Source organism: Prauserella cavernicola, assembly GCF_016595675.1.
GTDB lineage: Bacteria > Actinomycetota > Actinomycetes > Mycobacteriales > Pseudonocardiaceae > Prauserella_A > Prauserella_A cavernicola.
On record NZ_JAENJH010000001.1, the window covers coordinates 617,475 to 674,814 of the forward strand.

Sequence of the window (57,340 nt, forward strand, 5' to 3'; positions counted from 1 at the left end):
CGGCGGCGGATCGTCGGCCCACACCTGGTCGATCAGCTCGTCGGTGCCGACGAACTGGCCGCGGCGCAGTGTGAGCGCGGCGAGTAGCAACTGCTGCTTGCCGCGCGGGATGGGCACGGCCCGCTCGCCGACCCGCACGTCCAGTTCGCCCAGGATCCCGATCCTGACCTCGCGCATCGTCCTCCCCCGAAAAGCACCGCCAGTGTGGAATGCGCCGACGCTATCCACGGACGCGGCGCGGTGCTGTCGGTCGGAGAGCCCTCAATTGCGGTGAGTCAGCCGTCGCGCCGCCGCAGCACCCGGAAGTCACCCCCGGAATCGTCCGCGGTGTCGTCCTCGTCGCGGGCGCGGTGGCGTCCGGCGGGCCGGGAGCCGGGTGGTGGCCCGGGATCGACGGGCGGGCGGTCGCCGAACACGCGCCGGTCGGAGTCCAGTACCTGGTCCAGCAGCTCGGTGTCGCCGAGTCCCCTGCGCACGACGTCGGCCTGTGCCCTGGCCGCGCAGGCCCTGGCCCGCGCGATGGTGTGCGTGACCGCCGCCGACAGCTGCTCGGGCGTGGCCTGGCGTGCGGCGGCGCCGAAGGTCACGGAGCCGACCGAGCCGTCCGCCCCGGCCACGACGGTGACCAGACCGTCCGGCGTGGAGGCCGTACCGGTGACCTGGGCCAGCTCCTCGGCCATGCGCCGGTACGCCTCCGCGCCGCGCCTGGTGCCGGCCGCCGCCGTGTCGATCGCCTCGATCCGGCGCAGCAGCTGCTCACCGTGCTCGCTCATACCGTGCCTCCCTCAGGCCGAATCGTCGCGACGAACTCCTGAAAACCGGGCAGGAGCCGGGCGAACTGCCGCGGAGTGGCGGTGAGCGCGACGTGCAACACCGCCCTTCTGCGCGTTCGCACGTCGTCGCCCACCGCCAGAAACACCTGTAGCTGCACGAGATCCGTCAACCCGCCAGAGATCCTCGCGCGCAGTCGCAGTACCTGAGTCAGGCCGGGATGGTCCGGACCACCCACGTGGCCGCGCCTGCCGACCTTCAGTGCCACGGCACCGCGGTGCAGCCGCCGAGCCGCCTCGTCGGCGATCCGGGTCAGCGGCACCTCGTCGTCGCGCAGCTCGCCGCTGAGCGCGATAGTGGCCGTGAACCCGTCGCGGGAGGCGGGGTGCAGGGCCACGAAAGCGGCACCCGGCGCGCCGAGCTCATCGGGGTGCACCGAACGCCAGCCCTGCGGCAGGGAGAACTCGACCGGCACGGGAAGTGTTGTCGCCATCTGTGCCCGCCCCGTCAGAACCAGCCGCCGGCGAGCTCGCCGATGTCGTTCGCGACCCCCGACACGGTGCCGGCGACGGCGGCGGGATCGATGGCGATCTCGCCACCCAGCTTGGCGCCGTAGCCCAGCCCGACCCCCGCGGATGCTCCGATGTGGAACTTCCCGTCCTCGCCCATGCCGAACTCGGCGCTCGCCTCGGCGCCGACTCCGGCCCACGCCTCGCCGGTGGCGCCGGCGGTGACCCCGGCGATCTCCGCGCTCGCCTCGCCCGCCGCCTTCGCCCCGACGAAGGCGTCGGCGCCGACGTCGACACCCGTCCAGCCGAGATCGCCCCGCGCACTCGCCTCCGCGCCCACGTACCCCTCGGCGCTGCCGGCCACCGTGGCCGCACCGCCGAGATCGAGCGAGCCTTCCGCGTTGCCCTTCGCCAGGTATGCCTCCGCGCTCGCGCCGCCGCGCGCGCCCAGCGGGTCGACCGAGCCGTTCGCCTGCGCGCCCGCACCCAGCACCGAGCCGCCCAGTGTCCCCTCACCGGTGGCCCACCCGCCGTCGAACTCGCCACCGAGTTCTCCCCCGGCGACCTTCGCCTCGGCCGAGCCCTCCCAGCTGGCTGTCGGCAGTTCGATGCCGAGCGACTCCAGCAGACCCGCCACGCGATTGCCGAGCAGCTCTCCCTGGCTTCCCCACTCGCCTTCCCGGCGACGCTCCGAGCCGACCTCGCGCTCGACCGCGCGCGAGTAGCCGCCCTGACCGTCGGATTCGAGGCCGAGCCGCGCCGCGATGTCGGCGCCGACGCCGTCGACCCGCTGCCGGGCGTTGTCCAGGATCGCCTGCGCCTCGGCGGCCGCGGCCCGCCCTGGATCCTGGAACGGCGCGAGCACGACGCCCGGTGCCTGCGCGGCCTGCGCCTGGTGCTCCGCCGCGGCGGCCCGGCTCACTGCCCGCGCCTGTGTGTACAGCTCGATCGCCCGCTGCGCCTCGCTCTGGCCCCAGGTGAGGACATCGGCGAAACCGGCGAGGGTCTGCCCGCCGTGCGCGACCGAGTCCACCAGCCGACCCCACTTCGGCGGCTCCGTGCCGAACGCGTCCCGGAACGCGTTGCTGGCCTCGCCCACCCAGTTCACGGGATCAAGACCGCCGAGCAGCTCGCCGATGCCGGTGACCTGCTCGATGTTGCCGACCAGCTGCCGCAGGTCGTCGGCGATCGACTCCGGCTGACCGGGGATCAACTCCCTCGGATCGTGGGTGTGTCCCAGCTGTGCCGCCATCAGTTCGCGCCTCCCCCGAGCACGTCGGCGATCCCGTGCGTGCGGCGGCCCGCGACGGGAGCCTCGCCCTCGACGAGCTCGTGAAGGCTCGCGACGACTCCGCCGGTGTCCTGCTCCGACTCCAGGTACCGGCGAGCCGCCTCGACCAGGCCACCGCCGTGTTCCTCCGCTGTGGCGCGCAGCGACTCCAGCCGCGTCCTGGCGTCCTCGATGAAGCCGCCCCAGCACGACTGCACGTCCGCGTGCCCGTAGTCGCCACTGGGCCCCCGCCACACCAGCCCGGCGACGCGTCCGGCCGTGTCGCTGATGCTGTTCGCCACCTGATTCAGCTCGTCGGGCACCGACCCGAAACCCGTCATACCCCAGTCCCGTGTTTCCCAGAAGTGCCAGATTCGCACCGTTCGAAACGGAAAATAACAGCGAGCCGAACAACGTGGACGCGAATTCCGGGAACGAGCAAAAAAAGGGGCACAGACCACCCCCGAGCAACCCCGCTACCACCGCTTTACCACCGGATGACCACTCGCGAACCACCGCCGAACACCCACCGTCCGACCATCGCGAGAACAGCGACAATCGGCACCCGGAGAATCACCGTGAATTATTCCAAGGCATTTCTCGATCCGAGAGCACTCTGGTTCCGCGAGCCCCCACTGGCGCCGTAGCCGCCTCGTCCGGTACGGTCCCGCCTAGGTCATGAGCGCCAGCGTCAAGCCCCGGCTCGCTGGCCGGCAACCCTCCTACCGTGGTGGGGTGCCCCGGGTGACGACCTGGTCCGCCGGACCCGGCGGACAAGCGCGGGCCCCTCGCAGGGTCCCAGGACCCGCCGAGGAGGCACCCATGTCTGTCACGTACGCAGCTCCCGCCCTCACCACCACCACTGTCATCGCCCCGCCCGCACCGGGCACCGTCGGCGACGACCTGGGAGTGCCGCTGGTGACCGGCGGCAGCATCGGCTACGCCAACCTCGACCACGCCGCGAGCGCACCGTGTTTGACCGCCGTGCGCAGGGCCGTCGACGAGTTCCTGCCCTGGTACGCGAGCGTGCACCGCGGCGCCGGCTTCGCCTCCCAGGTCTCCACGCGGATCTACGAGCGCGCCCGGCAGGCCGTTGCCGAGTTCACCGGCGCACGCACCGGCGACACCGTGGTCTTCACGCGCAACACCACCGACTCGCTCAACCTGCTCGCCCGCGCGGTGCCCAGGGACACCTCCGTGGTGCTGTTCGACACCGAGCACCACGCCGCACTGCTGCCCTGGCGGGGCAGGCACGTGCGCCGGATCCCCACGCCGCGCCACCGCGCCGAGGCGGTCGCCGCGCTCACACGCGCTCTCGCCGAGTGCCCCGAGGGCCCGAGGCTCGTGGTGGTCACCGGGGCGTCCAACGTCACCGGCGAACTGCTTCCGGTCGCCGAGCTGGCGCGGGTCGCGCACGCCGAAGGCGCGCGGATCGCCGTCGACGCCGCCCAGCTGGCCCCGCACCGCGCCGTGTCGCTGCGCGACCTGGACGCCGACTACGTCGCCATCTCCGGGCACAAGCTCTACGCGCCGTTCGGCGCCGGTGCGCTGGTCGGCAGGGCCGACTGGCTGCGCGCCGCCGAGCCCTACCTCGCGGGCGGCGGCGCCAGCAAGCTCGTCTCCGAACGCGAGGACGGCATCGGAGTGGTCTGGAACTCCGGCGCCGAGCGCCACGAGGCAGGCTCCCCCAACACACTCGGCGTATACGCGCTCGGCGTCGCGTGTTCCGAACTGTCGGCACACCGCGACCGGGTCGAGGCCCACGAGGCGGAGCTGCTGGAGCGGCTCGACACCGGGCTCGCGTGCGTGCCGGGGCTGCGCTGCCTGCGGCTGTTCGACGACGCGGACACCGAGCGGGTCGGCACGGTCAGCTTCATCGTCGACGGCATCGAGCCCGGTCTGCTGGCCGCGGCGCTCTCAGCCGAGTACGGCATCGGCGTGCGTGATGGCGCGTTCTGCGCGCACATCGCCACGCGCAGGCTCGTCGACGCGGCAAGCGGCGAGGGGCAGCAGGCCGTGCGCGTGAGCCTCGGACTCGGCACCACCCGCGAGCACGTGGACCGGCTGGTGACCGCGCTGCACGAGCTCACCGGGCGCGGCCCGCGCTGGACCTACGGGCAGCGCGACGGCCGCTGGGTGCCGACCCCGGACCCACGGCCGCTGCCTGGTTTCCTGTCCTGAGCACCCCGACACGAGGACGAGGGGGCGGCCGGGCCGCCCCCTCGTCCTCGTCACCTCACGTCAGTTGACGCGTTCGTACCTCGGATCGCTCGGCGGCAGCGGCAGCTTCTCCTGCCCCTCGAGGATCTTGGTCATCGCGCCGAACCACGTCCGGGCAGGCGTCTTGCCACCGAACATGTTCCCGCTCTCGCCGCCGACGGCACTGACGTTGCCCGGACCGGCGTCGTAGAGACCACCGTTGGGCAAATCGGGCCGGAACACCATCGCCGCGCCCGCCATCTGCGGGGTCGCGCCGAGGAACGCCGCCGAACCGTTGGTCTGCGTGGTGCCCGTCTTGCCGATCATCGGACGGTCCCAGCCGACGTCGGCCGCCGCCGCGGCCGCGGTTCCGCCCGGCAGGTCGTCCTTGCTCATGCCCACGGCCAGCGTGTTGGCGAGACCCTCCGGCACCGCCTGCTCGCACGGCTGCTCCTCCTGCAGCCCCACCGGCGTGCCGTCGCGGTCGGTGATCTCCGCGATCGGCGTCGGCGGGCACCAGACGCCACCGCTCATGATCGTCGCGGCGACGTTGGCGAGTTCCAGACCGCTCGTCGGGCTCACGCCGAGGGTGAAGGCGCCCTTGCCGGGAGAGTTCTCGCTCGGGCCGAAGAACTCCTTCTGGTTCTGCCTGACCTGGATACTCTCGGCGTCGGGGTCGACCGGGCCGCCGTTGGCGGCGTTGGACGCCATGGTCTTGCGCAGGCCCAGCCTGCTGGCCATGTCGACCACGGCCTTCATCCCGGCCTGCTCCTCCAGGATCACGAACGCGGTGTTGGGCGAGGTCTGCAGCGCCGTCTGCAACGACATGGTGCCGCTGCCGCCCTCGCTCGCGTTGGTGAGGCAGTAGCCGCGCGTGTACGGCGCGATGAACGGACACGGCTCCGGACTGCCGGAGAACACCCGGGACACGTACGAACTCGGCGACTGCACCGTGTCGTAGATCCCGACCTTGCCCTGGTCCATCGCCGCCGCCGCGGTGAAGACCTTGTAGCTCGACCCGGCGCCGGTCACGTTGGCGACATCGGAGGGCAGCGCGTACTCGGTCTGCCCCGCCGTGGCGTCGGGCCCGTAGTCCCGGTTGGCGGCCAGTGCCACCACCTCGTGCCGGTCCTTGCCCGGCTTCACCAGAGACAACGTGTTGGCGACGTTCTCCTCCATCTTGCCGACCTGCTCCTCGGCGGACTGCTTGGCGAGATGGTTGGCGTTGCGGTCCAACGTGGTGCGGATGGTGTAACCGCCCGTGTAGAGCTGGTCCTCGGTCATGCCGTGCTCGAGCAGGTAGTCCTCGACGTACTGGCAGAAGAACCCGTGCTCGGGACCCGCGCCGACGCAGTTGGCGGCGGGCTTCTCCGGCCCGTCGGGCACGACGCCCAGCGGCTCGCCCTTGATGCGCTCGGCATCCTCCTCGGACACCTTCCGGTTCTCCACCATCTTGTCCAGCACGAAGTTGCGCCGTTCGGTGGCCTTCTCCGGGTTGTTCCACGGGTCGTACACCACGGGGTTGTTGACCATGCCGGCCAGCAGTGCGCCCTGCGCGACGGTGAGCTTGTCGGGCGTCGTGCCGAAGTAGGCCTGCGCGGCCCCGCCGACGCCGTAGATCTGGCGGGAGAACTCGACGACGTTGAGGTAGCCGGCGAGGATCTCCTCCTTGCTCATCTTCGTCTCGAGATTGATCGCGACCCGCGCCTCCTTGAGCTTGCGCGCGATCGTCGCCTCCTGCGCCCGCTGCTGGCCCAGGTCGTCGTTCCGGTAGGTGACGTTGATCAGGTAGTTCTTGACGTACTGCTGCGTCAGCGTCGAGGCGCCCTGCGTGTCACCGCCGGAGGTGTTGCTGATCGCCGCGCGCAGCGTGCCCTTCCAGTCCACCCCGTGGTGCTCGTAGAAGCGGCGGTCCTCCACCGAGATCAGCGCCCACTTCATCGCCTCGGAGATCTGGTCGGGCGCGGCCGGCACGCGATACTGGCTGTAGAGCGTCGCGATCGGCGCACCCTCACGGTCGGTGACCGTGGTGACCATCGGCGGCGGATCGTCGGCCAACTCGGCGGACATGTCCTCCACGGTGTCGCTCGCCTCGTTGGAGATCACGCCCGCGGCGCCCACAACGGGAAACAGGATCCCCGCCACGAGCACACCGGCAAGCAGGCAGAGACCGAGCATCTTGAACAGGCCGTCCCTCATACGCACGCGGGCAAGACTACGCAAGGTCGGGTTTGCTCCCGGTGATCCCCTGACCTCCATGCGGCACGGACGGGTGAGGTAGCGCCGTGGCGAGCGCGAACGCGGCCCCCGGCGGCGCGCCCCGGCGTGTCGCGACGGGGCCGGACACCCGCTGTTCATCCGAGCCCGGTTGACTGCGCGTCACCGGCAGTGCCCATTCTGCCCAGAACCGAAAGGACCGCCCGTGGCCGACGCACCACGCGACATCGAGCGCTTCTACTCCACCGGTGAGGTCGTGGCGAAGCTGCGCCGCCTCGCCGACGCGCTGGAGACCGAGACGCCGTTCCGGATCCAGATCGCGGGTGAGCGCATCCGCGTGCCCGCGCGCGCCGAGTTCTCCATCGAGCACGAGCGCGGCGACGGCGAGGAGGAGATCGAGTTCCAGCTCAAGTGGAAGCTCGCCGACAGCGACGGTGACAGTGACGACGACTCCGACGGCGAGTCGCCGGTCGTCTAGACCGCTCGGTCCGGTCTCCCGGTTGAGTCGCGCCGGGAGACCGGACCATCACCCACCGCATAGGTTTAACCAATTGCTTGACGGCCTGGTGCGGCGAGGCTACGGTTCCCGCATTGGTCAAACCAAACCTACACGGAGGTGGGTTTCTTGGGCGTGGACCTGTCCTACCTGGTCCGCAGCCTCGCCGAGCAGGCGACTCCCGAGCCGGACACCGGCCGGTTGCGCCTGCCCACGGAACGCGAGCTCGTGACGTCACTGGAGATCAGCAGGGGAACGCTGCGGGAACAGCTGTCGATGCTGGAGATGCTCGGCTTCCTCGACCGCACGCAGGGCCGGGGCTCCTACCTCGGCACCCCCGACGCGAGCTTCTTCCAGCTCTACTTCGACCTCTCCAGCCAGCTGGAGCACCTGAGCTCCACCCAGTTCCGCTCCGCCCGCGAGATGCTGGAGATCTCCGTCGCCGAGGCCACGGCCCGGCAGGCGACCGCCGACGACGTGGACGACCTCCGCGCTCTCGTCGACGAGATGGTGGGCGCGAGCGCCGCCGGTGACGACGACCGGGCACTCGAGGCCGACCTCGAGTTCCACCGCCGTCTCTTCCACATCGTCGACAACCCCATCTTCAGTCTGCTGCACGACGGGCTCTCGCACGTCCTGCGCAGTGAAGTGGTGGACCGGCGCCGCACCGCGGTCGAGCGCGAACCGCTCACCGAGGGCAAGACCCGCGTGATCGACACCGTCCACTACGGAATCGTCGAGGCCGTCGGGGAACGCGACGGCGAAGGCGCGCGGGTGGCGATGCGCCGCCACTTCGACGTCTGGTCCTCGCTCACCGGCACCACCTGACGCGCACCCCTCGACAACTTCCGGTCACTTCCCCACGCCCGCTCGCGGTCGCGAGCGCAGTGTCGATACCCCCTACCCGAATACCGTGTCATCCAGGAGGACATCCATGAGCGAACCCGCCGTCGTGTTCGTCGGCGCCGGGGCGATCGGCAGGCCTATGGTGAGCCGCGTGGCCGCCGCTGGCCACGCCGTCGTCGCCGTCGACCCGGTGCCCTCGGCCCGCGACTGGGCCGCCCAGCAGGGCATCCCCGCCGCCGCGAGCATCACCGACGCGCCCCGGGCCGACACGGTCGTCGTGATGGTCGCGACGCCGGAGCAGCTCGGCACCCTCGTCGACGAGGCGCTCACCGGCGACGTCGCCGGCGTGCGCTGGATCGTCATGAGCACCGTCGGACCGGACGCGGTCCGCGCCCAGGCCGCCCGGCTCAGCGCCGCGGGCGCCCGTGTGCTCGACGTGCCCGTCACCGGCGGCGTCGCCAGGGCGCGTACCGGCGAGCTGACGCTGTTCGCCGCGGGCCCCGCGGCCGAGCTCGACGCCGCACGGCCGGTGCTCGACTGCTTCGGCACCGTGCGCCCGGTGGGCGCCGAGGTCGGCGACGGCCAGGCGATCAAGGTCGTCAACCAGCACCTGTGCTCGGTGCACATCGTCGCCGCCGCGGAGGCACTCGCGCTGGCGGGCAGCCTCGGCCTCGACCGCGAGCAGGTGCTCTCACTCGTCGAACAGGGCGCCGCAGGCTCGTGGATGCTGTCCGACCGCGGCCCGCGCATGCTCGAGGGCACCGACGTGGAGGTCACCAGCACCATCGGCATCTTCGTCAAGGACAGCGCGCTGGTCGCCACCGCGGCCGGTGCCGCGGGCGCCGACACTCCCCTGCTCGGCCTCGCCCGCGAGCGCTACGACCGCGCCGCGGCCGCCGGGCTCGCCCAGCGCGACGACTCGCGCGTCATCGAGACCTACCCCGAACCAGCTTCCGGACTTGCGCGGAGGAACAACGCATGACCACCACCCCCGCGGCGCGGCGGGACAACCCCGCCAAGGTGTCCACGGCGTCGATGATCGGCACCGCGGTGGAGAGCTACGACTTCTTCATCTACGGCACCGCCTCGGCCGCCTACTTCGGCAACGTCTTCTTCCACTCCGAGAACGACCTCGTCGGCGTGCTGGCCTCGTTCGCCACGCTCGCCGTCGGCTTCTTCTTCCGCCCGCTCGGCGGCTACCTCGCCGGGCACTACGGCGACCGCCTCGGCCGCAAGAAGGTCCTGCTGTGGTCGCTGGTGATCATGGGGATCGGCACTGTCCTCATCGGAGCGCTGCCCACCTACGACCAGACGGGCATCCTCGCCCCGATCCTGTTGATCCTGCTGCGCATCCTGCAGGGCATCGGGTTCGGCGCGGAGTGGGGCGGCGCCGTGCTCATGGCGGTGGAGCACTCCCCCGAGCGCAAACGCGGGTTCTACGGCTCCGTGCCCCAGATCGGCATCCCGGCGGGCCTGCTGCTGGCCAACGGCGCGTTCCTGCTGTCGGAGGCGCTGTTCGACGGTGACTGGGCCTGGCGCATGCCGTTCCTGTTCTCGATCGTCATGATCGGGGCCGGCATGTTCATCCGCATGCGGATCTCGGAGTCGCCCGAGTTCACCGACATGAAGGAGCGCAACGAGATCCGCAAGGCTCCCGCGCTCGACGTGATCCGCCGCGACTGGCGGATCATCCTCCGCATCATGACGCTGCGGCTCGCCGAGACCGGCGGCTACTACGTGACCACCAGCTTCCTGCTGTCCTATGTGGTGCTCGCGTCGCTCACCGACAAGGAGAGCGTGCTGATCGGCACCATGGTCGGCTCGGCGCTCGGACTCGGCAGCCACCTGCTCTTCGGCGCGCTGTCCGACCGGATCGGCCGCAAACCGGTGTTCTACCTGGGTTCGGTCTTCACCATCGCGTTCGGCATCCCGATGTTCCTCATGGTCAACACCGGGGCGCTGATCATGGTGATCGTCGCCGTCGCGCTCGGCCTGCTGCTCTCGCACGACCCGATCTTCGCCGTCGAGTCGTCGTGGTTCTCCGAGCAGTTCCCCCGCGACGTGCGCTCGTCCGGGATCTCGCTCGGCTACAACGGAGCCTCGATGGTCGCCGGCCTGCTGCCGTTCCTGGCCACCGCGCTGTACGGCTGGATCGGCTGGATGGGCCCCGCCCTGCTGTTCGTCCTGCTCGGCGTCGTCTCCACCGCCGCGGCCGCCGTGACCCCGGAGACCGCCCCGGTCAAGACACAGGCCACACCGCCGCGGCCCCGCACGCCCGCCGCGGCCACCCGCTGAAAGGAAGTCCCGACACGATGACCACCACCAGGGCCGACCGGGTTCACGCGGCCGCGTACCGGATGCGCCACCACATCCTCGACATGGGCGAGGTGCAGGGCCAGGGCTACGTCGGGCAGGCGCTCGGGGTCGCCGACCTGCTCGCCGTGACCCACACCGACCAGTTGCGCCACCGCGCCGAGGACCCGGAGTGGGCCGGCCGCGACCGGTTCCTGCTCTCCACCGGCCACTACGCGATCGCCCTCTACGCCGCACTCGCCGAGGCCGGCACCCTGCCGGTGTCCGAACTGGAGACCTACGGCTCCGACGGTTCCCGGCTGCCGATGTCGGGCATGGCGTCCTACACGCCCGGCATGGAGATCTCCGGCGGCTCACTCGGCCACGGGCTCACCGTCGCCGTCGGCATGGCGCTCGGCCTGCGGTTCCAGGGCACGCGGCAGCGGATCTTCAACTTCCTCTCCGACGGCGAGCTCGACGAGGGCTCCACGTGGGAGGCCGCGATGGGCGCCGCCCACCACCAGCTGGGCCTGCTCACCGCCTTGGTCGACATGAACGCGCTACAGGCCGACGGCCCGACCGCGGGCGTGCTCGGCATCGAACCCGCCGAGCAGAAGTGGGAGGCCGCGGGCTGGTTCACGCAGCGCGTCGACGGCAACGACGTGGACTCGCTACTGGCCGCCTTCGACGCCGCGGCCGAACGCGCACAGCCCGTGGGACAGCCGTCGGTGATCCTCTGCGACACCCGCATCGGCCGGGGCGTGCCGCTACTGGAGACCCGGGAGAAGGCCCACTTCATGCGCATCGACGAACACGAGTGGCAGCTGTGCCGCGACCAGCTGACCCACGGCCACGAAGGAGCGCGCGCACAGTGACTTCCTCGACTTCCTCGACTTCCTCGACGTCCAAGACTTCCACGAAGCGCCTCACCACCTCGGCGATGATCGCCTCGTTCGCCGACCCCGGTCAGCGCACCGCGTCCGCGCCGTTCGGGCACGCGCTCGCCGCCCTCGCCGAGAGCGACGAGCGGGTCGTCGGGCTCACCGCCGACCTCGGCAAATACACCGACATGCACGTCTTCGCCCAGGCCCACCCCGAGCGGTTCTTCCAGCTGGGCATGGCGGAGCAGCTGCTGTTCGGCGCGGCGGCGGGCATGGCGGAGGTCGGGCTGGTGCCCTTCGCCTCCACCTACAGCGTGTTCGCCGCGCGGCGCGCGTACGACTTCCTGTGCCTCGACATCGCCGAGCCGAACCTCAACGTCAACATCGTCGGCGGCCTGCCAGGGCTCACCACCGGCTACGGACCCAGCCACCAGGCCACGGAGGACGTCGCGATCTTCCGCGGCATGCCGAAGCTGACCATCGTCGACCCGTGCGACTCGGTCGACATCGAGCAGGCCGTGCCGCAGCTCGCCGCAGCCGAGGGGCCGACCTACCTGCGGCTGCTGCGCGGCAAGGTGCCCACGGTGCTCGACGAGTACGACTACACGTTCCGGCTCGGCAAGGCCTCGGTGCTGCGCGGCGGCAACGACGTCGTGTTCGTCTCCAGTGGACTGATGACGATGCGCGCACTGCAGGCCGCCGACGAGCTCGCCCAGCACAACGTCGACGTCTCCGTGGTGCACACACCCACGATCAAGCCGTTCGACGCCGAGACCGTGCTGGCCGAGGTGGACAGCGACCGGCTCGTGGTGACGCTCGAGAACCACACCGTGGTCGGCGGCCTGTTCGAAACGCTGGCCTCGGCCGTGGTCTCGCGCGGGCTCGGCACGCGCGTCGTGCCCATCGCGCTGCCGGACGAGTTCCTCGACGCGGGCGCGTTGCCGACGTTGCACGAGCGCTACGGCCTGGCGACGTCGACGATCGTGGACAAGGTTCTCGGCGAGCTGGGCTAGCGGGACGCGACCTCGCCGCGCCCCGCCTCGCTCAGGCGAGCAGGCCGCGCGCGGCGAGGTTGCGCATGAGCTCGGTGACCCCGTAGCTCCACGGCGCGCACTGCTCGCTGAAACCGATCTCGTGGGTCAACGTGCCCAGCCCCGGCGCGGAGATGCGCACGACGTCGCCCTCCTTGTGCGTGAAGCCGCCGCCGGGCACACCGCGGTCGGCCACCGGCGCGAACATCGTGCCGAGCATCAGCACCACCCCGTCCGGGTACTGGTGGTGCGGGCCGATCAGCTGCTCCACCAGATCGGCCGGGTCCCTGCTGATCTCGCTGTGCGCCGACGAGCCGGACAGCATGAAGCCGTCCTCGCCCCGCACCTCCAGCGTCACCGTGGTGGAGCGGACGTCGTCGAGGCCGAACGTGGCGTCGAAGAGCCGCACGAACGGCCCGAGCACGCACGAGGCGTTGTTGTCCTTGGCCTTCGGCAGCAACAGCGCCGAGCGGCCCTCGTAGTCGCGCAGGTTGATGTCGTTACCCAGCGTCGCGCCCACGATGCGGCCCGTGGAGCTGACGAGCAGCGCGATCTCGGGCTCCGGGTTGTTCCACTCCGACGTGCGCAGCACACCCGCGCTGCTGCCGGTGCCGAGCGAGGACAGCGGCAGGGCCTTGGTGAAGATCTCGGCGTCCGGCCCGATCCCCACCTCCAGGTACTGGCTCCACTCGCCGCGCTCGACCAGCAGCTTCTTCAGGTCCGCCGCCTCGGGCGAACCGGGGCGCAGCCGCGTGAAGTCGGTGCCCACCAGCTCGCCGATCTCACGCCGGATCTCGGCGGCGGCGCCCGCGTTGCCCAGCGCGCGTTCCTCGATGAGGCGCTCCAGCATCGACACCACGAACGTCACCCCGGCGGCCTTCACCGGCTGCAGGTCCACCGGCGCGAGCAGGCGCGGCACGGCGGGGTCCTCCGGCCGCGACACCGTGTTGGCCAGCAGCTCCTCGACCGTGCCGAGCACAGCACCGTCGGTCTCCGCGAGCGCACGCGCGGGATCCTCGTGCTCGGCGAGGTCGGACACGGTGGCGAAGCGACCCGACACGTCCACGACTCCGCCGTCGCGCACGGCGACCGGCGACGGCCCGCGAGCCTCGGGGTTCCACGCCCTGCCGAGAAGCGTTCCGGCCACACCGTCATCGGGCAGCGTGGTCTCGGTGGTGATCGCGTGTGGCGGGAGGGCCATGACACCTGCTTCCGGGTCGACTGTCGAGTTGTCCGGATCAGAGCATGTCGGGCCCGTACGCCGAGATCAAGGCCGTCCCGCTCAGTGATCCAGCGCGGCGAGCTTCACCTCGAGAATCCGCCGCAGGTACTCGCGGTTGGCGGCGGCCACCGACAGCCCGTCGCCACCGTAGTGCTCGACGCACAGCGGGCCGGTGAACCCGCACGCGAGCGCGATCTCGACCGCCCTGCGGTAGCTGATCATGCCCTGCTCCATCGGTGCGGGGACCGCGAAGTAGGCCCCAGTGGCCGGGTCGAAGTCGCGGGCGTAGTTCTTGACGTGCCAGTAGTTCGCGTGTGGCAGCGTGCGCAGCAGCAGCTGCTCCCAGTCCTCGATCGGCCGGTGCAGCCGCACGAGGTTGCCGATGTCGGGGTTGAGGCCCACGGTGGGCAGGTCGATGTCGCGGCACAGCGCCACCGCGCTGTCGGCCGTGCCGAGGTAGGTGTCCTCGTACATCTCCAGCGAGATCTCGATCCCCGCGGCCGCGGCGTGCTCGCCGATGTGCCGCAGGGACTCCACGGCCTTGGCCCACGTGCGCTCGTCGCCGACGGGGTCCACCGGACCCGGCTCGGTCCAGAACCACAGTGCGGCGCGCTGGGCGGGGGTCAGCGGGCGGTGCAGTCCCACCGACACCACACCGATCCCGAGCCGCGCCGCCGCGTCGACGGTGCGCAGGGTGTAGGCGAGGTTCTCCTCGGCGACGCGCTCATCGGGGTCGATCACGCTGCGCCGGGTCACCGAGATGGCGCTGACGCCGAGTGCCGCGTCCTCCAGCACCGACGCGAGCGTGGTGAGCCCGCTGGTGTCGAGGTCACCGGGCCGCAGCCAGGTGTCGGTGAGGTCGACGTGGTCGAACCCCGCGGCCGCCACCTCCCGCAGCACCGAGGACCAGGCGCGCGCGCCCGCCTCCTGCACCACGACCCCGTCCGGGGTCACGGCCGGGAACTGCAGCAGCGCGGCGCCGATCGGCCACTCCCGCGCCGAGGGAAAGCGAGCAGCGGCTGCCAGCGCCTGTCCGGGCTCCACCAGGTTGGTCATCGTCGACTCCGAAACGTCGGTACGGGAACTCCCATATCCTATAGGATTTATCGTGGTCTCAACAAGATCAGCAGCGAGTCGCTCGGGCAAGCCCGGTACTCCGCTGGGATATCCTCACGCCGAAGCCCCCGCCAGGAGATGAGCGCCAGTGACGACCAAGCCGAAGGCCCGCACGACGACGGGATCCGTCGACCGGCGGGCGTTGCGCGACGGCGTCTACGACGCGGTGCTCGAGATGCTGCTCGACGGCACGACACCGCCGGGCAGCTCGCTGGGCATCGACTCGCTCGCCCGCGAGCTCGGGGTCTCCCCCACGCCGGTGCGCGAGGCGCTGGTGCAGATGGAGCACACCGGACTGGTCTCGCGCACGGCGCTCAAGGGCTACAAGGTCGCGCCGCCACTGGGGCCGGAGCAGATGACCGAGCTGCTCGACGCGCGCACGATGCTGGAGCTCTCCGCGGTGGAACGTGCGGCGCCCCACACCGAAACCCTGCTGCCGGACCTCAAGATCGCGCACGCGGAGCACGTGCTCAGCGCCCACCGCGTGCGCAGGCGGCAGCAGCAGCACGGGCAGGCCCCCAAGGGCTACGCGGACCTGCGCGAGTACTTCAACGCCGACTGGGAGTTCCACCTGGTGATCATCCGGGCGGCCCGCAACCGGTTCCTGCTGCAGATGGCCGAGTCGCTTAGCGCCCACGTGCACCGGCTGCGACAGAGCGCCGACCTGGGTGTCTACGACCTCGACCAGGCCGTCGCCGAGCACGCCGAGATCATCGCGGCGTTCGAGTCCCGCGACGAGCTCGCCCCGGTGGAGGCCATGCGCGCCCACCTGGCCGGCGTCGCGGAGCGCTCGGTCGAGCAGGCCTGACCTCCGCCTCTGGCCGGAATCCGATCTTGCCTTCCCCTGGCCGATGTCCTACCGTCACCCTGCATATCAAATAGGATCTTGGATATCCACTGATCAGGGCTGCTCTGCCCTGCAGGAAGGCTGACGATGAAGTCACCACTGCGCACCTCGTGCTGCCTCGCACTGGTCGCCGTGCTGCTGTCGTCCTGCTCGGTGCTCTCGGTGAAGCCACCGGTGCCACCGGACTGGACGCCCCGCGGCTCGGTGCCCGTGATGGTCGCGATGGCCCCCGGCGGCGGCAGCGACCGCTCCGCCCGCGTCATCGCCCAGACCCTCAACGAGCTCGACCTCGGATTCGACGCCAACGTCGAGAACAAGGACGGCGGCTCCGGCGCCGTCGGCTGGGCCACGTTCATGTCCGAGGAGGGCAACGGCAACACGCTGCTGATCGCCGAGACCGCGCTCAACACGCTTCCCCTCGTGTACGAGGACGTGCCGTTCACCTACAAGAGCTTCACGCCGCTGGTCATGTTCGCGAAGGACTCGCGGATGGTGGTGGCACGCAAGGACGCTCCGTACAACACGTGCCCCGAGCTGGTCGAGGCCAGCGCCGACCACCGCGTGATCGCGGGCTCCAGCGGCCGCACCGGCGCCGACGCGCTCGTGACCGGCGAGCTCGAGAAGGCGGGCGGGACGTTCGACATCGTGCCCTACGGCTCCACCGGCGAGGTGCTCACCGGCCTGCTCGGCGGCCAGATCGAGGTGGCGCCCGCGAGCGCGGCCTCGGCGAAGCCGTACCTGGAGAGCGGTGACTTCAAGGCGCTCTGCACGCTCAGCGAGGACCGCTACGAGGACCCGGTGCTGGCCGACGTGCCCACCGCGATCGAGCAGGGCATGGACGCCACGGTGGTCATGTGGCGCGGCGTGTTCGGCGCGGGCGACATCGCCGACGTCCAGCGGCGGTACTGGATCGACAAGATCGAAGAGGGCATGCGGTCGCAGACCTACCGCGACTACCTCGAGGCCGACATGCTCATCCCCGCGAACCTCAGCGGCGAGGAGTTCGCCTCCTACCTGGACGACTACGACGCCCGGATGCGGGAGGTCTTCTGATGAGCTCCCCCGTCCCCGCCGTCCCGCGCCGTCCCGTCACGCTCGCCTACGGGGTCATCGCCGCGCTCGGCGCCGCGTTCTGCGTCGGTTCGTTCGCCTACGACTGGTCCAATGAGGACGGCAGCATTGGCTCGGCCGTGCTGCCCAGGGTCACCGGCCTGCTGCTGCTCCTCGTCGGGCTCTGGCTCGTGCGCCAGGAGCTCCGCGGCGGGTCCGTTCGCGAAGGCGACGGCCTCGTCGTCGCCGACGAGGACCACTCGCCCGACGAGGCGAGGCACATCCGGCGCAAGCTCGTCACGGTGGTGGCCACGATGGTGGTGACCGCGCTGGTGATCCCGATTCTCGGGCTGCTGCTCTCGCTGACGTTGATGACGTTGTTCCTCACCGCCGTCGTGGAGAAGCAGAGCCTGCTTCGCTCGTTGCTCGTGTCGGCCATGACCTTCGGCGTCTCGTACCTGATCTTCGTGGCGCTGCTGCGCATTCCCCTGCCGCTCGGTCTGCTCGACCCCGCCGTCTGGAGCGTGCTGTGATCGAGAACCTGCAGATCGGCTTCGAGGCGGCGCTCTCGGCCGAGAACGTGCTGTGGTGCTTCGTCGGCGTGCTGCTCGGCACGATCATCGGCATCCTGCCCGGGCTGGGCTCGGCCACGGGTGTCGCGATCCTGATCCCGGTGACGCTGACGTTCTCGCCGCTCACGGCACTGATCATGCTCGCCGGCATCTATCACGGCGCGCAGTTCGGTGCGACGATCACGGCGATCCTCATCGCCACGCCCGGCGAGGCGTCGTCGGTGATCAGCACCCTCGACGGCTACCAGATGGCCCGCAAGGGCCGAGCCGGGCCCGCGCTGGCGATCTCGGCGCTCGGCGCGTTCGTGTCGGCGATGGTCTCGCTGGTCGCGTTGATGGCCGTGGCACCGTTCTTCGCGCATCTGGCACTGGACTTCGGGCCACCCGAGATGCTGGCGATCATGATCCTCGGCCTGTGCACGATCGTCGTGTTCTCCGGCCGGAATCTCCCGCTCGGCCTCGCGATGGGCCTGATCGGCGTACTCATCGCGTGCATCGGTGTCGACGTCGGCAGCGGCACGGCCCGCTACACGTTCGGCTCCGTGGAGCTCTTCGGCGGGGTGCCGTTCGTGGAGGTGATGATCGGCCTGTTCGCCATCGGCGAGCTACTGAACCAGCTCCACCTCGGCATGGCCGCCCCGATCAAGGCGCGGTTCCGCGACCTGCTGCTGACCAAGCAGGACCTCAAGCGCGCCACGGCGCCCACCGCGCGGGGCACGGTGATCGGCTTTCTGCTGGGCTGCCTGCCCGGCGCGGGTACCACGCTCGCGTCATTCATGGCCTACGGCGCGGAGAAGACCTTCTCGCGCAACCGCAAGAAGCTCGGCACCGGCGCGATCGAGGGCGTGGTGGCGCCCGACGCGGCCACCAACGCCGCGTCCAACGCCAACTTCATCCCCACGCTCGCGCTCGGTGTGCCCGGCGGGGCGACGACGGCGGTGCTGCTCGGCGCGTTCCTCGTCTACGGCATCCAGCCGGGGCCGCTGCTGTTCGAGAACCAGCCGGAGCTCGTGTGGGGCCTGCTGGTGTCGTTCTTCATCGGCAACGTGCTGCTGCTCGTGCTGAACCTGCCGCTGGCACCGGTCTTCGCGCAGCTGCTGCGCATCCGCTACGCCTTCATGTACCCGCTCATCATCGTCACGAGCCTGCTGGGCGCGTACTCGGTGAAGAACAGCATGTTCAGCGTCTGGGTCGTGATCATCTTCGGGCTCGTCGGCTACGCCATGAAGCGCCTGAACTTCCCGATGGCGCCACTGGTGCTGGGCCTGGTGATCGGGCCGCTGTTCGAGAAGGCGCTCGTGCAGACGTCGGTGCTGGCGGGCGACGACGGGTTCGCGGTGCTCGCCACCCCCGCCACGTTGACCATCCTCGTCCTCGCCGCGACGCTCGTCACGAGCCCACTGTGGCGCGGGCGCCTGCGCCGCCGCACCCCGAACGCCCCGGAGCAGGGGAAAGCCAAGGACCACGCCGAGAAAGGGAGCCATGAGTAACTCCGTCACCCGACCCCGCATCGCGGTCACGCTCGGAGATCCCGCGGGTGTCGGCGGTGAGCTGGTCGCCAAGCTGCTGTCCGACCCGCAGACCGCCGCCCGCGCCGACCTCGTACTGATCTCCGACGAGGCCGAACTGGCCGTCGCGGGCGCCGACGCGGGCGTGCCCATCGACTACGCCGCCGCCGGCGCGGACTCCGACGGCAGGCCGCGCCTGCACCACACGTGCGCGCGCAGGCCCGGCGAGTTCGAACGCCGGGTCGCCACCGAGGCGGGCGGGCGCTGGGCGCTGGACAACCTCGAGATCGCACTCGGCCTGGCCAAGGCGGGCGAGGTGGACGCCATCCTGTTCGCTCCGCTGAACAAGACGTCGCTGCACCTGGCCGGGATGCAGGAGCAGGACGAGCTGCGCTGGTTCGAGGACTACCTCGAGGAGACCGGGTTCACCTCCGAGCTCAACGTCCTGCCCGGCCTGTGGACGGCACGCGTCACGTCGCACGTTTCCATCGCGCGCGTCGACGAGGGCATCACGCGCGACAACGTCACGGCCGCGGCGCACCTGCTGCATCGCGTGCTGCACGAGTCGGACATCGCCGCGCCACGGATCGGCGTGTGCGCGCTGAACCCGCACGCGGGCGAGAACGGCAGCTTCGGCAGGCACGAGCTCGACATCATCGGCCCCGCTGTGGCGGACCTGCGGGCCGAGGGCCTCGACGTGTCGGGCCCGTTCCCGTCGGACACGATCTTCCTGCGCCGGGAGGAGTTCGACGGGATCCTGACGATGTATCACGACCAGGGCCAGATCGCGATGAAGCTGCTCGGCTTCGACGGCGGCGTCACGGTGGCCGGTGGCCTGCGCATCCCGATCTGCACGCCCGCGCACGGCACCGCGTTCGACGTCGTGGGCAAGGGCGTGGCCAACACCGGCTCCATCCGCAACGCCTTCGATCTCGCGGTGCGCATCGCGGGCAAGCGAGCTCTCGCCGCGTCGTCGTAGTCGTAGCTCAGGTGGCCCGGCGCGCCCGCGCCGGGCCACCGCAGCGGCGGTAGCATCCGGACGAGTGAGCTCTGGTGTCGCGGAGGTCGTCGCACTCGCGGCCCTGCTGGCAGTGCTGGTCTTCGCGGTGGTGCGGCCCCTGCGGGTCTCGGAGTCCGTCGTGGCGATACCCGCTGCCGGGCTCGTGCTCGCCGTCGGAGCGATCTCCGTGCCCGACGCGCTGAACGAGCTCGGCCGGCTGGCACCGGTGGTGGGTTTCCTCGCCGCGGTGCTGGTGCTGGGCAGGCTCTGTGAGGACGCGGGCCTGTTCCGCGCGGCGGGGTCCTGGCTCGCCCGTGCCGGAGCGGGACGGCCCCAGGTTCTGCTGCTGGGCGTGTTCGGCATCGCCACGGCGACCACCGCGCTGCTCAGCCTCGACGCGACGGTCGTGCTGCTGACGCCGGCCGTGCTCGCGATGGCCCGCAGGCTGCGGGTGCCCGCCTCGCCCCACACGCACGCGTGCGCGCACCTGGCCAACTCGGCGTCGCTGCTGCTCCCCGTGTCGAACCTGACCAACCTGCTCGCGCTGTCGGCGTCCGGGGTGTCGTTCCTGCGGTTCACGGCGCTGATGGCGCTGCCGACGGTGCTGGTGGTGGCCGCCGAGTACGTACTGCTGCGGCGGTTCTTCGCTCGCGACCTCGCCGTCGCGCCCACCCCGGCGCCCGAGGACCACGAGCCGCGGGTGCCCACGTTCGTGCTCGTGGTGCTCGCCGGCACCCTCGCGGGTTTCGCGGGCACGTCGCTGCTCGGCTGGAGCCCCGCGTGGGCGGCACTGGCCGGGGTCGTGGTGCTCGGAGTGCGGTCCCTGCGGCTGCGGCAGAGCACTGTGTCCGGGCTCGCGCGCTCGGTGGGCGTGCCGTTCCTCGTGTTCGTGCTGGCCCTGGGCGTGATCGTGCGCGCCGTCGTGGACAACGGCCTCGGCGAGGCGGCCGGCACCCTGCTGCCGGACGGGACGTCGCTGCCCGCGCTGCTGGGACTGGCGGTGGTGGCGGCGGTGCTGGCCAACCTGGTCAACAACCTGCCCGCGGTGCTCATGCTGCTGCCGCTCGTCGCCTCGGGCGGCACCGGAGCCGTGCTGGCCGTGCTGGTCGGCGTGAACATCGGCCCGAACCTGACCTACGTCGGTTCGCTGGCGACCCTGCTGTGGCGGCGGGTGCTGCACGAACACGACGTTCCGCCCCGGCTCCGCACGTTCAGCGTGCTGGGAGCGCTGACGGTGCCGGTGACGCTGGTGCTGGCCGTGGTGGGGCTGTGGGCGTCCCTGCGCGTGATCGGGTAGCGGCGTCCGCTGTGTCCATTGTGGACACCGGTCAGTGCTTGAGGCCGACCCCGGCGAGCAGGCCGGTCCTGGCCGGATCGCCGTTCACGACGCCGTCGGGGCGCCACTGGTCCAGCCACACCACGCCGGGCTCCACGATCTCGAAGTCGCCGAATAGTGCGGTGACCTCGGCGTTGCTGCGCAGCGCGCCCTTGTGGGTGGCCTGCTTGTTGTAGTTCTCGCGGACCTTCCGGAACGAGTCCTCCTTGTCGGAGGCGGCGGCGTCGACGCTGCCGTGCGAGAGGACCAGCATGCTGCCGGGGGCGAGCTTGTCGCGGTAGAAGGCCAACGGGCGTTCGGGGTGCTGCTCGTCGGGCATGAAGTGCAGCAACGCCACGGCCAGCAGGCAGACCGGCTGCGACGGGTCGATCAGGTCCTCGTCGAGGATGGCGCGCCACAGGTCGGGGCCGTCGAAGTAGTCGGCCGCGATGGCGCGGTGGCGCTCGGGGTCGGCGGTGTCCTCGAGCAGGATCTGCGCGTGCGCGTGCGCGATGGGCTCGTTGTCGATGTAGACGACCCGCGTCTCCTCCGGCGCGGCCTCGTCGGCGACCTCGTGCACGTTGCCCTGTGTCGGCAGACCGCTGCCGATGTCGACGAACTGCCGGATGCCCAGGTCGATCGCGTAGCGCACCGCCCTGCCCAGGAACCGCCGGTTGGCCCGCGCCGACTCCCGGATCCCGGGGGCGAGGCTGAGCTGCTGCTCGGCGAACTCCCTGTCCACGGCGTAGTTCGTGGTCCCGCCGAGCAGGTAGTCGTAGATCCGGCCCGCGCTGGGGCGCTCCAGGTCAGGTGGGGGCGTGGCGTTCGGCACGCCCCCACCCTACCCACGGCCCCCAATCGCGAGTCCCCCGCTCCAGCCCGCGAGTCCCCCGCTCCAGCACGCGAGTCCCCCGCTCCAGCACGCGAGTTCCCCGCGCGGGAGCACGAGTTGCCCGTACCGGTTCGCCCCCCGTGGCGCTCTGATTGTCGAAACGGCGGCGATCCAGGATCACCGAGGGCCGTGGCGGACACGGCAGGTTGGCGGGCTCGGCTCGCCCCAGCACGCGGACCCACAGCTCGCAGGCGCGCAGCGCGTACCCCTCCGAACGCACGACTCGCGGTCCCGGGTGCACGACTCGCGAGCGTGAGCGGGAACTCGCGCACCCGAGCGCACCACTCGCGCGCCTGAGCGGGGGACTCGCGCGCCTGAGCGCGGGACTCGCCAACCGGAGCGCACCACTCGCGCACCCGAGCGCACCGCTCAGGCGCCCGAGCGGGGAACTCGCGCGCCCGGGCGGGGGACTCGCGCGCCCGAGCGGGGGACTCGCGGGTTAGGGGGTGAGGATGGCTCGGCCTCGGATTTTGCCCGCTTCCAGGTCGTCCAGGGCGTCCTGGAAGCGGGTGAGCGGGTACTTCACCGTGTGCAGGCGCACGCGGCCCTGCGCCGCGAGCACCATGAGCTCGCACAGATCGGTGTACGAGCCCACCAGGTTGCCGATGAAGTTGATCTCCGCGGAGATCACGTCGATGGTCGGCACGTTGATGTTCTCGCCGTAACCGACGACGTGGTAGTCGCCCGCCCTGCGCAGCATCGCCACGCCGTCGGCGGTCGCGCCGCCCTCGCCGACGAAGTCCAGCACCACCTCGGCGCCCTCCCCGCCGGTGAGACCGAGCACCTCGTCGATGTGGCCGCCGTCGGCCACGACACCGTGGTCGGCTCCGATCGACACGGCGAGCTTCACCGCGTCGGCGTTGCGGTCCACCACGACGAGCTCCGCCGCCGTGAGTGCCTTCAGCACCTGGATGCCGATGTGGCCGAGCCCGCCCGCGCCGATCACGACGCACCGGTCCCCCGGCCGCAGCCTGCGGGCCGCCTTCGCCGCCGCGTGGTAGGCCGTGAGCCCGGCGTCGGCCAGCGCGGCGACGTCGGCGGGCTCGAGTGAGTCGTCGATGCGCACCACGCTGCGCGCCGAGGTCCGCAGGTACTCCGCGTAGCCGCCGTGGGTGTCGATGCCCGGGAAGTCGGACTGTGCACAGTGGACGTCATCACCGGCGCGGCAGGCCCGGCACAGGCCGCACGTGACGAGCGGGTGCACGATCACCTTGTCCCCCTCGGCCACGTTGGTGACCGCACTGCCGACGGCGTGCACCCAGCCCGCGTTCTCGTGCCCGATCGTGTAGGGCAGCGTCACGCCCGACTTCTCCGCCCACTGCCCCTCGAGGATGTGGATGTCGGTGCGGCAGACGCCCGCACCGCCGATCTTGACGATCACGTCGTGCGGGCCGCTCACCTCGGGGGCGGGCACGTCGGCCAGCTCGAGGTTCCTGCCGTAGCCGACGACCTGTACTGCCTTCATGATGCGTTCGTCCTCACTGTGCGGGAGACGTGCTCCGGCGACTGGTCCGCGCCGGAGTCGGGGTATCGGGTGCGGAGCAGCCCGCGGCAGAAGTGCGCGTTGCCATCGATGGAGATGCGGATCGAGCGCGCGAACCGCAGGCGCAGCGGCACTTCCTCGCGCGGGTAGGGCCTGCCCGCGTCGTCGACCAGCACCGGCTCGCCGGGCCCGGTGCGCAGCCCGAGCGCGCCGCGCCGCCGCAGCAGCCCCTCGGTCTGCGCTCCCTCCGGCAGGTCGGCGAGGGTGACGTCGTGCAGGTCCGTCTCGGACAACTCCGGGTCGGCCCGCAGCAGCCGCGTCAGCGCGCGTTCCATCGCCGCGGTGTGGGCCTTGCGGCGGAAGGTCAGCCGCAGTTCGTCGAGGTCCTGGCCGGCCTCGGCTCCGAACGTGCCGCGGTAGCCCGCGTCGTCGGCGAGCCCGCGGTTGATCAGTTCGGAGTCGTGGTGGTCGTCGAGCAGCACTGCGACCTCGTCCGCACCGGGCAAAGCGGCGAGGGCGTCCTTGGCGTCGGACGCCATCAGGTATGCGAAGTTCGGCGCGCAGAACGACGTCGGCAGTCGCAGGTGGACGGTCACGCGGGTGCCGTCGATCTCCAGCGACCGGACGAACCCGAGGTCGGTGATGGGCTCGTCGAGCTCGGGGTCGACCACGGTGTGCAGGGCGGCTCGGGCCTGGTCGTGGGTGAGCATCACGCCACCGCCACGGCCTGCGGCTCCTCCCGGGGCAGCCGCAGCTCGTCGGGGACGTCGAGGTCGTACATCGCGGCGGCATTGAGCCCCAGGATCTTCTTCTTCTGCGCCACGGTGAGCGGCGCGTACTCGGTCATGTCCTCGGGGATCTGGAAGTCCACGAACATCTCGACCAGCCAGCGCGGTGTCCACAGCGCGTAGTCGCTCGAGAACTGGATGCGGTCCTCGTCGAGCCAGTACAGCAATTCGCCGATGATCTGCGCGAAGTAGCGCGGCCGCGTGTGCATGAACGGGATGGCCACCGCCAGTCCCGCGTGCACGTTCGGCTCCTGCGTGGCGATCCAGCAGAAGTCCTCCAGCCGCGGCAGGCCGCAGTGCTCGACCACGAAGTTCAGGTCGGTGAAGTCGGTGGCGGCCTTATCGACGTCGGCGACGTCGAACGCGTCGCGGTCGAGCGGCCGGATCGTCGGTCCCTTGTGGATGTGGATGTTGCGGATGCCGAGTTCCTGGCACGCCTCGAAGTAGCGGTAGGTCCACGGGTCGTCGAGCTTGTAGCCGCGCGAGTCGCCACGCCATTCGGCGGTGTAGAGCTTGACGCCCTTGAGCCCGAACCTCTCGGCGTCACGGCGCAGCTGGTCGAGTCCGGCCTGTTCGAGGCGCGGGTCGAAGCAGTGGTTGTACGTGAGCTTGTCCGGGTGCTCGCTCGCGAGCGCGAACGCCTCCTCGGTCTGCCCGAAACCGTTGCGGTAGAAGGCTCCGAGGTGCGCGGGCTGGAAGATGGCGTGGTCCACGTACCCGTCGGTGAAGAGGTCCTTCAGCAGGCGTTCGCCGCCCTGGTACAGGTACTCCTCGTAGGTCCACCGCTCGGATTCGGGGCTCAGGTTGCGGTGGTAGTCGTAGAAGCAGTCGATGAACTGCTTGCCGTGGATGTTGAGCTGGTTCTCCGGCCGCGCGTCCCACAGGGCTACGTGCGCGTCCACGATGTAGTAGTTCTCGCCATCCTTGCTGTACATGTGATCCTCCACGTCCGTGGCAGCCTTGACACGTTCTGCGGCGACGCTAGGCATCCGGGCACCTGGTCGGGACCAGGAAGTTGTCTCACTTTGAGACAGCGCGCACCATGGAAGCGGTGTGCGCGGCCGGTAGCGTCACCGTGGTCGCAACGTCGCGCCCGGGGAGGTCGAGGTGGAGAAGTCGGTCACAGCGGCGCCGCGGCTGCGCGCGTCCTGGCTGCGCAGTGAGCGCTACGGCGTGACCGAGGACGAGATGCGCCCGGTCTTCACCGGCTCGGTCGACTCGGGTTCGCTGCTGTTCGAGTGCGGCAGCGAGGTGCTGCGGGGATTGCAGACGACGCTCGCCAACGAGCCGATCAGCCTCATGATCACCGACAGTGATGGACTGGTGCTGAGCAGGCTGTGCCACGACACCGACATCAACCGCTCGCTCGACCGCGTGCACCTGGCTCCGGGCTTCTACTTCGCCGAGCGCAACGCCGGCACGAACGGTCTCGGGCTCGCGCTCGCCGACCGCGCTCCGTCACTGGTGCGGGCGCAGGAGCACTTCTGCACGGGGTTGCGCGGCTACACGTGCGCCGCCGCGCCCGTGCTGGACCCGGTCACGGGCGGGCTCGCGGGCAGCGTGAACCTCACGACGTGGTCGGACTCGTCGTCGGAGCTGCTCCTGGCGCTGGCACAGGCCGCGGCGGGCAACACGGCCGCGCTCATGCTGGCGCGCAGTGCGGGCCACACGGCCAGGCCCGCGCCGAGGGGCGAGGTGTTCCGGGTCTACGCCGACCGGTTCGACGACGACGCAGCGCGGCGGCTCTCCCCCGGCTGGACCGCCGCGGTGTCGGAGGCGATCGACGCGCTCGGCCAGGGCCGCGTCGTCGCGGTGGTCGGCGAGCCCGGCGCAGGCAAGACGGCACTCGCCTCGCTGGCCCGGCGGGAGCTGCGGGCCCGGCAGCGGGTGCTCAGCGCCCGCTGTCCCGCCGCCGAGGACGTCGAGGCGTGGCTGGAGCTGTGGACTCCCGAGCTGGGCAAGGACAGCACGTGCGTGATCGTGTCCGGCGTCGGCGGCCTGCCCGCGTGGGCCGCGGGCGAACTGGCCAGGGTGTTCACCTCGGTGCGCCGCGGGCCGGGCGAGGGGCTGCAGCCGTTCGTGCTCACCGCGCAGAGCTACGACGCGCTGCCCGAGGCGCTGAGCCCGCTGGTCGACACCGTGGTGGAGGTGCCGCCGCTGCGCGCGCGGCCCGACGACATCCTCCCGCTGGCCGAGTGGTTCGCGCGGGCCGACCGCAGGCGCCCGGTGACGTTCACGCCCGCGGCCGTGCGGGCGTTGCGGGCCTACGACTGGCCGGAGAACGTGAAGCAGCTGCGCCGCGTCGTGCACGAGGCCGCGACGCGCGCCGAGGTGATCGACGTGCACCACCTGCCCGCCGAGGTCTTCACCGACGCACGCCGTCCGCTGAACAGGTTGCAGGCACTGGAACGCGACGAGATCGTGCGCTGCCTGACCGAACCGGGCACCACCGTCGCGAAGGCCGCGGCCCAGCTCGGCATGGGCAGGGCCACGGTGTACCGCAAGCTGGCCCAGTACGGCATCACCCTGCCCGGCCGCGGCTGAGCCGTCGCACCCGAGCCGCGCGGCACTGTCGGTGCCGGGGGCTAGTGTTGCGGCGAGAAGAGGCGCCGTGGTGGGAGGGTCGTCGCGTGGGCTCGCGGTGGACTGTGGAGCGGGTGCTGCGGCTCGCGCCCGACAGCGCCTCGGCCAAGGCCGCGCGCACGCTGGCCCGGCCGGCGACGTGGTCGGCGCTGGGCAGCACCGAGTCGCTGGTGTGGGGCAAGTGCCAGGGCAGCGCCAGGGAGCCGTACCAGGTGACGGTGGATCTCCACGAGCCCGCGTTCCGGTGCACGTGCCCGAGCCGCAAGTTCCCGTGCAAACACGGCCTCGCACTGCTGTTGCTGTGGGCCGCGAACGACGGGACGGTGACCGACCTCGACGAGGCGTCCGGTTTCGCCGCCGACTGGGCCCACGAACGCGCGGAGCGCGCCGCGAAAGCCGCGAGCCGCGCCGCCTCGACGCCCGATCCGGAGGCGGCGGCGAAGCGGCAGGCCGATCGCGAGAGCCTGATGAGCGCGGGTCTCGACGAGTTCGAACGCTGGCTGTTCGACCTGGTGCGCCAGGGGCTCGCCGGAGTACGCGCGCAGCCAGCGGGGTTCTGGGAGACCGCCGCGGCCCGGCTCGTCGATGCCCAGGTGCCGGGGCTCGCCGAGCGGGTCAGGGCGCTGGGCGCCGAGGTGCACGTCAGGACCGACTGGGCGGAGCACGTGCTCGGCAGGGTGGGGCGCTGGTTCCTGGCGGTGCGGGCGTGGCGGCGGCGAGCCTCGCTGTCGGCGGCCGAGCTGGGCGACCTGCGCGCGCTGCTCGGCTGGGCGCGGCGCTCCGACGAGGTGCTCGCGGGCGAGCGCGTGGCCGATCGCTGGTGGGTGCTCGGGCTGCGCCAGGACGAGGACGAACGGCTGCTGTCCCAGCGCACGTGGCTCTACGGAGAGCGAACCGGGCAGATGGTGGTGCTGCTCGACTTCGCCGCCGCGGGCGGGGCGCTGCGGGTGCCGCACGTGCTCGGTTCGGTGCTCGATGGCGAGCTCGCCCTCTACCCCGGCGCGGAGCCGCGACGCGCGCTGCTGGCCGGCGAGGTCACCACGGCCACGGGCGACGGCCTGCCGGTCGCCGACAGCGTCACCGCCGCGCTGGAGAGGTCAGCGAGCTGGCTGGCCGCGAACCCGTGGCTGGAGCGGATTCCCCTGGCGTTGCGCGCGGTGACGGTCGTACCGGACGAGGACGGCACCGTGCTGGTGGACAACGAGGGCCACGCGTTGCCGCTGGAGCGCGGCGCCGACGTGTGGCCGCTGCTGGCGCTGTCCGGCGGGCATCCGGTGGACCTGTTCGGCGAGTGGATCGACGAGCGTGTCCACCCGTGCAGCCTCGTCGCGGGCGGCAGGCTGGTGGCGGTGTGAGCGACTGGGACGGTCTGTTGGCCACGGCGCTCGTCGGCACGGGGCGCCGGGCGCCGCGCGACGACGTGCTGGCCGGGGTGGTCGAACCGGGCGCGTTGCCGGTGGAGGGTCCCGAGGCGGAGGTGCTGGCCTCGGCCGCCGTGCTGGCGGTCTACCGGCGAGCCGGGTGGGTGCCGCCCACGTGGCAGGGCGAGCGGCCCGCACCGGCGGGGCCCGACACCCGGCCGGAGTGCTCCGAGACGGCGGCGCAGCTACTGGAGCTGCTGCTCGAACGCGGCGTGCGGATGGACGGCGGCAACGCGGCACTCACCGAGCACTGGCTGCGCGCGTGTGTGGCGGCGGGCAGGCGCCCGCCCGCGCGGCTGCTGGTGAGCCTGTTGCAGACCGCGACCGTCGAGACCTCACTGCGCGAGGCCGCCCGCGACGCGGCGGGGCCGAGGGGCGCGTGGCTCGCCGTCCGCAACCGGCGCTGGTCCTGGGCGGCGGCCGTCGACGTCAACGGCACCGAAGGAGACGTCGGCGAGCGCTTCGCCACCGCGGCGCGTGCCGAGCGGCTGGCCCTGCTCACCGCGCTGCGCCGTACCGATCCCGCCGGGGCGAGGGAGCTGGTGGAGGGGACGTGGCCGAGCGAGCAGGCCGCCAGCCGCGCGGCGCTGCTCGACGCGCTCGGCACCGGCCTGTCCGATGCCGACGAGGACTTCCTGGAGTCGGCGCTGGCCGACCGGGCCGCGACCGTACGGGCCGCGGCGGCCGCGCTGCTGGACCGGCTCCCCCGCTCACGTCGCGCGCGGCGGATGGCGGCCAGGGTCGAGGCGCTCACCCGCCCCGACGGCGGTATCGCGCTGCCCGCCGAACCCGACGCCGGCGCCCGCGCCGACGGGATCACCGACCAGCGCGAGCCCGGACACGGGCTGCGGGCGTCGTGGCTGATCCAGTTGGTCGGCGCCGCGCCACTGCCGCCGGTGCGCGATCCGCGCGGTGAGCCCGGCGAGCTGGTCGCGGGCTGGACGAGGGCCGCGCTGCGCCAGCGCCACCACGACTGGCTGGCCACGCTCGCCGAGGCCACGCCCACGGCGGAGCTGCTCGGCGCGCTGCCGCCGGAGCGGGCCGCCGCGATCGTGGCCGTACAGCCGAGCGTGGACGCCCGGTTCGCCGGCCTGCTCGCCGCGTGTCCAGGGCCGTGGCCGGCCACGTTCTCCGCCGACGTCGTCGCGCGGCTGCGCGGGGTGCGCACCGACCGGCTGCTCACCCTGGCCTATCCGGCGCTGGCCGAGCGGCTCCATCCCGCCGCACTGCCGGACGTGGACGACTGGCTCGAGGCCACCGCGCGCGAGCAGCGCGCCCGCCGCCGTATGCTGCGCGGCCTCGCGCACGCACTGACCATCCGACGGACGATCGAGCAGGAGTTCTCATGACCGACGTGCCCTCGATCCTGCGGGCGCACGCCGAGGAGCAGCACGCCGAGGAACTGGCGGTGCTCGCCGGTACCGACGAGCGCCCACGCCCGCCGCACTGGCGGCTCTCGCCGTGGGCCGTGGCCACCTACGTCCTCGGCGGCGAGGCTCCCGACGGCACGCCGATCAGCCCGAAGTACCTGGGCGCGCGCAGGCTCGTGGAGGTCGCCATCGCGACGTTGGCCACGGACCGAGCGCTGCTGCTGCTCGGCGTTCCCGGCACCGCCAAGACGTGGCTCTCGGAACATCTGGCCGCCGCGATCTCGGGCGATTCGACCCAGCTGGTACAGGGCACGAGCGGCACCGCCGAGGAGTCCATCCGCTACGGGTGGAACTACGCGCGGCTGCTGGCCGAGGGGCCGTCCCGCAACGCGCTCGTGGCGAGCCCGGTGCTGCGCGCCATGGAACGCGGCGGCATCGCGCGGGTCGAGGAGCTCACCCGCATCCCGTCGGACGTGCAGGACGCGCTGATCACGGTGCTGAGCGAGAAGTCGCTGCCGATCCCCGAGCTCGACGACGAGGTGCAGGCTCGCGGCGGGTTCAACGTGATCGCCACGGCCAACGACCGCGACCGCGGCGTCAACGAGCTCTCGGCAGCGCTCAAGCGCCGGTTCAACGTCGTGGTGCTGCCGCTGCCCGCCGACGTCGAGTCGGAGGTCGAGATCGTGCGGCTGCGCGTCGGTCAGCTGGGCGAGACGCTGCGACTGCCCGCCGACGAGGAGTCGGTGGCCGAGATCCGCCGCGTGGTCACGGTGTTCCGCGAACTGCGCGACGGTGTCACCGCCGACGGGCGCACGAAGATCAAGTCACCGTCGGGCACGTTGAGCACGGCCGAGGCGATCTCGGTGATGACCAGCGGCATCGCGCTGGCCGCGCACTTCGGCGACGGCGTGGTGCGCGCCGACGACGTCGCCGCGGGACTGCACGGCGCGGTGGTGAAGGACCCGGTCGCCGACCGGCTCGTCTGGCAGGAGTACCTGGAGGCGGTGGTGCGCGAGCGCACGCCGTGGTCCGACCTGTACCGGGCGTGCCGCGAGCTGGTGTGAAGGGCGGCGCGCGCCCGGCACACGTGCTGGGCATCCGGCACCACGGCCCCGGTTCGGCGCGGGCGGTGCGCACGGCGCTGGACGACCTGTCACCGTCGGTGGTACTGATCGAGGGGCCGCCGGAACTGGACGCCGTCGCGCCGCTGGTGTCCTCGCCCGACCTTCGGCCGCCCGTGGCCGGGCTCGTGTATTCGGTGAACGACCCCGCGACGGCGGCGTTCTACCCGATGGCGGTGTTCTCGCCGGAGTGGGTGGCACTGCGCTGGGCCGCCGAGCACGGCAGCCGAGTGCGGTTCCTCGATCTGCCGGCGGCCACCGCGCTGGCGCTCGGTGAGCAGGAGGACGAGGCCGCGCGGCCCGACCCGATCGGCACGCTCGCGACGGCCGCCGGGTACGACGACGCGGAGCGCTGGTGGGAGGACGCGATCGAGCTGCGCTATCACGCTCTCGATGTCTTCGACGCCATCCTCGACGCGATGCGATCCCTGCGGGAGGGACAGGAGATCGACCTCGCCACCCGGCGCAGGGAGGCCGCGATGCGCCGCGTGCTGCGGCAGGAACTTCGCGCGCAGGACCCGGGTCCCGTCGCCGTGGTGTGCGGCGCCTGGCACGCGCCCGCGCTGGTGCCCGGTGACTTCCCGACCGTCGCGTCGGATACCGCTCTGCTCAAGGGACTGCGATCCACGAAGGTCGCCGCCACGTGGGTGCCGTGGACCTCGGGCAGGCTCGCGCGCGCCAGCGGGTACGGCGCCGGAGTGGACTCCCCCGGCTGGTACCACCACCTGTTCACCACCACCGACGACGTCGTGGGCCGCTGGCTAGTGCGCGTGGCCGGGTTGCTGCGCCGCGAACAGCACGACACGTCGTCGGCGGCCGTGATCGAGGCCGTGCGGCTGGCCGACGCGCTCGCGGCGCTGCGAGGCAGGCCGCGACCCGGGCTCGCCGAGGTGACGGAGTCGGCGCAGGCGGTGCTCACCGGCGGCTCACCGGTGCCGATGCGGCTCGTCGCGCGCGACCTGCTTGTCGGCGACGTGCTCGGTCACGTCCCCGACGACACTCCCATGGTGCCGCTGGCCCGCGACCTCGCGGCCACGCGGAAACGGCTGCGGCTCAAGCAGAGCGCGGCCGAGCAGACGCTCGACCTCGACCTGCGCACCGCGTCCCACCTCGAACGCAGCAAGCTGCTGCACCGGCTGCGACTGCTCGGGGTTCCGTGGGGCGAGCCCGCCGAGACCGGGCGCACCCGCGGCACGTTCCGGGAGGCGTGGACGCTGTTGTGGCGGCCGGAGCTCGACGTGGCGCTGATCGAGGCCAGCGGCTACGGATCCACCATCGCCTCGGCGGCGTCGGCGGTGCTCACCCAGCGCGCGGCCGAGGCCGACGTCGCGGCGCTCGCGGAGCTGGTGGAGACCACGCTCGTCGCCGACCTGCCGGACGCGCTGGCCGTCGTCCTCGCCGCACTCGACGAACGCGCGGCACACCAGCACGACACGACGCGGCTCATGGCGGCCGTCGAGCCGATGGCGCGGGTCCGCCGCTACGGCACCGTGCGGCGCGCGGACACCGAACTGGTGCAGCGGGTACTCACCGGCGTCGTCACGCGCGTGAGCGTCGGGCTTGCCGCCGTGTGCGCCACCGTGGACGACGACGCCGCGGCCACCGTGCGCGCACTCGTGGACGGCGTCCAGCGTGGCATCGCGCTGCTCGACCAGGACGCGCTGCGGCAGGACTGGCAACGGGCGCTGGGCACGGTCGCCGAACAGCAGGGCGTGCACGGGCTCATCGCCGGCAGGGCCACGCGCCTGCTGCTCGACGCCGGGCTGCTCGACGTGGACGAGGCGGGCAGGCGGCTGTCACGGCGCCTGTCCCCCGGCGCGGACGCCGTGAGCGCGGCGGCGTGGCTCGAGGGATTCCTGTCCGGCGAGGCGGCGTTGCTGATCCACGAGCCCGAGCTGCTGGCGGTGGTCGACCGGTGGGCGGGCGAGGTCGAGGGCGACGTGTTCGACCGCCTGCTTCCCTTGCTGCGCCGGACGTTCTCCACCTTCACCGCCGCCGAGCGGCGCGGCATCGGCGAGCGGGTCGCCCAGCTCGGCCGCGGCGGCACCGCACCGGCCGACTCCGGCGACACCGGAATCGACACCGCCCGCGCGGCCCGCGTGGTGCCCCGGATCCTCGAACTGCTCGGGAGCGACACATGAGCGACCGGCTCCGCCGCTGGCGGCTGATCCTCGGCGGGGACGACGCCGACGGCACCGGAACCGAACTGTCCGATGTGGATCTCAAGCGCGACGACACACTGGAGGCTTTGTACGGCAGCGAGAAGCGCGGCGGCGGGCTCGGCGCCTCGTCGCCGAGGGTCGCGCGCTGGCTCGGCGACATCCGCGGCTACTTCCCCGCCTCGGTGGTGCGGGTGATGCAGCGCGACGCGATGGACCGGCTGGGGCTGCGGCAGCTGCTGCTGGAGCCGGAGCTGCTGGAGTCGGTGCAGCCCGATGTGCACCTGGTGGGCACGCTGCTCAGCCTCAACCAGGCCATTCCCGAGCGCTCGCGCGAGACGGCGCGGGCCGTGGTGAGGCAGGTGGTGGCCGAGCTGGAGCGCAGGCTCGCCCAGCGGACGCGGCAGGCGGTCACCGGCGCGCTACACCGGGCAGGCCGCACGCGCAGGCCGAGGGCCGCCGACATCGACTGGAACCGCACGATCCTGGCCAATCTCAGGCACTACCAGCCCGAGCACCGCACCGTGGTGCCCGACCGGCTCGTGGGCTACGGCCGCAGGCTGCCACAGGTGAGCCGCGAGGTGGTGCTGTGCCTCGACCAGAGCGGGTCGATGGCGGCGTCGGTGGTGTACGCGGGCGTGTTCGGCGCCGTGCTCGCCTCGATCCGGTCGCTGCGCACGCGGGTGATCGCGTTCGACACCTCGGTCGCCGACCTCACCGACGCGGTGTCGGATCCGGTGGAGCTGCTCTTCGGCGTGCAGCTCGGCGGTGGCACCGACATCAACGCCGCGCTCGCCTACTGCCAGTCGCGTGTCTCCGATCCCCGCAACACGATCGTCGTCCTGGTCTCGGATCTGTACGAGGGTGGCGACCGGGCCGAGCTGCTGCGGCGGGCGCGGGCGATGGTCGCCTCCGGCGTGCGGCTGGTGTGCCTGCTGGCGCTCAGCGACGACGGCGCGCCCGCCTACGACCACGACACCGCCGCGGAACTCGCCGCGCTCGGGGTCCCCGCGTTCGCGTGCACGCCTGAGCTGTTTCCCGAGCTGCTCGCGGCGGCGATCCAGCGCGACGACCTCGCCGCGTGGGCGGGCGACCACGACATCCCGCTCGCCGCGCAGCCCGCCCAGGACTGAGCTCACGCGACCGCGAACAGCAACCCCGCCGCGACCGCCTCGACGAGGAAGTAGAACCAGATCGGGTAGAACGCGGTGGGCGCGTCCACCACGCGCGAGAGCACGCGGCCCAGCGCCATGCCGGCGAGCGCCGCGGCCACGGCCAGCACCGCGCCGGGCCGCAGCCCCTCGACGCCGGCGGCGGCCAGCGCGAGCAGCACGGCGATGGCGACGCCGAACCCGCCGTAGACGGCGCGCACCTCGGACCGGCTCTCCGGCGCCGTCGCGGCGAGCCCGAAGGGACGCGCGAGCGCCGCGGGGGCGGCGAGCGCGTACACCCCCATGCCGAGGAAGAACACGCCGACGGCGGCGATCACGATGGTGGCCACGTACTCTCCTGCTGATCCGGTGGGACGGGAGGCCAGGATGACGCGCACCACCGCTGCGGCGCTTCCGGAAACGTGCTGTGCGGTGCTGTGGCTGTGGCCCGGTCAGGCGCTGTACGCGGGCCCGTCGTTGCGGCTGGGCACGCACAGCGGTTCCGTGTCGTGTCTGGCCATCGGCGTGGACGCCCCGTTCACGGTGCGCACCGACGCCCACGGCGAGCACCGGGTACGCAGCGCGCTGATCGGACCACGCGTGCCGCACCGGGTCGTCGCGGGCGGCGAGCGGATGGTGTTCTGCTACCTCGACCCCGCCTCGGCGAGCGAACGCTCGTGCCGAGACCGGATGCGCGGGCGCGACCCGGTGCTCGCCCTCCACCATGCCGCCGAGGAGGAGCTGGCCGCCCACGACCTCACCGGCGCGGTCGCGGCGCGGGGCTGGCTCGCACTCGCCTGCCCCCGCGCCGAACCCGTACTGGACGAGCGGATCGCGGCGGCCACGGCCGTGCTGCGCGCCGATCCGGCACCGTCGGCCGCCGAGCTGGCCGCGGAGGCGGGGCTGTCGATGTCGCGGTTCCTGCACCTGTTCCGCGCGCAGACCGGCACGAGCGTGCGCCGGTACCGGTTGTGGGCACGCATGTTGCGGGCAGGAACGCTGCTCGCCGAAGGCGGCGACCTCACCGGCGCCGCGGTGGGCGCCGGGTTCGCGAGCCCGTCACACTTCAGCGACAGCTTCCGCGCGATGTCCGGGCTCGCGCCCTCGGCGTTGCTCGCCACCGGTGTGGACATCCGGTTCGGCGACGTGCTCAGCGCACGCGGGTGAGCTCGTCGGCTCCCAGCACGTCCTCGCCGTAGAGGTCGCGTAGCCAGTTGGTCTGGTACACGGTGTCGAGGTAGCGCTCACCGAGGTCGGGGGCGATCGCCACGGCCGTGAGCCCGGGATGCCCGGCGAGCCACGACGTCGCACCCGACACGACGGTGCCCGTGGAACCGCCGAAGAGGAACCCGCCGCGCGCCAGCCGGTGACACGCCCGGACCGTGTCGGCCTCCTCCACCAGCACCACGTCATCCACAAAGGACTCGTCCAGCATGGGCGGTCGCACGCTCGTGCCGAGCCCGGGGATCATGCGTCTGCCCGCCGTTCCGCCGAAGCTCACCGAACCGGCACTGTCCACCGCGACCACGCGGACCTCCCGCCGCCAGTGGCGGAACCAGCGGGCGCAGCCCATCAGCGTTCCCGTGGTCCCCGTACCGACGAACAGCACGTCGAGGTCCGGGAACTGACGGGCGATCGCCGGCGCCGTGGTGCGGTAGTGGGCGCGCCAGTTTCCGGGGTTGGTGTACTGGTTGAGCCACACGTAACGCTCGTCGGAGCCGCACAACGCGCGCACGTAGTCGAGCCGCGCGCCCAGGTAGCCGCCGACGGGATCGGGCTCGGCGATCACGTGCACCTCGCCGCCCAGCGCCTCCATGAGCCGCCGGGTGGAGAGGTTGCAGCGCGAGTCCGTGACGCACACGAACCGGTAGCCCTTGCTCGCCGCGATGATGCTCAGCGCCACCCCCAGGTTGCCCGACGAGGATTCGATCAGCACCGAACCGGGCAACAGCACACCCGCGCGCTCGGCGTCCTCCACCATCTCGACCGCGGCCTTGAGCTTGATCGAGCCCGCGAAGTTGAAACCCTCGCACTTCAGGAACAACGGCTGGCCGACGATCGCTCGCACATCGACGTACAGTTCGTCCTCGTTGAAGTCGAGCGGAACCGAGATTACCGGCACGTCCACGACCCCCTTTCTCGTCCCCTCCACTCAGCCGAAACGGCTCAGCTCTCCGAAAAACCCGTCGACGACGTGCAGTGCGCCGGACCGCGCCACCGCGTCGTAGACGTACCTGCCCACCGCGAGGTCGAGCACGCCCAGCCCGAACGGCGAGAACACCACCGGCCGGTCCTCGGGTGGCGTGACACGGCCCGCCATCACGTCGGCGAGCGTGCCGTCGAGGAACTCGCGGTCCCCCGTCAGCTGCTCGGCCAAGTGAGGCGAGGTGTTGGCCTTGAGGCAGTGCTCGACGTCGTCCACGACGTTGGCCGAGGCCAGCAGCAGCTCCGGGCTCAGGTCGCGCAGCGACACGTGCAGCACCAGCGGGTTGTGCTCGAACCACGCCCGCTCACCGACGTGCGGGCTGCCGGCGATGGTCGCGAACACCACCAGGTCGCTGGCGCGGATGAGCTCCTCGGCCTTGTCGTGGACGGTGATCCGCCCCTGCTCGCCCGACCGTTCGAGGTAGCCGACGAAGCCCGCCGCGCTGTCGGGAGCGAGGTCGTGCACGCCGACGTCGGCGAACGACCAGCCTGTCGCGGTCAGGAACGTGTGCACGTACCTCGCGATCAGCCCGGTGCCGAAGAACCCGATGCGGGCCGGCCTGCCGCGCCGCCTGCTCAGCCAATCGGCCGCCGACGCCGCGAGCGCCGCGGTGCGCGTGGCGCTGATGATCGAGCTCTCCAGGCACGCGAACGGGTAGCCGGTCTCGTGGTCGTTGAGGATCAGGACCGCCGACGCCCTCGGCAGGCCGCCGGTCACGTTGCCGGGAAAGCTGGAGATCCACTTCACCCCGTGCACCGACGAGCGCCCGCCGAGCGACGCGGGCAGCGCGATGATGCGGTCGTCGGGCCGGTCGGGAAACCGCAGGAAGTACGACGGCGGGTTCACGGTGCCGCCCGCGCTGTGCAGCAGATAGGTCCGTTCGGTGAGGGCCACGAGCTCGGGCTCGCGCCCGCGCAGCACCTCGCGCACCTGAGCGCCGCCGATCACCGCGAACGCGGGCTCACCCGCCACGGCGGTCACGGGTTCACCACCGCGGTGGCGGGGACCGGCTCGGCCATCCCGACGAGCACCTCGCGCTGGCCCTCATAGGCCTCCCTGCTGTGCGCGGTGCGGATGTTGTCGACCACCATCAGGTCGCCCGCCTGCCACGGCTCGCGCCGCGTGTTCCGTTCGTAGGTCTCGTTGAGCACGCGCACCACGTCCTCACCGATCTCCTCCCCGTCGCCGAAGCGCGTGTTGAACGGCAGCCCGTCGTGGCCGTAGACGTCGACGAGGTACTCGCGCACCTCCGGGTCGATGGTCCACTCGTTGAGGAACGCGATCTGGTTGAACCAGCACCGCGCCCCGGTCGCCGGGTGCCGCACGACGGCGCTCCGCCGCTGCCGGGTGCGCAGTTCTCCGTCGGGCAACCACGCGAACTCGATGTCGTGTGCGCGGCAGTAGCTCTCGACGGCGGCCCGGTCGTCGGTGCCGAACGCCTCGGCCACCGAGGCGCCCACCTCGTCGTTGTAGCTGCGGGTGAGCAGCCAGCCCTCCCGCTCGAACCGGCGGACCAGCTCGTCGGGCAGCTCGTCGAGCACCGCGTGCGCGTCGGCGACGGCGGTCGCGCCACCGCTCTCGGCTGGAGTGAGGCACGCGAACAGCAGCAGGCCGGGAGGCTCCAGCGTGTAGCTGAGCTCGTGGTGCATGCACATCGGCTGGTTCGCGGGCCAGGTCGCCGAGGAGTACACGCCCTCGGCGTGGACCTCGCGGGGCGCGAACGCCTCACGTTCGGGCAGCAGGGATCCCGCGAGGCTGCGGAAGACCTCGCCGCTCTGCGCGGCGTCCCGGAGACCGAGGCCGCGCACGAACACGGCGCCGTGCTCGGCGACGAGCGCGCGCAACGCCTCCCGATGGCCAGCGGCCCAGCCCAGCGGCTCCGGCCGGTCGGGCACCGTCAGGATCGGCGGCGCGCCCGGTCGCGTGCTCACGGCCTGCGCCGCGGTGGATGTGCTGGATCCGGTGGTGGATGACGACGTCATGGGTTGTCCTTTCCGCGTCGGGGTCCGGTGGCGCGCACGACGGCGGCCGCCGTGGGCCGCGGCCGGGTGCGCGCGAAGTAGTGGCCGCCGTCGGCGAGCACCCGCAGGGTCACGGGTCCGGCGAGCCGCGCCCAGTCGGCGTAGGACTCGGTGTAGCCCTCGGTCACGGGGTCGTCGGCGGCGACCACCGCGGTGACGGGCACGGGCACCCGTTCGGGGTCCGGGTCCTCCAGCAGGCCCGCGAAGTAGCGGTGCGCGGCGGCGCAGTCGTGCCGGTAGGCGGCGGCGACACGTTCCGCGCGCCTCGGGTCCAGCTCGGCGAGTCCCGCGTAGCCGTCCGCGCTCAGCCCGGCGGCGATGTCGGCGGCGCCGCGGGCGTCCAGTGCGGCCAGCTCGGCCTTCCTGCTCGCGGCGTCGCCGAGCAGCTGCGCGCCGAGGAAGAGCCTGCCTACCTCGATGCGCTCGCGCCACAGTCGTCGCGCGGTCTCCAGCGCGAACGCGGTGCCCGACGAGTGCCCCCACAGCAGCACCCGGCGGGGGCGGATCCGCCTCAGCTCGGCGACCACGCCGTCGACCACATCGGAGAGCGGCGCGAACAACGCGTGCTCGGCGGCCGGGTCGTGGCCGGGCAGCTCGGCCGCGTACACCGCGAGGCCGCTGCCGCGCAGCGCACCGGCCAGCGGGCGGAAGTTCACCGCGTTGCCGCCGCCGTCGGGAAAGCACACCAGCAGCTCGCCACCACGTCCGTCCTCATCGGACAGCCGTTGCAGCACACCGCTCGCCTGCTCCGACCGGCCGTCGAGCAGTGCGGCCTGGTCGGCCAGCACCGGGTGCGCGGTGACGTCGGCGAGTGTGACGGCGCGATCGAGCGCGACAGCCAGCTTCACCGCGGACAGCGACGTGCCGCCGAGCTCGAAGAAGTGATCGCGCCTGCCGATGCGGCTCGCGGAGACGCCAAGTACGTCCGCCCACGCCGCGGCGAGCCGCCGCTCGGCGGGCGTCCTCGGCGCCAGGTGGTCCTCCTCGACGAGCCCCAGCTCGCCCGCCAGCGTCGTGAGTGCGCCGCGGTCGATCTTGCCGTTGGCGGTGAGCGGGAGGTGCGCGCGCCAGTGCGCCGCCGACGGGATCATGTACGGCGGCAACGACTCCTCCAGCCGCGTCCGCAGCACGGCCGGCTCCACAGGGTCGGCCGCCGAGTAGAACGCCACCAGGTTCCGGCTCCCGCTCTGGTGCTCCGCCACCACGACGGCGCCGTCGCGAACCCCGGGCGCCCGCAGCAGCGCGTTCTCGACCTCACCGAGCTCGATGCGGAACCCGCGAATCTTCACCTGGTCGTCCTTGCGCCCCAGGAACTCCAGCTTGCCGTCCGGCCGCCAGCGGCCGTGATCACCGCTGCGGTACAACCGCAGGCCCTGCCGGTGCGGATCGGGCAGGAACGCCCTGCGGGTGCGTTCGGGATCGTTGACGTAGCCGCGGCCGACGCACACGCCGGAGAACGTGATCTCCCCCGGCGCGCCGAGCGGAACCGGCGAGAGGTGGTCGTCGAGCAGGTCGATCCCGACGTTACGGATGGGCCTGCCCAGCGGAACCGTCCCGGCCGGTGCCTCGTGCATGACCTCGTGGTTGGTGTCGTCTGAGGTCTCGGTGAGCCCGTAGGCGTTGACGAGCGTGATCTCCGGGCAGATCCGGAACCATCGCCGCGCGAGCCCGGGTTTGAGCGCCTCGCCGGTCACCGACACGCAACGCAGGTGCGGCAACGCCCTCGGGTGCCGCTCCAGTGTGGACAGCACCACCTCGAGATAGGACGGCACCACCTGCAGCACGGCGATCTCGCCCTCGACGACACGATCGACGAACCGCGCGGCGTCGAGGATCTCCTCCTGGGCCACCAGCACCGTGCGCCCGCCGACGAGCAACGGGGCCAGCAGCTGCCACAGCGAGATGTCGAAACCCTGCGGAGCCGTCTGAGCCACCGCGTCGCCCTCGCCGACACCCAGGTCGTCGATCTTGGCGAGCAGGTGGTTGAGCAACCCGGCGTGCTCGCACATGGCGCCCTTGGGCTCGCCCGTGGAGCCCGAGGTGAAGTAGATGTAGGCCAGCCGATCCGGCCCGACGGACAACTCCAGATCGTCGTCGGCGTAGGGCGCCGCCTCGCCGGCGAGCAGCGTCGTGACCCGCGGCAGCGCGGGCAGCGCCTGCTCGAGCGCGGCGGTGACTCCTGGCTCTGTGATCACCAGCTCGCAGCCCGCCCTGGTGAGCGCGGCGGCCACCCGCTCGGTGGGCCAGCGCGGCTCGATCGGCAGGTACGCACCGCCCGCCTTGAGGATCGCGAGCACCCCGGCCAGCCAGTCCAGGTCGCGTTCGGTCACCACCGCGACCACGCCCTCCGGCTCGAGCCCGCGTGCCAGCAGCGCCCTGGCGAGGCGGTTGGCGCGCGCGTTGAGCTGCCGGTAGGTCCAGCACTCGCCGCCGTGCACCGCGGCCACGGCGTCGGGCTGTTCGCGCACCCGCTGTTCGAACAACTCGTGGGCGCGGAAGTCCGGCAGTGCCCGCCGCGGCCCGGCCAGCTCCTCGCGCTGGTAACGGATCTCGGCGGCCGAGAGCAGGCTCTGCCAGGCGTAGGCGGTGTCCGGATCGGCCACGAGCTGGGCCAGTGCCGTGCGGTGGTAGCCCGCGATCCGCGCCGCACACCCGCTGTCGAAGGCGGTGGTGCGGTACCGCAGCCGGATCGCGAGCCCCGGACCGTCGGCCACGACGGTGACCCGCAGCATGGTGGTCTCGGCGAGCTCACCGCCGGTCTCCGTGGGTGCGAACTCGGTCTCGAACGCCGGTCCCGGCAGTTCCAGCTCCCGGCGCAGCTCATCCAGCGCGACCTCGCGGTGCGCCCGCAGCAGCTCCTGAGTGCGGGCCGCGCGCGCCAGCAGCTCGCGCCACGCGTCGCGCCCGGTACTCAGCGAGCACGGCAGTGGCGGGCCGGGACCCGTGACATAGCCGGTGGTCACCGCGCGCTCGCCGGTGAGCGCGGCGAGCACCCGGACGTGCGCGGCGAGCAGCGCCGCCGACACCGGAGCCCCGGCCTCGGCGGCCAAACTCCGCAGCGACCTGCTGAGCTCCTCCCCGAGCACCGCCTCGTGCTCGGCGAAACCCGGCGCCGGCGCACTCGTCCAGCGCGGCACCGCCGTCGTCCCGCCCGCGGCGAGCACCGTGCGCCAGAACTCGCGCGTGTCACGCAGGCTGGTAGCTGACATCTGCGCTCTCCGTGGCCGGGTTGCCGCCCCACCGGGCGTGGGGCGGGATCTGCTCGCCCTTCATCAGGAACGAGTCGGGGGCCAGCACCGCGTCGTCGCCCACGGTCACGCCGTAGTGCACGAAGGCACCGACGCCGAGCGTGCACCGGGCACCGAGCGCGGTGTGGTCGGACTTGAAGGTGCCGTCCTCCTGGGAGTGGCACTGGATGGTGCTGCCCGTGTTGAGCGTGCAGTCGTCGCCGATGGTGGCCAGCGTGCGCTCGGTGAGGAACGCGCCGTCGTCGAACACCCTGCGGCCAAGGCGCACGCCCAGCAGCCGCCAGACGACGCTCTTGAACGGGGTGCCGTTGAACAGCACCAGGTGGGTAGCGGGCACCTTCCAGAGCCGCTCGTGCCACCAGAAGTACGGGTCGTAGATCGAGCACAGGCGGGGCCGGAGCCGGCGGAACAGCATCGTGGCGCGCTCGACGAGGATGTAGTAGCCGGTCGTGAAGACCATGGCCAGCGCCAGTGACACGGCGACGATCGCGTGCCCGGCCTGGTCGTAGGCCGCGGCGGTGGCGAGTCCGAGCAGCGTCAGCCCGAAGAAGTGCAGCCACCGCACGAACAGGAACAACGCCATCGACCGGAGGTTGTAGCGGTTCTTCGCCGAGAGCCGTTCCCGCAGGCTGTCGCCGACGCGCAGGTGGTCGAACCTGCTGTCGCGTTCCACCGTTCGCGGGATGACGAAGCTCGGCGAGCCGAGCAGGCCCACGCCCTCCCTCGGTTCGCCGTCGAGCGGGACCATCACCTTGGTGGCGAGCAGGCAGTTCTCGCCCGTCCGGCCGCCCGAGGGGTAGACGATGTCGTTGCCGAGGAAGTTGCGCGCGCCGATCGAGACGCGGCTGACGCGGAACGAGGACGACGAGTACTCCGCGTTGACGATCGAGAGACCGTCGGCGACCATCGTGCCGCTGCCCACCGTGACCTGGTACGGCGTCTCGTGCCGCACCTGCGTGCCGAAGTTCGACCCGGTCTGTTCGACGTGCGAGAGGTCGTAGCCGAGACCCCGCAGGTATCCGACGATGTAGGAGCTGTCGCCGAACAGCCACGTGAAGAACCTGACGTTGGTGAGCCTCGTGACGGTCCGGTGCAGTGAGTAGTGCACGCCGTAGAGCGGGTAGGCCCGATCCGGTTCGAGCATCAGGTTCAGCAGCCGGGGCAGGCCGTACACCACACCGATGCCCACGACCGCGGCGCCGAAGAACAGCACGATCGAGCCCACCAGCGACGCGACGTAGAGCTCCGCCGAGCCGAGGTCGCCCGAACCGGGCTCCAGCAGTATCGCCAGCGACGGGACCTCGGTGAGCAGCAGGTACAGGCCACCCACCCCCAGCGGCAGGTACAGCGCGAACAGCTGCGCGAGCGTCGCGGTGCTGTAGAGCGCCCTGCGCGACCGGCCGCACCGCACGGGCGGCACCCGTACGTAGTCGACGTCGGCGGGCTGGGCCGGAGAGCCGTGCCAGCGCTGGCCCTCGGGAACGGCCATGCCACTGTGCAGCGCCGACGTGTGCCCGAGCTGCGCCCCGTCGCCCATCGACGTGCCGATGTCGAGCACGGTCTTCTCGCCGACGAACACGTCCCTGCCCAGCGTCACCGGCCCGGTCTGGATCCGGCCCGCGTGGGCGCGGTAGCCGAGCAGGAAGGACTCCTTGCGCACGACCGTGCCCGCGCCGATCGTGATGAGGTCGGTGCAGACGGGCATGCTGCGCGTCAGGATCGTGACACCGGGACCGATCCTGGCTCCGAGCGCGCGCAGGTAGAGCGTGTACAGCGGGTTGCCGGCGAACAGCACCATCGGGTTGGCGTGCAACAGGGTCTTGACCAGCCAGAAGCGGACGTAGGCGAGACTCCAGACCTGGAACTCACCAGGCGTGAACCGCCCGACGAGAATCCACTTGGCCGCCACCGGGAACGCGCACATCGCCGCGAAAGCGATGCCGCCCACCACCACCGAGCGCACGTAGGTGTCGGCGAGCCCGGAGCCCGCGGCGATCCACTCGTAGCCCGTCCCCGCGACCACTCCCGTCAGGTACGAGTAGACAAGGAAGGCCAGCAGTTGCAGCGTGCCGCACAGCGTGTGCGCGAGCCGCCTCGGCGGGGCCGCGGGCTCGGGTGGAGCGGGTGGTGCCACCGGGGCGGCAGCCGGTGCGGCGGCGGCCAGCGCCGACGCGAGACCGGCGATGGTCGGGTTGCGGTAGACGTCCTTCATCGAGATCGACGGCAGGTCCGCCCGTTTGCGGACCCGCGCGCAGAAGTGCGCCAGCACCAGCGAGTTGGCGCCGAGATCGGCGAAGAAATCGCTATCGGCGGCCACCGTGTCTACCTGGACGACACCGGCCAGCAGATCGGCGAGTTCGTCCCGCAATCGCTCACTGGTGATCGCGGCTTCGTCGGCGTGCACCGTCATCGGATCACCCGAACCCCCTGTTTCGACAATTCCCCGCCTCCGGTGGACACTCGTCGAATGTGCGCAGCAAATAGCCACCCGACAACCTGAAATGTGCCATCGAGATGACATCGAGGCGTAGTGACGACAGCGACCGCAGAAACACGACGGTGTCCACCGCAGATTCGCACGCACTCGACGCGAGCCACCTGGCTCGCGGGCACAGCCGGCCCCTTGACGTTCCGGCTGCTTTCCAGTCCAGCCTTTATGTGATCAAATCGACCAAAATCAACTACTCCCCTCTGCGCCGGACCCCTTGCCGGCACCCGACCCCCGTCCGCTGTGCGATTCGAACTGACTCCTGCCTCACGACACTCTTGTTTCCGACGGATGTCAAGGAGACTTCCGCAGCAGTATCTTTTTTCGTCATCCGCCCGGCGGCGGTGGCAAAACCGCGACCTGACAAACGTGCGTACCACATTCGGAAATGTATCTCGGAAAACTGGCCGGAAATGGTAAATCGTCCCCAGGCATGGAAAAGGCCACTTCCGCCGCTACGGCGGAAGTGGCCTTCGCTGGAGGGCGCGCTCAGCGCCGGGCGGCTCGCTTGGGCAGCGCCTGGACGCCCGCCTCGGCCACGGTGGTGTCCTGCTCGACGCTGCCCGCGCTGACCCCGACGGCGCCCACGACGTCGCGGCCGCGCACGAGCGGGATGCCGCCTCCGAAGATCACCAGTCCGCCGTTGGTCACCTCGATGCCGTACAGCGGCGCACCCGGCGCCGCGGCCTCCCCCGCCTGCGCCGTGGTCATCTTGAGCAGCGCCGCCGTGCGCGCCTTGCGGATCGCGATGTCCACACTGGCCAGGATCGCGCCGTCCTGACGCGAGAAGGCGAGCAGGTGCCCGCCGTCGTCGACCACGGCGACGTTCATCGGCTGGCCGATCTCCTCGGCCTTCGCCAGTGCCGCGTCGAGTACCTGCTGCGCGTCGGCCAGTGCCAGTCGTGGGGCCACGGTTGCCGTCCTCCTTGCCGTCATGGGGTTTTCCGGGTCGGGATGGTCAGGTCTTCACCGGGATGCCGGTGACCAGCCGGGCCGCGTTGTGCCCGAGCAGCCGGGCGCGCTCGCGCGGGCCGGTGAGCGCGGGCCGGTCCTCCGGGCGCTTCGCGTGCTGCACGCACCCGGCGCCCTCACGATCGATGCCAACGCCGACGTCCAGCGACGACGCCCGCGCCGCGGCGAAGGCGAGTGTGGCGGCGTCGCGGGCGTCGCCGCCGGGCACGAGTTCCACCCGCACCGGCACGCCTTCCTCCTCCACACCGGCGAGCACGTCGCGCAACACGGCCGCCGCGTCCTCGGCGCACCGGACGACGATCGCGGGCGGCACCGCTCTCGTCGTGGTCGCGGCCCCGCGGTCGCGCACGCCCATCACTCGCCCACCGCCTGGTCCAGTCCGGCGGCGAGCGCGTGAGCGGCGACGAGCCCGGTGGCCACGGCGTTGCGCGGCCCCTCGCTGCCGCGGACGTTGCCGGTGCCGCACACGATCCCGAGCCCGGAGACCGCCTCGGCGATCAGGTCGGGCACCTCGAAGTCGAGTGCGGAACCGCCCAGCACCACCACGAAACCGATCTGGCGCAGGTTGCCGCCGGGCGCCACCTGCTCCAGCGCCCGCAGCGCGTTGACCACGAACACCTTGTGCTTCGCGCTGCGGCGCACCTGCCGGATCTTCTCCAGGCTGTGCCTGCCCGGCACGGGGCGCATCCCGGCGTCGGAGAGCACCACGACACGCGCGAAGGTCTCGGCCGGCAGCGGCTCGGTGACGAAGCGCGCGGTGCCGTCCTCCATCCGCACGTGGAAGAAGCTCTCGGCCTTGGCCAGCGGGTACTTCTTGATGTCCTCGGCCAGTTCCCGGTTGTCGAGCCCGAGTTCGGAGTCGATCAGTTTGGTCACCAGGTCACCAGCCCCGGCCAGGTGCACCGAGCGCGTGACGCCGGTGCGTTCCGCCACGGCGGCGTCGGTGGACCCCCCACCGAGGTCGAGGATCGCCACGGGGGTGCCGGTTCCCGGTGTCGTCAGCGCACCGAGCACCGCCATGTCGGCCTCGACGCCGCCGATCAGCACGTCGACGCCGAGCGCCTCGCGCAGCCGGGCGGCCAGCAGCCGCATCGGTCCCCTGCTGGTGCGCACCATCGCGGCGAGCCCGACGGCGTTCTCCAGCGCGAACTCGCCCGCGAGCGCGCCGGTGACCCGCTGAGGCACGAACGTGTCCACGGCGAGCACGTCCTGGATGCGCACCGCGGCGGGCTCGGTGCCGGTGAGTTCCGACATCGTGTCCCGCACGCGTGCGAGCATTCCGCCCACGTGGGTGCCGGGCTCGCCCGAGGCGTCGGTGAGCGGCCGCACGCCGCGCAGCACGCCCATGATCTCGGCCGCTCCCTCGTCCACCGCGACCGAGCGCGTCCCGCGCTCGCCCGCGAGAGTGAGGCTCCCCGCTGGAATGCGCCGTCCGGTGACGTCACCCTCGGGCGTGCGCACGACCACCGCGGAGCGATTGCCGACGAGGGCACGCGCCACCGGGGCGACCATCCGCGTCTGCTCGGCGTCGAGGCCGAAGACCGTGGCGATGCCGTAGGAGTTGGACAGCGTCCTGATCGTGCGGCCCTGCTCGGCGACCTCGACCGCCGCCGGCATGCCCAGCGGCACCTTCTCGACGAGGGTCACCTCGTCCACCACCGGCACCGGCGAGTCCAGCCGGTTGACGATGAGCGTGGCGTCGTCGGCGTGCACGACCGCGCCCGCCACCTCGACGCCACGCGCCACGGCCGCGTTGAGCCCATGCGCGGCGTCCTCGAAGTCGACGCCAGCGCCGACCACGCAGATCACCGGCTCACCCGGCGCGCACTCCCCCAGCGCACCGAAATCCACCGTGGTCCCCACGCCCAGGCCCGCTCCGCCGGGCGTGTCCGGGTTGTGGCCGATCATGGTCGACTCGGTCACGATCGTCTCGGTGATCGTCTCCATCGCGAGCCCGCTGATCACCGGCGTCGCCTCGTTCACCAGCACGGTGTCGAGCTCGGCCAGGCGCCGTCCCGCGGCGGCCAGCGCGCGGCCCACCACGGTGACCACGCCCTCGACGTTGTCGGCGGTGCCCTTCACGCCCGACGTCGGCGCGAGCGCCGAGCCGAGGTAGGTGACCTCACCGGACGCGGCCAGCTCGGCGACACACGCCTCGGTGGTCGAGTTGCCGATGTCGACACCCGCGACCAGCGTCATCCGCGCGCCCTCAGCCGGCGTCGGCGAGCTGGAACCGCACGTCCAGCTCCACCGGGTCGGCGCCGGGCACGACGAACTCGGTCTCCTTGATGTGCAGCAGCGCCGCCTTGGCCTGCCAGCGTGGCCGGGCCATGAAGTCGTTGCGCGCGGGAACCGGCTCCGGCGACTCCCCCTTCGCGTAGCGGGCGGCGTTGCGGCCGATCTTGCGGAAGGCGTCGAGGTCCATCAGCGGAGCCTGCGGGAACAGCTCCAGATTGGACAGCCGCACGAGGTCCTTCTGGTGGATCATCGTGGTACCGCGCGAGAGTACGCCCACCCCGATGCCCGAACCGGACAGTTTCGCCGCGGCGTGGGCGATCACGGCGAGGTCCGACCCTCCGCGGAACCGGATGACCCTCGCGTGCACGCCCTGCTCCTCGATGCCCGCCAGCAGCTCGCGCAGCACCTCGGCGTGCGGGATGTCCACGATGGTCTTGGTGAAGAAGTCGCCGAACGCGGGCGAGAGCCCCAGCACGACCTCGTCGGTTCTGCCGCCCGGTCCCGCCGTGCCGCGCTCGTCGAGCCGCAGGATCCGCCGGGTGCCGGTTCCGGTGTCCGCCATGTCGTGTCCTCCTCAGCCGACTTCCCGCTCGGGGTTCTGCGCGCTCACCACGTGCCGCAGCCGCTTCATCTCTTCCCAGCGCGCGCCACTGGGCCGGTAGCCGGAGCCTGGTCCCGCGTAGTCGTTGCTGTCATTGACGGCCGAGAGCGTCTCCAGCTCGGGCGTCAGGATCGCCGAGGTGTGCAGCAGGTCGCCGGACACGCGGTGGCGCAGGATCGCGAGCAGGTTGTGGGCCATGTCGCCGAACCCGGACGCCTCCAGGCCCTTCACGATGTCCAGGCCGGTCACGCCGCGGTCCATGACCGACTGTGCCGCCTTGAGGTCCTCCAGCACGTCACGCAGCGGCAGGTCCTTGCTGCCGTGCGCGTAGGTGACCTCCTCCACCTCCTTGTCGGTGATCGGCGGCAGTCCGAGGTGGGCGAACACGCCCTGCAGCGCCCTGGCGGCCCGGTTGCGCACGGCGAGCAGCTCCGCCTCGGGCACGTGGCGCAGCCCGCCGTCGACCTGGAGGTCGCGCTGGATCGTGTTCCAGTCGTCGAAGTCCTCGGCGTCCACATTGGAACCGGCGAACATGTTGTCGTAGTTGGGCGTCGACGAGTAGCCCGAGCAGACGAAGTCGGTGCCGGGCAGCAGCTGGGGCAGCAGGCGGGCGGCGCGGCGCAGATCCGAGTGCGAGAACGACTGGTCGTTGCCGGAGGCGCACTCCAGGTCGACCATGCTGGCGATCAGGTTCTCCGCGAGCACCGCGCGGATGCCGCCCGGCACCGCGCCGGGGACACCGATGCAGCTGATCGAGCCGTTCTGCAGCCCCTGCACGCCGGCGCCCTTGGTGACGAGGATGCAGCGGATCTCCAGGTACAGCATCGACCGGCCCTCGGCGTTGCCCATCTGGACCTCGGAGCCGGTGCCGGAGGTGAACCGCATCTTGATACCGCGCGAGGCGTAGGCCGACGCGAGAAACGCCTTCGACCACGGGGTGTCGTCGCCGTCGCAGAACACGGGTTCGGTGCCGTACACCGAGATCGTCTCCGCGTACGCGGTGATCCCGCGCATCCCCAGCTCCAGCTCGGTGGCCTCCTCGAGCGCGCACTGGGTGAGCACACCCGGTGTCCCGGCCTGGGAACCGACCTGCAGCGCGATGGCCACCAGCGGTGCGTAACGCACGACACCGAGCGTGGTCTCCAGCTCCCGGAACCCGCGCAGCGACGCCTCCGCCGCGTCGGCCGCCACCTGCACCGGGTTGTCCCGCGCACTGGTGGCGTGGGCCTGGTTCGCCGGGGTCCGCCTGGCACGCATCTTCTGCAGCGCCATCATCATCTCGACCACGTTCATGGTCTTGACGACCTCGAGCAGTTTGGCAGGAGTGAGCCCGCGCGACACCGCGAGCACGTCCTGCCTGGTGGCCCGAGGGTCGACGAGCAGGTGCGCGATGTCCACCGCGGGAATCGCCATCGCCCGCTCGGTGGCCTCGATGTCGAGGGCGTGGTCGGCGATGAACTGGTCGAGGAAGTCGAACTCGGCTCTGGGCCTGCCGTCCAGCTCGACGATCACGCCGTCCTCCACCCGCACGCCCGGCTCGGGGTCGTAGGGGCTCTCCATGGCGACCATGCCCACCTCGGGCCACTCCTCGACGAACCCGTCGAGGTTCACCGGCCGCTGTTCGAGGGCTTCGGTCCGCTTCGACCGCCTCGCGCTCGTTGTCATCGTGGACCCTCTCAGCTCGCCAGGATGTGGCGTCGCTCGTAGACGTCGGCGGCCTCGCGCACGAGCTGCGCGCACAGCGTCGCCTCGTAGTCGCGCTCCAGCTCGTCGGCGATGGCGGTGAGCTGCTGCCGGGTGGAAGCCCGTGGCCGCAGCGCGTTGTAGATCGAGAGCACCAGCTCGTCGGGCAGCGCCGTCAGTTCGGCGGCCCTGCGGAAGTTCTGCGCGAGCTGGGGGCGGCCGGCGCGCTCGGCGATCCCGGCCTGCAGGCGCAGGGTCTCGGGCGCGATGCGCAGGTCCTCCGGCGCCACCTCACCGGCCAGCACGGCCTCCATGGTGAGTTCGTCGATCCCCTTGCCGGTGGGGGTTTTCAGCAGTTCTGGGCGCCGCGTCGCGAGCGGGTAGTCCCGGCCCGGATCGAGGTCCGCCTGGCTCGGTGTGGTCACGCCGCGAACGTAAGCGCGCTCACGTTGCACCGACGTTGCACGGTGCACGGGTCAGTCCTCGGCGAGCAGCCACTCCAGGCGGGCCAGCGCCACCGGGTAGCGGGCGTCGCCTGCCGGGAGCTCGCGGGCGAGCCGGTCGTGCACCTCGACGTCGTCCTGGCCCTGCTCGCTCTGCGCGAAGGCCCAGAGCGCGTCCGGGTCCGCCCGGTCGAGCACCGCCGAGCGCAGTGCCGCCACGAGCTGGTCGCGCTCCGCGCGGATCGCGGGCGCGTCGGAGCGGGCCAGCAACGGCGCGGGGCACGTCGTCGCCGCGGTGGTGACGTCGCCGTCGCGCAGCGCCGCGCGCACGGTGAGGAAGTCGGCGTCCACGTCGGCGCACAGCTGGTACGGCTTCGCGCGCATCGCCTGCGCGCCGAGCTGGGTGCGCAGGCGGTGGATCTCGGCCCGCACCGTGGTGGGGTTGCCCTCGTCCCCGTAGAGCTGCAGTGCGAGCTGCTCGGCGGTCAGCCCGGCCGGGTGCATGGCCAGCAGGGCGAGGATCTCGGCGCGGCGCAGCGTCAGCGGCAGCTCCCTGCCGTTACTGATCGCGACCGGGTTGTCGCCGAGGAACGTCAGCCGCAGCGTGGGCCTGCGGGTGGCCGCGGCGGGCGTGACCCGCAGGAGATAGCCCCCGGGCAGCGGCTCGATCTGGGCCTGCCTGCCGTCCTCGAGCAGCACCTTGTCGTCGCCCTCGCGCAACGCCACGCGCCGGGGCCACCAGCCGAGCCGCTCCGCGGCGATGACCCGGCCCGTGGGCGTGAGCAGCGCGCCCGGCTCGCCCCGCAACCGCGCGAGATGCGACATGTTTCTGGTCAGCAGCTGCTCGTCCAGGATCTCCATCCGCCTGCGCAGGTGGTTCTCCGCGAGCTGTGCCGTGGCGTTGACCAGCGAGACCGTGGCCGGGTGCAGGGTGTCGAGCAGCCCGCTGACGTCGATGGCGCCGAGCACCCTGCCCGTGTCGGGGTCGTGGATCGGAGCCGCCGCGCAGGTCCACGTGTGATAGGTGCGCACGAGGTGCTCGGCCGAGTAGATCTGGACCGGGGCGTCCAGCGCGAGCGCGGTGCCCATCGCGTTGGTGCCGATCGACTCCTCGGCCCAGCGCGTGCCCTCGCACAGTCCCACCGGGTCGGCCTGCGCGCACAGACCGGCCGGGCCCTCGCGCCACAGGATCGTGCCCTCGTCGTCGGTGACGATCATGACGTGCTGCGACTCGTCGGCGATGCTCACCAGCAGCTCTCGCAGCGGAGCCAGCACCGACTGCAACGGGTGCGCCGAACGGACGTCGGCCAGTTCGTCGGGCTGGTACACCACCGGGGGCCGGAAGTCGTCGGGGTCGATGTCCGCGGCGAGTGAGCGCTGCCAGGAATCGGAGATCACCGAACGTGGTGAGGCCGGGGGCTCGTCGCCGCTGAGCGTGGCGTCCCGCACCTCTTGGAGCAGCGCGAACTGCGCTACCGGATCCGCCGACAGGCGCAGTGTCGTCGCCGCTCGGGCGGCGTTGTTGGTCTCGATCGTCTCGGCTGTCATCCGGCACTCCGCGGCGTCGTCGGCGGGGGCTGCTGGGCCGCAACAGCGGGAGAGCGGACGTTCCGGCCCACCAGCAGCATGCAGGTCCGGGCCCGCCCCCGGCAAGCGGAGCCGCCACCAGGCGTGATGACGGCGTGCAACGGCGCTGCAACGTCGCGGTTCCTAGGGTCACGGTCGGTGCGCCGACGAAGCACGCACCGAACACGAACAGGAGGGTTGCCACATGACGAAGTTCGCGGCACCGGGCGAATCCGGCAGCGTCGTCACGTTCGAACCGCGCTACGACCACTTCATCGGCGGCGAGTACGTGGCGCCCGCCAAGGGGGCCTACTTCGAGAACCCGACCCCGGTCACCGGCAAGACCTTCACCGAGATCGCCAGGGGCACCGCCGACGACGTCGACCGCGCGGTCGCCGCGGCCAACGGGGCCGCTCCGGCGTGGGGCCGCACCTCCCCCGCCGAACGCTCCGGGGTGCTGCTCAAGATCGCCGAGCGCATGGAGGCCAACCTCGAGAAGCTCGCGGTGGCCGAGTCCTGGGATAACGGCAAGGGCGTCCGCGAGACGCTGGCCGCCGACATCCCGCTCGCGATCGACCACTTCCGCTACTTCGCGGGCGCGATCCGCTCGCAGGAGGGCGGCATCTCGCAGATCGACGAGGATACGGTCGCCTACCACTTCCACGAGCCGCTGGGCGTGGTCGGCCAGATCATCCCGTGGAACTTCCCGCTGCTGATGGCGACGTGGAAGCTGGCCCCCGCGCTGGCCGCGGGCAACTGCGTGGTGCTCAAGCCCGCCGAGCAGACACCCGCCTCGATCCACGTGCTGATCGAGTTGATCGCCGACCTGCTGCCCGCGGGCGTGCTGAACGTCGTCAACGGCTTCGGCGTGGAGGCCGGCAAGCCGCTGGCGCAGCACCCTGGCATCCGCAAGGTCGCGTTCACCGGCGAGACCACCACCGGCCGGCTGATCATGCAGTACGCCAGCGAGAACATCATCCCGGTGACGCTGGAGCTGGGCGGCAAGAGCCCCAACATCTTCTTCGCCGACGTCGCCTCCGCCAAGGACGCCTTCTACGACAAGGCGCAGGAGGGCTTCGCGATGTTCGCCCTCAACCAGGGCGAGGTGTGCACCTGCCCGTCGCGCGCGCTGGTGCAGTCCTCCATCTACTCGCAGTTCGTGGGCGACGCGGTGGAGCGGGTCGGCGCGATCAAGCAGGGGCACCCGCTCGACACCGACACGATGATCGGCGCGCAGGCCTCGAACGACCAGTTCGAGAAGATCCTGTCCTACATCGACATCGGCAAGCAGGAGGGCGCGAAGGTCCTCACCGGTGGCGAAAAGGCCGACCTCGGCGGGGAACTGTCCGGCGGCTACTACATCCAGCCGACGGTGTTCGAGGGCGACAACAAGATGCGGATCTTCCAGGAGGAGATCTTCGGTCCCGTGGTGTCGGTGGCGAAGTTCGACGACTACGACGACGCCATCAAGACCGCCAACGACACGCTCTACGGCCTCGGCGCCGGGGTGTGGTCGCGCGACGGCAACACGGCGTTCCGCGCGGGCCGCGACATCGAGGCCGGTCGCGTGTGGACGAACTGCTACCACGCCTACCCCGCGCACGCGGCGTTCGGCGGCTACAAGCAGTCCGGCATCGGACGCGAGAACCACAAGATGATGCTGGACCACTACCAGCAGACGAAGAACCTGCTCGTGTCCTACTCACCCAACGCGCAGGGATTCTTCTGATCATGCCGGCGAACCGCGTGGACGTGACCGACGACGCCGCGGCGTTGCTGCGCACGCTCGCCGCGGACCACGGGCCGCTGATGTTCCATCAGTCCGGTGGTTGCTGCGACGGCAGCGCTCCGATGTGTTACCCGGCGGGCGAGTTCCGCACCGGCGGCTCTGACGTGCACCTCGGTGACCTGGAGGTCGCCGGGGTGCCGCAACCGGTGCCGGTGTGGATGTCGGCCGCGCAGTTCGAGTACTGGAAGCACACCCACCTCACGATCGACGTCGTGCCGGGCCGGGGCAGCGGGTTCTCCCTGGAGGCCCCGGAGGGTGTGCGGTTCCTGATCCGGTCCCGGCTGCTGAGCGACGAGGAACTGGCCGAGCTGGCCTGAGCCGGCCACGACGAACGAGAACCGAGAGGACGGACATGGGCGGCTACGCCGAGGCCTACGCGGAGAGCCTGCGGGACCCGGAGAGTTTCTGGCTCGGCGCGGCCGGGTCGATCGACTGGTCCCAGCGGCCCGCGACGGCACTCGACGACAGCCGCCCTCCGTTCTACCGGTGGTTTCCCGACGGCCGGCTCAACACGTGCCACAACGCGCTCGACCGGCACGTCGCCGCCGGCAACGGCGACCGGCTCGCGCTGGTGTACGACTCGCCCGTGACCGGGGAGTCCGCGCGCTACACCTACGGCGAGCTGCTCTACGAGGTCGCGCGCTGCGCGGGCGCGCTGCGCGAACTCGGTGTCGGCACGGGTGATCGCGTGGTGATCTACCAGCCGATGGTGCCGCAGGCCGTGATCGCGATGCTCGCGTGCGCGCGGCTGGGCGCCGTGCACTCGGTGGTGTTCGGCGGGTTCGCGCCGAAGGAGCTCGCGGTGCGCATCGCCGACGCCGAGCCCACGGTGATCGTGTGCGGCTCGTGCGGCATCGAACCGAACCGGGTGATCGCCTACAAGCCCATCGTCGACGAGGCGATCGCCACGGCCGGGGTGGCGCGCCCCCAGGTCGTGGTGTTCCAGCGGGAGCGGCTGCGGGCCGAACTCGGCGAGGGCGACCACGACTGGGACAAGTTGATGGCCTCCGCCCAGCCGGCCGCCTGCGTGCCCGTGGCCGCGACCGATCCGCTCTACGTGCTCTACACCTCGGGCACCACGGGCACGCCGAAGGGGGTGTTCAGGGACAACGGCGGGCACGCGGTGGCACTGGCGTGGAGCATGGCGGCCGTCTACGGCATCGGTCCCGGTGACGTGTGGTGGACGGCCTCCGACGTCGGCTGGGTCGTCGGGCACTCCTACATCGTCTACGCGCCGCTGCTGGCAGGCGCGACGACGGTGCTGTACGAGGGCAAGCCCGTCGGCACGCCCGACGCGGGCGCGTTCTGGCGGGTCGTCGAGCAGTACGGCGTGAACGCGCTGTTCACCGCGCCGACCGCGATCAGGGCGATCAAGCGCCTCGACCCGGAGGGCCAGCAGATCGCGCAGTACGACCTGTCGAGCCTGCGCACGCTGTTCCTGGCCGGGGAGCGGCTCGACCCGGAGACCCACCGCTGGTCGTCGGACTCGCTCGGCGTGCCGGTAATCGACCACTGGTGGCAGACCGAGACCGGCTGGGCGGTGGCCGCCAACCCGGTGGGACTGGAGCCGCTGCCGGTCAAACCGGGCTCGCCCACGGTGCCGATGCCGGGCTACGACGTGCGGATCCTCGACGCCGACGGCACCGAGCTGCCGCCCGGTCGCGAGGGCGCGATCTGTGTCCGCCTGCCACTGCCGCCCGGCACGCTGCCGACGCTGTGGGGCGACGACGACCGGTTCGTGCGCTCGTACCTGTCGCGTTACGAGGGCTACTACCTCACCGGCGACGGCGGCTACCTCGACGAGGACGGCTACCTGTTCGTGCTGGGCCGCACCGACGACGTCATCAACGTGGCGGGCCACCGGCTGTCGACGGGTGCGATGGAGGCGGTGCTCTCCGCTCACCCCGCGGTCGCCGAATGCGCCGTCATCGGCGTGCCGGACGCACTCAAGGGCCAGCTCCCGCGCGGGTTCGTGGTGCTCAAGGCCGGGGTCACGGTACCGGAGGAGACACTGCGCGACGAGCTGGTGGCCGCTGTGCGCGCCGACATCGGTGCCGTGGCGGCGTTGCGCGATGTCGCGATCGTCGAGGCGTTGCCGAAGACCCGCTCGGGCAAGATCCTGCGCGCGAGCATGCGTTCCGTCGCCGAGGGACGCGACGATCCGGTGCCCTCCACGATCGAGGACCCCGCGGCGCTGGAGGCACTGCGCGCGGTCCTGCGGGCCTGAAGCCCGTTTGAAGGTTTCCGCGCACGCTGCTCGGACTCTCTCAGGCGAAGTCTCACTGGGTGATTCAATGACAGGCTTGAACCATGAATGCCGAGGAGCTGAACCGCCACGTCGTGGAGAGCCTCGAGGGAGTCAGAGTCCTCGAGGGCAACGGTGATCTGTTCTACGTCCACGACCCCGCGGGCGATCTCCCTCCCGAGCGGCAGCTGCCGTTCGCGACGATCGTGACCGGGAACAACTACGACCACGTCTCCGACCTCGACCGGCCGGGGGCCTACCGGGTCAACATCGGACTGCCGAAGGCCGGCTACACCGCCCGGTTCGGTGCACCGCCGGCCGTGCGCGACGAGCACGGCGTGCTCGACACCGGCTACGACTACGCGGCCCGCGACACGGTGCAGCCGCACCCGGCCTACGCGAGCCAGTACTGGGTGTGCGTGGTCGATCCCGGCGAGGCCACACTGCGGACCGTCAAGGACCTGCTCGCCGAGGCCCACGCCTTCGCCGCCCGTAAGCACGCCAACCGGCTCGCACGGCGGGCCGACTGACGTCCGGCCGGATCGGCCCGCGGCCGACTCCGGACGAGGCGAACCGCGACGTTGGTCGAACGATCTGGCCACTCCGTGCCGTGTCGCGGCCGACGGCCAGTGCGGTCCACGGTCAACCTGCGACGACTTTCGGGCACGACTGTCCTGATCCGCCTCAGCCGGCGGCGTGGCGCGGTTTCGTCCGCCCGGAGGCTGGGCGAAAATGGGGACATGCCCGCACCGGATCCCTACCCGAACACCCCCTCGCCCAGCCCCGGCGAGTCGGGGGTGACGGTTCGTCCCGAGCGCCGCGGCGACGCCGTGGTGCTGCGTGTGACGGGCGAGCTCGACCTGATGTCCAGCCCGGTTCTCGACGGCCACGTCGCCACCGCGCTGGAGGAGCCGCCTCCCCCGCTGCTGGTGATCGACCTCTCGGGGGTCTCGTTCCTGGCCTCGTCGGGCATGGCCTCCCTCGTCGCGGCGCAGCAGGCGGCTGGCGAGAGCACCACCCTGCGCGTGGTCGCCACGGGCAGGGCCACCGCGCGGGCCTTGGAGGTGGTGGGGCTGGACCAGCAGCTGCCCGTCCACGCCAGCCTCGAGGAGGCACTGGCCGAAGGGCGGTAGCGGGAGTCGAGCGCGCCCGGGGCGGGTACTCCCTAGGTGGACGGCCGGAGCGGTCCGGCGACGAAGCCGACAAGGGGTGTCCCCAATGTGCCCGGATCGACGTCCTCCTGACGCCCGGACACCGGAGCTGCCGGGAGGCGCACTACACCGCAGGAAGGCCGCCCTGCCCCGGCAGGCGAGCGAGCTGCGCACGGAGCTGCGCGCCTGGGCGCGGGGGCTGGGCCTCACGGAGCAGATCTGCCACGCGATCGTGCTGGCCACCTACGAGGCCGTCGCGAACGTGGTGCGCCACGCCTATCCCGAGGGCACCACCGGCATGGTGGAGCTGCACGCGAGCCCGCTCCGCGAGCGGGTCGCGGTGACGGTGCGGGACCACGGCCGGTGGCGGGCGCCGCCCGCGGGGCCGGAAGTCCGAAGCGGCCTCGGCCTGCCGCTGATCCGCGCGCTGAGCGACCGCGCGGAGTTCCGGTCCGCCGAGGCGGGCACCACCGTGACCCTGATCTGGGAGGTCGCCGCGCCGCAGTGACGGCTCCGACGTTTCAGCCCCGCCTGCGGGCCGCCTCGGCGAGCCTGCGGGCCTCGGCCGCCTGCTGGGAC

The 57,340-nt window shown here is 71.8% G+C and carries 51 protein-coding genes and 1 riboswitch (1 of these 52 running past the window's edge); of the genes, 26 read left to right on the plus strand and 25 right to left on the minus strand.

Going from position 1 to position 57,340, the window contains the following annotated elements; translation table 11 throughout:
• The 5 genes from JHE00_RS02985 to JHE00_RS03005 form a co-directional block, all read right to left on the minus strand.
• A protein-coding gene (locus JHE00_RS02985) for an AfsR/SARP family transcriptional regulator (RefSeq protein ID WP_200314467.1) crosses the window boundary here: on the minus strand, positions 1-177 show its start. Its footprint begins 1,587 nt before the window's first position; 177 of the gene's 1,764 nt are visible here — the first part of the coding sequence; its start codon is at positions 175-177; the stop codon falls past the left edge of the window.
• 98 nt (positions 178-275) lie between these two features.
• Entirely contained in the window at positions 276-773 is a 498-nt protein-coding gene (locus tag JHE00_RS02990) for a YbaB/EbfC family nucleoid-associated protein (protein ID WP_200314470.1), read from the minus strand.
• Positions 770-1,264 (minus strand): hypothetical protein, encoded by a 495-nt coding sequence (locus JHE00_RS02995; RefSeq protein WP_200314472.1) that lies wholly within the window; start codon positions 1,262-1,264, stop codon positions 770-772. Before JHE00_RS02995 ends, JHE00_RS02990 begins: the two co-directional genes overlap by 4 nt.
• A gap of 14 nt (positions 1,265-1,278) precedes the next feature.
• The gene (locus tag JHE00_RS03000) at positions 1,279-2,532 is read right to left on the minus strand and encodes a putative T7SS-secreted protein (protein ID WP_200314475.1); all 1,254 of its coding nucleotides are present in this window, start codon (positions 2,530-2,532) and stop codon (positions 1,279-1,281) included.
• Positions 2,532-2,891: a hypothetical protein gene (locus JHE00_RS03005; RefSeq protein WP_200314477.1), complete on the minus strand. Its 360-nt coding sequence runs from the start codon at positions 2,889-2,891 to the stop codon at positions 2,532-2,534. Before JHE00_RS03005 ends, JHE00_RS03000 begins: the two co-directional genes overlap by 1 nt.
• Before the next feature lie 333 nt (positions 2,892-3,224).
• Positions 3,225-3,336: riboswitch (SAM riboswitch) on the plus strand.
• Positions 3,337-3,372: 36 nt separating this feature from the next.
• Here JHE00_RS03005 and JHE00_RS03010 point away from each other — a divergent pair.
• Positions 3,373-4,731: an aminotransferase class V-fold PLP-dependent enzyme gene (locus tag JHE00_RS03010; protein ID WP_200314479.1), complete on the plus strand. Its 1,359-nt coding sequence runs from the start codon at positions 3,373-3,375 to the stop codon at positions 4,729-4,731.
• Positions 4,732-4,791: 60 nt separating this feature from the next.
• Here JHE00_RS03010 and JHE00_RS03015 read toward each other — a convergent pair whose 3' ends face one another.
• A complete protein-coding gene (locus tag JHE00_RS03015; RefSeq protein WP_200314481.1) occupies positions 4,792-6,954 on the minus strand; it encodes a transglycosylase domain-containing protein in 2,163 nt (720 codons plus the stop codon).
• 217 nt (positions 6,955-7,171) lie between these two features.
• Here JHE00_RS03015 and JHE00_RS03020 point away from each other — a divergent pair, with 217 nt between their 5' ends.
• The 6 genes from JHE00_RS03020 to JHE00_RS03045 all read left to right on the plus strand — a co-directional run bounded on the left by JHE00_RS03020 (position 7,172) and on the right by JHE00_RS03045 (position 12,494).
• Positions 7,172-7,444, plus strand: coding sequence for an amphi-Trp domain-containing protein (locus JHE00_RS03020; RefSeq protein ID WP_200314483.1), 273 nt, complete (start codon positions 7,172-7,174; stop codon positions 7,442-7,444).
• 153 nt (positions 7,445-7,597) lie between these two features.
• Positions 7,598-8,290: a FadR/GntR family transcriptional regulator gene (locus JHE00_RS03025; RefSeq protein ID WP_307831837.1), complete on the plus strand. Its 693-nt coding sequence runs from the start codon at positions 7,598-7,600 to the stop codon at positions 8,288-8,290.
• A 106-nt stretch (positions 8,291-8,396) separates the two neighbouring features.
• Positions 8,397-9,290 carry an NAD(P)-dependent oxidoreductase gene (locus JHE00_RS03030; protein WP_200314487.1) on the plus strand — a complete coding sequence of 298 codons (894 nt, stop codon included), beginning with the start codon at positions 8,397-8,399 and terminating at the stop codon, positions 9,288-9,290.
• Entirely contained in the window at positions 9,287-10,603 is a 1,317-nt protein-coding gene (locus JHE00_RS03035) for an MFS transporter (protein ID WP_200314489.1), read from the plus strand. The genes JHE00_RS03030 and JHE00_RS03035 overlap by 4 nt, the downstream gene beginning before the upstream one ends.
• 17 nt (positions 10,604-10,620) lie before the next feature.
• Positions 10,621-11,475 (plus strand): transketolase, encoded by an 855-nt coding sequence (locus tag JHE00_RS03040; RefSeq protein WP_200314491.1) that lies wholly within the window; start codon positions 10,621-10,623, stop codon positions 11,473-11,475.
• Positions 11,472-12,494, plus strand: coding sequence for a transketolase family protein (locus JHE00_RS03045; RefSeq protein WP_307831792.1), 1,023 nt, complete (start codon positions 11,472-11,474; stop codon positions 12,492-12,494). The genes JHE00_RS03040 and JHE00_RS03045 overlap by 4 nt, the downstream gene beginning before the upstream one ends.
• Before the next feature lie 31 nt (positions 12,495-12,525).
• Here JHE00_RS03045 and JHE00_RS03050 read toward each other — a convergent pair whose 3' ends face one another.
• Positions 12,526-13,713 carry a fumarylacetoacetate hydrolase family protein gene (locus tag JHE00_RS03050; RefSeq protein ID WP_200314493.1) on the minus strand — a complete coding sequence of 396 codons (1,188 nt, stop codon included), beginning with the start codon at positions 13,711-13,713 and terminating at the stop codon, positions 12,526-12,528.
• Positions 13,714-13,794: 81 nt separating this feature from the next.
• Positions 13,795-14,790 (minus strand): sugar phosphate isomerase/epimerase family protein, encoded by a 996-nt coding sequence (locus tag JHE00_RS03055; protein ID WP_200314495.1) that lies wholly within the window; start codon positions 14,788-14,790, stop codon positions 13,795-13,797.
• Positions 14,791-14,938: 148 nt separating this feature from the next.
• Here JHE00_RS03055 and JHE00_RS03060 point away from each other — a divergent pair, with 148 nt between their 5' ends.
• The 6 genes from JHE00_RS03060 (at position 14,939) to JHE00_RS03085 (ending at position 21,124) form a co-directional block, all read left to right on the plus strand.
• Complete coding sequence (locus JHE00_RS03060) at positions 14,939-15,658, plus strand: GntR family transcriptional regulator (protein WP_200314497.1); 720 nt, start codon at positions 14,939-14,941, stop codon at positions 15,656-15,658.
• 126 nt (positions 15,659-15,784) lie between these two features.
• Positions 15,785-16,750, plus strand: a complete 966-nt coding sequence (locus JHE00_RS03065) for a tripartite tricarboxylate transporter substrate binding protein (protein ID WP_200314499.1) — start codon at positions 15,785-15,787, stop codon at positions 16,748-16,750.
• Positions 16,750-17,280 carry a tripartite tricarboxylate transporter TctB family protein gene (locus JHE00_RS03070; RefSeq protein WP_200314501.1) on the plus strand — a complete coding sequence of 177 codons (531 nt, stop codon included), beginning with the start codon at positions 16,750-16,752 and terminating at the stop codon, positions 17,278-17,280. Before JHE00_RS03065 ends, JHE00_RS03070 begins: the two co-directional genes overlap by 1 nt.
• Complete coding sequence (locus JHE00_RS03075) at positions 17,277-18,809, plus strand: tripartite tricarboxylate transporter permease (RefSeq protein ID WP_200314503.1); 1,533 nt, start codon at positions 17,277-17,279, stop codon at positions 18,807-18,809. The genes JHE00_RS03070 and JHE00_RS03075 overlap by 4 nt, the downstream gene beginning before the upstream one ends.
• A complete protein-coding gene (locus JHE00_RS03080; RefSeq protein WP_200314505.1) occupies positions 18,802-19,806 on the plus strand; it encodes a 4-hydroxythreonine-4-phosphate dehydrogenase PdxA in 1,005 nt (334 codons plus the stop codon). Before JHE00_RS03075 ends, JHE00_RS03080 begins: the two co-directional genes overlap by 8 nt.
• Positions 19,807-19,870: 64 nt before the next feature.
• Complete coding sequence (locus JHE00_RS03085) at positions 19,871-21,124, plus strand: SLC13 family permease (protein ID WP_200314507.1); 1,254 nt, start codon at positions 19,871-19,873, stop codon at positions 21,122-21,124.
• A 31-nt stretch (positions 21,125-21,155) separates the two neighbouring features.
• Here JHE00_RS03085 and JHE00_RS03090 read toward each other — a convergent pair whose 3' ends face one another.
• The 4 genes from JHE00_RS03090 to JHE00_RS03105 all read right to left on the minus strand — a co-directional run bounded on the left by JHE00_RS03090 (position 21,156) and on the right by JHE00_RS03105 (position 25,240).
• Positions 21,156-21,974 carry an SAM-dependent methyltransferase gene (locus tag JHE00_RS03090; protein WP_200314508.1) on the minus strand — a complete coding sequence of 273 codons (819 nt, stop codon included), beginning with the start codon at positions 21,972-21,974 and terminating at the stop codon, positions 21,156-21,158.
• Positions 21,975-22,473: 499 nt separating this feature from the next.
• Positions 22,474-23,499, minus strand: coding sequence for an NAD(P)-dependent alcohol dehydrogenase (locus JHE00_RS03095; protein WP_200314509.1), 1,026 nt, complete (start codon positions 23,497-23,499; stop codon positions 22,474-22,476).
• On the minus strand, positions 23,496-24,227 hold the full coding sequence (locus JHE00_RS03100; RefSeq protein WP_200314510.1) for an iron-sulfur cluster assembly protein: 732 nt from the start codon (positions 24,225-24,227) through the stop codon (positions 23,496-23,498). Before JHE00_RS03100 ends, JHE00_RS03095 begins: the two co-directional genes overlap by 4 nt.
• Complete coding sequence (locus JHE00_RS03105; RefSeq protein ID WP_200314511.1) at positions 24,227-25,240, minus strand: amidohydrolase family protein; 1,014 nt, start codon at positions 25,238-25,240, stop codon at positions 24,227-24,229. The genes JHE00_RS03100 and JHE00_RS03105 overlap by 1 nt, the downstream gene beginning before the upstream one ends.
• Before the next feature lie 172 nt (positions 25,241-25,412).
• Here JHE00_RS03105 and JHE00_RS03110 point away from each other — a divergent pair, with 172 nt between their 5' ends.
• From JHE00_RS03110 to JHE00_RS03135, 6 genes are all read left to right on the plus strand, one after another.
• Complete coding sequence (locus JHE00_RS03110) at positions 25,413-26,849, plus strand: AAA-type ATPase lid domain-containing protein (protein ID WP_307831793.1); 1,437 nt, start codon at positions 25,413-25,415, stop codon at positions 26,847-26,849.
• 86 nt (positions 26,850-26,935) lie between these two features.
• Entirely contained in the window at positions 26,936-28,243 is a 1,308-nt protein-coding gene (locus JHE00_RS03115; RefSeq protein WP_307831794.1) for an SWIM zinc finger family protein, read from the plus strand.
• Positions 28,240-29,658, plus strand: a complete 1,419-nt coding sequence (locus JHE00_RS03120; protein ID WP_200314512.1) for a DUF5691 domain-containing protein — start codon at positions 28,240-28,242, stop codon at positions 29,656-29,658. The genes JHE00_RS03115 and JHE00_RS03120 overlap by 4 nt, the downstream gene beginning before the upstream one ends.
• Positions 29,655-30,743: an ATP-binding protein gene (locus JHE00_RS03125; RefSeq protein ID WP_200314513.1), complete on the plus strand. Its 1,089-nt coding sequence runs from the start codon at positions 29,655-29,657 to the stop codon at positions 30,741-30,743. The genes JHE00_RS03120 and JHE00_RS03125 overlap by 4 nt, the downstream gene beginning before the upstream one ends.
• Complete coding sequence (locus JHE00_RS03130) at positions 30,740-32,941, plus strand: DUF5682 family protein (RefSeq protein WP_200314515.1); 2,202 nt, start codon at positions 30,740-30,742, stop codon at positions 32,939-32,941. Before JHE00_RS03125 ends, JHE00_RS03130 begins: the two co-directional genes overlap by 4 nt.
• Positions 32,938-34,092 (plus strand): VWA domain-containing protein, encoded by a 1,155-nt coding sequence (locus JHE00_RS03135; RefSeq protein ID WP_200314517.1) that lies wholly within the window; start codon positions 32,938-32,940, stop codon positions 34,090-34,092. The genes JHE00_RS03130 and JHE00_RS03135 overlap by 4 nt, the downstream gene beginning before the upstream one ends.
• A 2-nt stretch (positions 34,093-34,094) precedes the next feature.
• On the opposite strand, the gene JHE00_RS03140 is transcribed toward JHE00_RS03135, so the two are convergent.
• On the minus strand, positions 34,095-34,460 hold the full coding sequence (locus JHE00_RS03140) for a DUF4345 family protein (RefSeq protein WP_200314519.1): 366 nt from the start codon (positions 34,458-34,460) through the stop codon (positions 34,095-34,097).
• A 37-nt stretch (positions 34,461-34,497) separates the two neighbouring features.
• On the opposite strand from JHE00_RS03140, the gene JHE00_RS03145 reads away from it, so the two are divergent.
• On the plus strand, positions 34,498-35,277 hold the full coding sequence (locus JHE00_RS03145) for an AraC family transcriptional regulator (RefSeq protein WP_200314521.1): 780 nt from the start codon (positions 34,498-34,500) through the stop codon (positions 35,275-35,277).
• Here JHE00_RS03145 and sbnA read toward each other — a convergent pair.
• The 12 genes from sbnA to JHE00_RS03205 form a co-directional block, all read right to left on the minus strand.
• The gene (sbnA, locus tag JHE00_RS03150; protein WP_200315797.1) at positions 35,261-36,232 is read right to left on the minus strand and encodes a 2,3-diaminopropionate biosynthesis protein SbnA; all 972 of its coding nucleotides are present in this window, start codon (positions 36,230-36,232) and stop codon (positions 35,261-35,263) included. The two genes, JHE00_RS03145 and sbnA, sit on opposite strands and share 17 nt — an antisense overlap.
• A 30-nt stretch (positions 36,233-36,262) precedes the next feature.
• Positions 36,263-37,288, minus strand: coding sequence for a 2,3-diaminopropionate biosynthesis protein SbnB (gene sbnB, locus JHE00_RS03155; protein ID WP_200315799.1), 1,026 nt, complete (start codon positions 37,286-37,288; stop codon positions 36,263-36,265).
• Between the two features lie 5 nt (positions 37,289-37,293).
• A complete protein-coding gene (locus tag JHE00_RS03160; protein WP_200314523.1) occupies positions 37,294-38,298 on the minus strand; it encodes a TauD/TfdA family dioxygenase in 1,005 nt (334 codons plus the stop codon).
• On the minus strand, positions 38,295-41,546 hold the full coding sequence (locus tag JHE00_RS03165) for a non-ribosomal peptide synthetase (RefSeq protein WP_200314524.1): 3,252 nt from the start codon (positions 41,544-41,546) through the stop codon (positions 38,295-38,297). Before JHE00_RS03165 ends, JHE00_RS03160 begins: the two co-directional genes overlap by 4 nt.
• The gene (locus JHE00_RS03170; RefSeq protein ID WP_200314525.1) at positions 41,524-43,995 is read right to left on the minus strand and encodes a Pls/PosA family non-ribosomal peptide synthetase; all 2,472 of its coding nucleotides are present in this window, start codon (positions 43,993-43,995) and stop codon (positions 41,524-41,526) included. The genes JHE00_RS03165 and JHE00_RS03170 overlap by 23 nt, the downstream gene beginning before the upstream one ends.
• 567 nt (positions 43,996-44,562) lie before the next feature.
• A complete protein-coding gene (locus tag JHE00_RS03175; RefSeq protein WP_200314526.1) occupies positions 44,563-44,985 on the minus strand; it encodes a GlcG/HbpS family heme-binding protein in 423 nt (140 codons plus the stop codon).
• A gap of 46 nt (positions 44,986-45,031) precedes the next feature.
• A complete protein-coding gene (locus JHE00_RS03180; protein WP_200314527.1) occupies positions 45,032-45,400 on the minus strand; it encodes a glycerol dehydratase reactivase beta/small subunit family protein in 369 nt (122 codons plus the stop codon).
• Complete coding sequence (locus tag JHE00_RS03185; RefSeq protein ID WP_200314528.1) at positions 45,400-47,244, minus strand: diol dehydratase reactivase subunit alpha; 1,845 nt, start codon at positions 47,242-47,244, stop codon at positions 45,400-45,402. The genes JHE00_RS03180 and JHE00_RS03185 overlap by 1 nt, the downstream gene beginning before the upstream one ends.
• Before the next feature lie 10 nt (positions 47,245-47,254).
• The gene (locus JHE00_RS03190; protein ID WP_200314531.1) at positions 47,255-47,845 is read right to left on the minus strand and encodes a propanediol/glycerol family dehydratase medium subunit; all 591 of its coding nucleotides are present in this window, start codon (positions 47,843-47,845) and stop codon (positions 47,255-47,257) included.
• A 12-nt stretch (positions 47,846-47,857) separates the two neighbouring features.
• Complete coding sequence (locus JHE00_RS03195; RefSeq protein WP_200314534.1) at positions 47,858-49,549, minus strand: propanediol/glycerol family dehydratase large subunit; 1,692 nt, start codon at positions 49,547-49,549, stop codon at positions 47,858-47,860.
• An 11-nt stretch (positions 49,550-49,560) separates the two neighbouring features.
• Positions 49,561-49,992: a diol dehydratase small subunit gene (locus JHE00_RS03200; RefSeq protein ID WP_200314537.1), complete on the minus strand. Its 432-nt coding sequence runs from the start codon at positions 49,990-49,992 to the stop codon at positions 49,561-49,563.
• Positions 49,993-50,043: 51 nt separating this feature from the next.
• The gene (locus JHE00_RS03205; protein ID WP_200314540.1) at positions 50,044-51,558 is read right to left on the minus strand and encodes a helix-turn-helix domain-containing protein; all 1,515 of its coding nucleotides are present in this window, start codon (positions 51,556-51,558) and stop codon (positions 50,044-50,046) included.
• 223 nt (positions 51,559-51,781) lie between these two features.
• On the opposite strand from JHE00_RS03205, the gene adh reads away from it, so the two are divergent.
• The 6 genes from adh (at position 51,782) to JHE00_RS03235 (ending at position 57,269) form a co-directional block, all read left to right on the plus strand.
• Positions 51,782-53,305, plus strand: coding sequence for an aldehyde dehydrogenase (gene adh, locus JHE00_RS03210; protein ID WP_200314544.1), 1,524 nt, complete (start codon positions 51,782-51,784; stop codon positions 53,303-53,305).
• 2 nt (positions 53,306-53,307) lie between these two features.
• Complete coding sequence (locus JHE00_RS03215; RefSeq protein ID WP_200314547.1) at positions 53,308-53,682, plus strand: DUF779 domain-containing protein; 375 nt, start codon at positions 53,308-53,310, stop codon at positions 53,680-53,682.
• Complete coding sequence (locus tag JHE00_RS03220; protein ID WP_268958210.1) at positions 53,679-55,592, plus strand: propionyl-CoA synthetase; 1,914 nt, start codon at positions 53,679-53,681, stop codon at positions 55,590-55,592. Before JHE00_RS03215 ends, JHE00_RS03220 begins: the two co-directional genes overlap by 4 nt.
• 83 nt (positions 55,593-55,675) lie before the next feature.
• Positions 55,676-56,140, plus strand: coding sequence for a DUF6194 family protein (locus JHE00_RS03225; protein ID WP_200314550.1), 465 nt, complete (start codon positions 55,676-55,678; stop codon positions 56,138-56,140).
• Positions 56,141-56,350: 210 nt separating this feature from the next.
• On the plus strand, positions 56,351-56,743 hold the full coding sequence (locus tag JHE00_RS03230) for an STAS domain-containing protein (RefSeq protein WP_200314551.1): 393 nt from the start codon (positions 56,351-56,353) through the stop codon (positions 56,741-56,743).
• An 85-nt stretch (positions 56,744-56,828) separates the two neighbouring features.
• Entirely contained in the window at positions 56,829-57,269 is a 441-nt protein-coding gene (locus JHE00_RS03235; protein WP_200314552.1) for an ATP-binding protein, read from the plus strand.
• Positions 57,270-57,340: the final 71 nt, after the last annotated feature.

Excerpts from the sequence above, each read along its gene's own strand:
- JHE00_RS02990 (WP_200314470.1), bottom strand. The coding sequence starts at position 773 with ATGAGCGAGCACGGTGAGCAGCTGCTGCGCCGGATCGAGGCGATCGAC.
- JHE00_RS02995 (WP_200314472.1), bottom strand. The coding sequence starts at position 1,264 with ATGGCGACAACACTTCCCGTGCCGGTCGAGTTCTCCCTGCCGCAGGGC.
- JHE00_RS03000 (WP_200314475.1), bottom strand. The coding sequence starts at position 2,532 with ATGGCGGCACAGCTGGGACACACCCACGATCCGAGGGAGTTGATCCCC.
- JHE00_RS03005 (WP_200314477.1), bottom strand. The coding sequence starts at position 2,891 with ATGACGGGTTTCGGGTCGGTGCCCGACGAGCTGAATCAGGTGGCGAAC.
- JHE00_RS03010 (WP_200314479.1), top strand. The coding sequence starts at position 3,373 with ATGTCTGTCACGTACGCAGCTCCCGCCCTCACCACCACCACTGTCATC.
- JHE00_RS03030 (WP_200314487.1), top strand. The coding sequence starts at position 8,397 with ATGAGCGAACCCGCCGTCGTGTTCGTCGGCGCCGGGGCGATCGGCAGG.
- JHE00_RS03035 (WP_200314489.1), top strand. The coding sequence starts at position 9,287 with ATGACCACCACCCCCGCGGCGCGGCGGGACAACCCCGCCAAGGTGTCC.
- JHE00_RS03040 (WP_200314491.1), top strand. The coding sequence starts at position 10,621 with ATGACCACCACCAGGGCCGACCGGGTTCACGCGGCCGCGTACCGGATG.
- JHE00_RS03050 (WP_200314493.1), bottom strand. The coding sequence starts at position 13,713 with ATGGCCCTCCCGCCACACGCGATCACCACCGAGACCACGCTGCCCGAT.
- JHE00_RS03055 (WP_200314495.1), bottom strand. The coding sequence starts at position 14,790 with ATGACCAACCTGGTGGAGCCCGGACAGGCGCTGGCAGCCGCTGCTCGC.
- JHE00_RS03065 (WP_200314499.1), top strand. The coding sequence starts at position 15,785 with ATGAAGTCACCACTGCGCACCTCGTGCTGCCTCGCACTGGTCGCCGTG.
- JHE00_RS03070 (WP_200314501.1), top strand. The coding sequence starts at position 16,750 with ATGAGCTCCCCCGTCCCCGCCGTCCCGCGCCGTCCCGTCACGCTCGCC.
- JHE00_RS03080 (WP_200314505.1), top strand. The coding sequence starts at position 18,802 with ATGAGTAACTCCGTCACCCGACCCCGCATCGCGGTCACGCTCGGAGAT.
- JHE00_RS03095 (WP_200314509.1), bottom strand. The coding sequence starts at position 23,499 with ATGAAGGCAGTACAGGTCGTCGGCTACGGCAGGAACCTCGAGCTGGCC.
- JHE00_RS03100 (WP_200314510.1), bottom strand. The coding sequence starts at position 24,227 with ATGCTCACCCACGACCAGGCCCGAGCCGCCCTGCACACCGTGGTCGAC.
- JHE00_RS03105 (WP_200314511.1), bottom strand. The coding sequence starts at position 25,240 with ATGTACAGCAAGGATGGCGAGAACTACTACATCGTGGACGCGCACGTA.
- JHE00_RS03125 (WP_200314513.1), top strand. The coding sequence starts at position 29,655 with ATGACCGACGTGCCCTCGATCCTGCGGGCGCACGCCGAGGAGCAGCAC.
- JHE00_RS03135 (WP_200314517.1), top strand. The coding sequence starts at position 32,938 with ATGAGCGACCGGCTCCGCCGCTGGCGGCTGATCCTCGGCGGGGACGAC.
- JHE00_RS03145 (WP_200314521.1), top strand. The coding sequence starts at position 34,498 with ATGACGCGCACCACCGCTGCGGCGCTTCCGGAAACGTGCTGTGCGGTG.
- JHE00_RS03160 (WP_200314523.1), bottom strand. The coding sequence starts at position 38,298 with ATGACGTCGTCATCCACCACCGGATCCAGCACATCCACCGCGGCGCAG.
- JHE00_RS03165 (WP_200314524.1), bottom strand. The coding sequence starts at position 41,546 with ATGTCAGCTACCAGCCTGCGTGACACGCGCGAGTTCTGGCGCACGGTG.
- JHE00_RS03170 (WP_200314525.1), bottom strand. The coding sequence starts at position 43,995 with ATGACGGTGCACGCCGACGAAGCCGCGATCACCAGTGAGCGATTGCGG.
- JHE00_RS03180 (WP_200314527.1), bottom strand. The coding sequence starts at position 45,400 with ATGGGCGTGCGCGACCGCGGGGCCGCGACCACGACGAGAGCGGTGCCG.
- JHE00_RS03185 (WP_200314528.1), bottom strand. The coding sequence starts at position 47,244 with ATGACGCTGGTCGCGGGTGTCGACATCGGCAACTCGACCACCGAGGCG.
- JHE00_RS03190 (WP_200314531.1), bottom strand. The coding sequence starts at position 47,845 with ATGGCGGACACCGGAACCGGCACCCGGCGGATCCTGCGGCTCGACGAG.
- JHE00_RS03195 (WP_200314534.1), bottom strand. The coding sequence starts at position 49,549 with ATGACAACGAGCGCGAGGCGGTCGAAGCGGACCGAAGCCCTCGAACAG.
- JHE00_RS03205 (WP_200314540.1), bottom strand. The coding sequence starts at position 51,558 with ATGACAGCCGAGACGATCGAGACCAACAACGCCGCCCGAGCGGCGACG.
- adh (WP_200314544.1), top strand. The coding sequence starts at position 51,782 with ATGACGAAGTTCGCGGCACCGGGCGAATCCGGCAGCGTCGTCACGTTC.
- JHE00_RS03215 (WP_200314547.1), top strand. The coding sequence starts at position 53,308 with ATGCCGGCGAACCGCGTGGACGTGACCGACGACGCCGCGGCGTTGCTG.
- JHE00_RS03225 (WP_200314550.1), top strand. The coding sequence starts at position 55,676 with ATGAATGCCGAGGAGCTGAACCGCCACGTCGTGGAGAGCCTCGAGGGA.
- JHE00_RS03230 (WP_200314551.1), top strand. The coding sequence starts at position 56,351 with ATGCCCGCACCGGATCCCTACCCGAACACCCCCTCGCCCAGCCCCGGC.
- JHE00_RS03235 (WP_200314552.1), top strand. The coding sequence starts at position 56,829 with ATGTGCCCGGATCGACGTCCTCCTGACGCCCGGACACCGGAGCTGCCG.